Here is a 56826-nt window from a genome sequence, read left to right on the forward strand (position 1 = left end):
ATTGCTCGCGCCCGTCGGTGCGCTGGCGGCGCTGGCGCTGGGGGCGGCGTCGCCAGCGGCCGGCACGACCCCGCGGGAGCCCGCATGATCGAGCGTCGGCGAAGCGGGCGCCGCGGCCGCCACTTCGAGCGGGCCGCGCGCGTGTCGATCGTCGCGGGATTGATGCTCTCGGGCGCCGACGCGGCGTTCGCGGAAACGGCAGCCGCGTCGGCGTCGACGCCGACATCGAGCGCGTCATCGGCCTCGGCGCCCGCGGCCACCAGCGCATCGACGTGCCCGGCCAAGCGTCCCGTCGTCTTGTTCAACCGCTGGCAGGAAGACTGGTCGGTGCTCGCGAATCCCTGTGTGCCGCGCGCGCCGCTCGACGGGCTGAAAGCCATTGCGCTCGGCAACGATCCGTCCTCCTATCTGTCGCTCGGCGTGAACCTGCGCGAGCGGCTCGAAACCAACGACGCGCCGCTGTTCGGCATCGGCGCCGCGCAATCGGATACGTACCTGATCCAGCGCGTCGAAGTGCATGCCGATGCGCATCTCGGCCGGCACTGGCAGTTCTTCGTGCAGTTGCAGGATGCGCGCGCGTTCGGCAAGAACACGATCGCGCCGGTCGACCGCAATCCGCTCGATCTCGAACAGGCGTTCGCGACCTACACGGGCGCGCTCGGCGGCGGCACGCTGAAGTTCCGCGTCGGCCGTCAGGAGATGGCGTTCGACTTGCAGCGCTTCATCGCCGCGCGCGACGGCCCGAACGTGCGGCAGGCGTTCGATGCGGTGTGGGTCGACTACGAGTATCGGAAGTGGCGCTTCATCGCGTATGCGACGCAGCCGGTGCAGAACCGTACCGCGTCCACGTTCGACGACGTGTCGAATCGCGATCTCACGTTCAGCGGCGTGCGCTTCGAGCGGCAATCGGTCGGGCCGGGCGATCTGTCCGGCTACTGGTCGCGCTACAACCGCGGCCACGGGCGTTTCCTCGACGCGAGCGGCCCCGAGCATCGCGACGTGTGGGACGTCCGCTACACGGGCACGCACGGCCGCTTCGACTGGGACCTCGAAACGATGCTGCAGACGGGCACGGTCGGCAACGACACGATCGCCGCATGGGCCGTCGGTTCGATCGCCGGCTACCGGCTCGACGCGCCGTGGTCGCCGCGCATCGCGCTGCAGGTCGATGCGGCGTCGGGCGACCGGCATCCGCGCGATGGCCGGGTCGGCACGTTCAATCCGCTGTTTCCGAACGGCTACTACTTCACGCTCGCCGGCTACACCGGCTACTCGAACCTGATCCACGTGAAGCCGTCCGTGACGCTGAAGCCGTCGCCGAACCTGTCGCTGCTCGGCGCGCTCGGCTTCCAGTGGCGCGAGACGACCGGCGACGCCGTCTACCAGCAGGGCAATGCGGTCGTGCCGGGCACCGCGGGCAAGGGCGGATTGTGGACGGGGATGTACGTGCAACTGCGTGCGGACTGGACGATCGCCGCGAACCTGATCGGCGCGCTCGAGGCCGTGCATTTCCAGGTCGGCGATGCGATCCGGCAGGCGGGCGGGCACAACGCCGACTACGTCGGCGTCGAGCTGAAGTACGGCTGGTAAGGCAAGCGCACGGTCACGCGGACCCATGAACAAGGGCGGCCAGGAGGCCGCCCTTCGTTCGTTCGGAGCCGACATCGCCGCCGGCTCGTTCGCGGTGACCGCGATGCGATTACAGGTTCGGCGACAGCGCGAGCGCGTTCGTCAGGTCGCCCATCGGCTGGGCGCCGTTCGCCTTCAGCGCGTCGTCGCGTTGCTGCAGGCCGGCGAGGCGCGGCAGCGAGAAGCGGCGCGTGATGAAGCGCAGGATCGAACCCGTGTCGTACTGCGTGTGGTCGACGAAGCCCTTCTTCGCGAACGGCGACACGATCAGCGCCGGAATGCGGGTGCCCGGGCCCCAGCGGTCGGCGGTCGGCGGCGCGGCGTGATCCCAGAAGCCGCCGTTTTCGTCGTACGTGACGACCACGACCATGTTCTTCCACTGCGGGCTGGCCTGCAGGTGCGCGATCACGTCGGCGATGTGCTGGTCGCCGGACGTGACGTCCGTGTAACCCGGATGCTCGTTCAGGTTGCCTTGCGGCTTGTAGAACGCGACCTGCGGCAGCGTGCCCGCGTCGATTGCCTTGATGAACTCCGCGCCGTTCGCGCCACCGTCGAGCAGGTGCTGCGCGCGGCTCGCGGTGCCCGGCGCCTGGTTCGCGAAATAGTTGAACGGTTGGTGGTGCGGCTGGAAGTTCGGCGTCGACAGGTCGGCGCCGTAGATCACGTTCGACGTGCCGTTCTGGCTCGCCTGCAGCGCCTGGCCCCACGCGCCGCCATACCACGCCCACGACACGCCCGCGTTGGTCATCAGGTCGCCGATGTTGGTCGCCGTCTGCGGCGGCATCGTCGACGGATTGGCCGGGTCGGCCAGCAGCGGATCGCCGCCCGCGGCCGCCTTGTTGCCGCTCGGCTGATACGCCGGCTGCATCGTGTTGATGCCGTAGAAGTCCGGCGTCAGCGCGCCGTCGTTGACGAACTTCGGCGGCCCGCTCAGCGCGGAAGCCGGCGAGTTCGTCGCGACCTTCAGCGACTTGCCGTCGGCGTTCAGCACGGCGATCTTGCCGGCCGCCGGGCTCTTGTCGGCGTTCGGGTAATACGGCGCGCACGCGCAGATCAGGTACTGGTGGTTCAGGAACGAACCGCCGAACGCGCCCATGAAGAAGTTGTCGGCGAGCACGTACTGCTGCGCGATCTTCCACAGCGGCAGCTTCGACGGATCGGCCGTGTAGTGGCCCATCGTCAGGCCGCCCGCGTCGGTCCATGCGGCGTACATGTCGTTCTTGCCGCCGTTGATCTGCATCTGGTCCTGGTAGAAGCGGTGCACGATGTCGCGCGTCGCGATGCTCATCGACTGGTTGAAGCCGTTCGGATCGTCGATCGCGAACGGCGCGTTCGGCAGGTTCGCCGTCATCGCCTCGGTCACCGCCGGCGTGATGCCGGTCGCGGTCAGGCCGCCCCAGATCTTCGGCAGCGTCGCCATCGTCGAGCCGTCGCGGTCCTTCTGCACCGAATTCGCGGCCGTCGCGTTCTGCAGACCGTTGGCGCCCGGGAAGTTGCCGTACAGGTTGTCGAAGCTGCGGTTTTCCGCGTAGATCACGACGACGTTCTTGACGGCCGACAGGCCCTGCTGCGTCACGTCGTCGCCGCCGCAGGCGGTCAGGCTGAGCGCGGCCGCAAGGGCGATCGGCGTGTAGCGAATCCAGGCGTGCTTCTTCATGCGATGTTCTCTCTCATTCGTCGTTGGTCGCGTGTGGGAACCGGGTGGCGGAGGGCCGGCGCGCGAACCTCGCGGTACCGCCCGGCTGCGCGCATTATCTGGAACCGATTTGACAGCCGGGTGTAGGGACGCTTTCAATTGACTGTCGGTTGAACGTCATCCAACGGTCACGGAACTGACATAAGCTCCGGCCGATTGCCCACCGCTACCAGAACAACGACGATGCACACCTTTCTGAAATCCTTCGCGTTCGCGCGGTCGCTGGTCCCCGCCGCGGCGACGCTCGCGGTGGCTGGCGCGCTCGCCGGTTGCGACGCGCAGCCCGGCACGACCGCGTCGGCCGCGTCCGTCGTCCCGGCGGCGCAGGCTGCTCCGGCCGCCCCGGCGGTCGCGCCGGCTCGCCAGCCGCAGACGCGCGCGCAGGTGTTCGAGGGCGTGAAGCAGATGACGGCGCTCGGCAAGCAGCTGTTCTTCGATCCGTCGCTGTCCGGGTCCGGCAAGCTCGCTTGCGCGTCGTGCCATAGCGCCGAGCATGCGTTCGGGCCGCCGAACGCGCTGTCGGTGCAGTTGGGCGGCGACGACATGCACCGTACCGGCTTTCGCGCGGTGCCGTCGCTGAAGTACCTGCGCGGCATCCCGCCGTTCAGCGAGCACTTCCACGATTCGCCGGACGAAGGTGACGAAAGCGTCGACGCGGGTCCGACCGGCGGGCTGACCTGGGACGGCCGCGTCGATACGCGCGATGCGCAGGCGCGCATTCCGCTCCTGTCGCCGTTCGAGATGAGCAGTTCGCCTGCGCGGGTCGCGAAGGCGGTCCGCGCCGCGCCGTATGCCGACGCGTTTCGCAAGGCGTTCGGCGATCAGGTACTCGGCGACGACCGGGCGACGTTCGATGCGGTGCTGCGCGCGCTCGATGCATTCCAGCAGCAGCCGGCGCTGTTCGATCCGTACACGAGCAAATACGACGCATATCTGGCCGGCCACGCGCAGCTCACACCCGCCGAGTTGCACGGGCTGCAGCTGTTCAACGACGAGAAGAAGGGCAATTGCGCGAGCTGCCACATCAGCCAGCGCACGCTCGAAGGCGGCCCGCCGCAGTTCAGCGATTTCGGGCTGATCGCGATCGCGGTGCCGCGCAACCGCGCGCTGCCGGTCAATCGCGACCCGCGCTTTTACGATCTCGGCGCCTGCGGTCCCGAACGCACCGACCTGAGGGGGCGCGACGAATTCTGCGGGCTGTTCCGCACGCCGTCGCTGCGCAACGTCGCGCTGCGCAAGACGTTCTTCCACAACGGCGTGTATCACTCGCTCGAGGACGTGATGCGCTTCTACGTCGAACGCGACATCCATCCGGAGAAGTTCTACCCGGTCGTGCACGGCAAGGTGCAGATCTACGACGACCTGCCGAAGCGCTACTGGCCGAACATCAACCGCGAAGCGCCGTTCGACCGCAAGCGCGGCGACCAGCCGGCGCTGAATGCGGCCGAGATCAAGGACGTGATCGCGTTCCTGGGCACGCTGACTGACGGATATCAGCAAACGGCCGTCGCCGCCAAGCCCTAGAAGGCCTTCATCGCAGCACGCATGCTATGCTCGCTCGCTGACGGGCGCGGTGCGTGCCGGTTCGCCGGCATGCACCGCGCCTTTCGATCGAACATCCAAGGAGAAAAACATGTCGATGCGTGCATCCCTTTCCGTCGTCACGCGCGTGCTGGCCGGCGCCGCGTGCGCAGCCGCGATGCTGCCCGCCCACGCGCAGAACAACCTGAACTTCCTGAACGACACGCCGATCAGCTATTTCAGCAAGACCGACCGCGCGTCGCTTTCCAAGGCAGTCGTGCAGGCGCGCGACGAAGGCAAGGACGGCGAAACCACGACGTGGCAGAGCAGCGGCCGCGGCACGCAGATCGACGCGAAGCTCACGCCGAGCACGACCGAGACGGACGGCAAGACCTGCCGGGAAGTCGCGACCGAAATTACCGCGAAGGGCCAGACGATGACGCTCAAGCCCGTCTATTGCAAGACGGCCGCGGGCAAGTGGCAGCTGCAGAAGCGCTGAGCACGCGCATGACGAAGCGGGGCGGCGCGCCGCGCACGGTATCGTGCGGCGTCGTGATCCTCGATGCGGCCGGCCGCGTGTTCCTCGCGCATGCGACGGACACCACGCACTGGGACATCCCGAAGGGGCAGGGCGAACCGGGCGAGACGCCGGCCGACGCCGCGCTGCGCGAACTGCTGGAGGAAACCGGCATCGCGTTCGCGCCGGCGCGGTTGCTCGATCTCGGCCGCTTCGCGTACCGGCACGACAAGGACCTGCACCTGTTCGCGGTGCAGGTGGCCGACGGCGAAATCGATCCCGCGCACTGCACGTGCACGTCGCTGTTTCCGAGCCGTCGCGACGGCTCGATGATTCCCGAGATGGACGCGTACCGCTGGACCGTGCCGGGCGACATCGACACCTATGCGAGCCGCAGTCTCGCGCGGCTGTTTCGCACGAAGCTGTCGCTGGCGGACTTGCATCGGCGGTTGTCGGGCGCGTGAACGGGCGCCGCAGCTTCCGTTTTCGCCTGCCGTTCTTCGGCCCGCGCCCATGAAAAAACCGGCTCCAGGGCCGGTTTTTTCATGCCGAGGCAGCGGCGGCTTGCGAGCCGCGCGCTACCGCGCGGAGCAGGCCGTCAGGCCGGCTTGCCCCAGCTGTCGCGCAGCCCGACGATCCGGTTGAACACCGGCTTGCCCGGCTTCGAATCGACACGGTCTGCAACGAAGTAGCCGTGGCGCTCGAACTGCAGGCGCGTTTCCGGCGCGACGTCGCCGTTGCCCGGCTCGAGGTACGCCTGCACGATCTTCTTCGAATCGGGGTTCAGCGCCTCGAGGAAGTTCGCGCCGCCCGCGTCCGGGTGCGGCTCCTTGAACAGGCGGTCGTAGATCCGCACTTCGGCCGGCTGCGCGTGCTTCGCGCTGACCCAGTGGATGTTGCCCTTGACCTTGTACGTGTTCGCGCCTTCGGTGCCCGACTTGCTGTCCGGGAAGTAGTTGCAGTGCACGGCCGTCACGTTGCCGTCGGCGTCCTTGTCGAAGCCCGTGCATTCAATCACGTAGCCGTAGCGCAGGCGCACCTTGTTGCCCGGGAACAGGCGGAAATAGCCCTTCGGCGGGTTTTCGACGAAATCCTCGCGCTCGATCCACAGTTCGCGCGAGATCGGGAACGTGCGCACGCCGCGGTCCGGATGGTGCGGATGCACGGGCGCCGTGCACGCTTCCTCGAGGTCTTCCGGATAGTTGTCGATCACGAGCTTCAGCGGATCGAGCACCGCGACCGTGCGCGCCGCCTTGTCGTCGAGGTCGTCGCGCAGCGCGCCTTCGAAGATGCTCATGTCGATCCACGAATCGATCTTCGTCACGCCGATCCGCTCGCAGAACAGGTGGATGCTCTCCGGCGTGAAGCCGCGGCGGCGCACGCCGACGATCGTCGGCATCCGCGGGTCGTCCCAGCCGTCGACGTGGCCTTCGGTGACGAGCTGCAGCAGCTTGCGCTTGCTGGTGATCGCGTACGTGAGGTTCAGCCGCGAGAATTCGATCTGTTGCGGCAGCGGGCGCGTGAACACGCCGGCTTCCGCGAGTTCGTTCAGCACCCAGTCGTACAGCGGGCGGTGATCCTCGAATTCGAGCGTGCACAGCGAATGCGTGATGCCTTCGAGCGCATCCGAGATGCAGTGCGTGTAGTCGTACATCGGATACACGCACCATGCGTCGCCGGTGCGGTAGTGGTGCGCGTAGCGGATCCGGTAGATCACCGGGTCGCGCATGTTCATGTTCGGCGACGCCATGTCGATCTTCGCGCGCAGCACGTGCTCGCCTTCCTTGAACTCGCCGGCCTTCATCCGGCGGAACAGGTCGAGGTTCTCTTCCGGCGTGCGCTCGCGGAACGGCGACGGCTTGCCGCCTTCGGTCAGCGAGCCGCGGTTCGCGCGCATTTCGTCGGCGCTCTGGCTGTCGACGTACGCCTTGCCGCGCTTGATCAGCAGCTCGGCGAACTCGTACAGCTTGTCGTAGTAGTCGCTCGCGAAATACTGATGATCGACCGCGTCCTTGCGCCAGTCGAAGCCGAGCCAGCGCACCGCGTCGACGATCGAGTCGACGTATTCGACGCTTTCCTTTTCCGGGTTCGTGTCGTCGAAGCGCAGGTGGCACACGCCGCCGTAGTCGCGCGCGACGCTGAAGTTCAGGCAGATGCTCTTCGCGTGACCGATGTGCAGATAGCCGTTCGGCTCGGGCGGGAAGCGCGTCTCGACGCGGCCGCCCCATTTGCCGGTGCGGTTGTCGTCGTCGATGATGTTACGGATGAAATTGGAAGCCGCGGGGGCGTCGTTGCGTTCGGTGCTCATGCGGTTGGCGTCAGGTTGTGTCGGCGCGTCGCGCCGGTTTAATCCTGTAATTCTACCTGACCGGGGTCCGTCCCGCGCGGCCTGCCGGTCCGGCGCCGTCCGTTCGCGATGCGTACCGCAATATATCGAGTGTGTGTCGGCTGTAACACGACGTAAATCGGATTGCCGGCGCCGTTCGGGTTTTCCTATGATGGCTTTACCGATTCAATGTCGCCATTCGCAATTTTTGCGTGGCGGGAGGAAGCCAATAATCATGATGAAGAAGACCACTTTTCTCGTTCGTACCGCGGTGATCGTCGCGGCCCTGTCGCAACTCGGCGCATGCGCGATGACGCATACGCAACGCAATGCCGGGATCGGCGCGGCCGCGGGCGGCGCGCTCGGCTACCTGATCACGGGCGGCCCGGTCGGCACGGTGGCCGGCGCGGCGGCAGGCGGCCTGGTCGGCGCCGGCGTCCGCTGATCCCCGCCGGCAGGCGCCCGCGACGCGGGCGCCACGCATGCCGGCCGGTCGTGACGCCTGCCTGAGTGCATCACGACCCGCACGAACGTCACGCACATCCCCGGATTTCGACAGGCACCATCAGGGAGAGGCGGGTGTGCGACACTGCGTCGACGCTACAACACGATTCCATTCGTCGACCAACCCTTCCATGACCGACTCCGTCGTTTTCGTCTTGCCGGGCTACGCCAATTCGGGCCCGCTTCACTGGCAGAGCCGTTGGGAGCGCGCCGACGCGCGCTTCTCGCGGGTCGCGATGCCCGACTGGGACCGTGCGTTCCGCAATGGCTGGTGTCTCGCGCTCGACCGGGCGGTCGAAGCCGCGCGCGGGTCCGTGCTGATCGCCGGCCACAGCCTCGGTACGCTGACCACCGCTTGGTGGGCGACCCGCTACGCACGCCCGGCCGCGCTCGCGAAAGTGCGCGGCGCGCTGCTCGTCGCATTGCCCGATCCCGCCGGGCCGGCGTTCCCGGTCGACGCGCACGGTTTCGGCCCGGTGCCGCACGAGCGATTGCCGTTTCCGACCTGCGTCGTCGCGAGCAGCGACGATCCGTACGGTTCGCTCGCGTTCGCACGCGGCTGCGCGCATGCGTGGGGCAGCGCGTTCCGCGACATCGGCCCGCGCGGCCACATCAACGCCGACAGCGGGCTCGGCGACTGGCCGGCCGCACGCGGCTGGCTCGACGCGCTCGCGCGCTAGCCGGGCCGTTCGCCGCCGCGCGAGCCTGACGCGTCAGATCGCCTGTTTCGCCTTCAGCGCGGCAATTCGCTCGTCGTCGTAGCCGAGCATGTCGCGCAGCACCTCTTCCGTCTGCGCGCCGAGCAGCGGCGGGGCGGTGCGTGCGTCCGGCGGCGTCGCGCTCATCCGGATCGGGTTGCGCACGAGCTTCACGTCCGCGCCGCACGGGTGCGGCAGCGCTACCTGCATCCCGCGCGCGACCACCTGCTCGTTGTCGAACACCTCGTCGAGATCGTTGATCGGCCCGCACGGCACGCCGGCCGCTTCGAGTGCGCCGATCCAGTCGGCCTTGCCGCGCGCCTTCACCATTTCCGCGAGGATCGGCACCAGCGTGTCGCGATGGCGCACGCGCGACGGGTTCGTCGCGAAGCGCTCGTCGTCGGCCAGCTCGGGCCGGCCGCCGGCTTCGACGAACTTGCGGAACTGCCCGTCGTTGCCGACCGCGACGATGATCCAGCCGTCGCTCGTCTGGAACGTCTGGTACGGCACGATGTTCGGATGCGCGTTGCCCCAGCGCACCGGCGGCTTGCCGCTCGCGAGGAAGTTGGTGTTCATGTTCGCCAGCAGCGCGACCTGCACGTCGAGCAGCGCCATGTCGATGTACTGGCCTTCGCCCGTGCGGTCGCGGTGCGCGAGCGCGGCGAGCACGGCGATCGTCGAATAGAGGCCGGTCGCGAGATCGGCGATCGCGACGCCGGCCTTCTGCGGGCCGCCGCCCGGCTCGCCGTCGCGCTCGCCGGTGATGCTCATGAAGCCGCCGATCCCCTGCACGATGAAGTCGTAGCCCGCGCGGTGCGCGTACGGGCCGGTCTGGCCGAAGCCGGTGACCGAGCAGTAGACGAGATCGGGCTTCACCGCGCGCAGCGCGTCGTAGTCGAGCCCGTATTTCTTCAACTGACCGACCTTGTAGTTCTCGAGCACGACGTCGCTCTGCGCGGCGAGCTCGCGCACGATCCGCTGGCCCTCGGGCGTCGCGATGTCGATCGTCACCGAGCGCTTGTTGCGGTTCGCCGCGAGGTAGTACGCGGCCTCGGCGGTATCCGCGCCGTCCGCGTCCTTCAGGTACGGCGGCCCCCAGTGGCGCGTGTCGTCGCCGGCGCCCGGGCGCTCGACCTTGATCACGTCCGCGCCGAAATCGGCAAGGGTCTGCGCGCACCACGGGCCCGCGAGCACGCGGGTGAGGTCCAGCACGCGGATATGGCTCAGGGCACCCATCGTCGAATCGTCTCCTTTCATGGCTGGCCTGCCTTGCCGGGCAAGGCCGATTGGCATGCCGAGCATCTTAAGGCGAATCGGCCGCGCGGGTGGCCCAGGCCGGTCGTCCGGCGCAGCGGGCCGCCGCCGCTTGGGCGGGCGGTCTGTATCGTATAATCGATCGTTTCCGAATCCATGCCGCCGCGCGCCCCGCCTGGGGCGCCGGCGTTTGAAGCCGTCTTTGCCAGACTGTCCCCGCACGCCATGAAAGCTGCCGAAATCCGCGAGAAATTCCTCAAATTCTTCGAATCGAAGGGCCACACGATCGTCCGCTCGTCGAGCCTCGTGCCCGGTAACGACCCCACGCTGATGTTCACGAACTCGGGCATGGTCCAGTTCAAGGACGTCTTCCTCGGCACGGACCCGCGCCCGTACTCGCGCGCCACGACGGCGCAGCGCAGCGTGCGCGCGGGCGGCAAGCACAACGACCTCGAGAACGTCGGCTACACGGCGCGCCACCACACGTTCTTCGAGATGCTCGGCAACTTCTCGTTCGGCGACTACTTCAAGCACGACGCGATCAAGTTCGCGTGGGAGCTGCTGACCACGGTCTACCAGCTGCCGAAGGAAAAACTGTGGGTCACCGTCTACCAGGAAGACGACGAGGCATACGACATCTGGGCGAAGGAAGTCGGCGTGCCGACCGAGCGGATCATCCGGATCGGCGACAACAAGGGCGCGCGCTACGCATCGGACAACTTCTGGACGATGGGCGACACCGGCCCGTGCGGCCCGTGTACCGAGATCTTCTACGACCACGGCCCGGACGTGTGGGGCGGCCCGCCGGGATCGCCCGAAGAAGACGGCGACCGCTACATCGAGATCTGGAACCTCGTGTTCATGCAGTTCAACCGCGACGCGCAGGGCAACATGACGCGCCTGCCGAAGCAGTCGGTCGACACCGGCATGGGCCTCGAGCGTCTCGCCGCGGTGCTGCAGCACGTGCACAGCAACTACGAGATCGACCTGTTCCAGAACCTGATCAAGGCCGCCGCGCGCGTGACCGAGATCAGCGACCTCACGAACAACTCGCTGAAGGTGATCGCCGATCACATCCGCGCGTGCTCGTTCCTGATCGTCGACGGCGTGATTCCCGGCAACGAAGGCCGCGGCTACGTGCTGCGCCGGATCGTGCGCCGCGCGATCCGCCACGGCTACAAGCTGGGCCGCAAGGGCGCGTTCTTCCACAAGCTGGTGGCCGACCTCGTCGCCGAGATGGGCACCGCCTATCCGGAGCTGAAGGAAGCCGAACAGCGTGTGACCGACGTGCTGCGCCAGGAAGAGGAGCGCTTCTTCGAGACGATCGAGCACGGCATGTCGATCCTCGAGGCCGCGCTGGCCGACGTCGAAGCGAAGGGCGGCAAGGTGCTCGACGGCGAACTCGCGTTCAAGCTGCACGATACCTACGGCTTCCCGCTGGACCTGACGGCCGACGTGTGCCGCGAGCGCGGGATGACGGTCGACGAGCCGGCGTTCGACGACGCGATGGCGCGTCAGCGCGAGCAGGCGCGCGCGGCCGGCAAGTTCAAGGCCACGCAGGGCCTCGAATACTCGGGCGCGAAGACCACCTTCCACGGTTACGAGGAAATCGCGTTCGACGACGCGAAGGTCGTCGCGCTGTACGTCGACGGCTCGGCCGTCAACGAAGTGAAGGCCGGCCAGGATGCGGTCGTCGTGCTCGACCACACGCCGTTCTACGCGGAATCGGGCGGCCAGGTCGGCGACCAGGGCGTGCTCGCGAACGCCGCGACGCGCTTCGCGGTGGCCGACACGCTGAAGGTGCAGGCCGACGTGATCGGCCATCACGGCACGCTGGAGCAGGGCACGCTGAAGGTCGGCGACGTGCTGCGCGCGGAAATCGACGCGCAGCGCCGCGCGCGCACGCAGCGCAACCACTCGGCCACCCACCTGATGCACAAGGCGCTGCGCGAAGTGCTCGGCGCACACGTGCAGCAGAAGGGTTCGCTCGTCGACGCGGAAAAGACCCGCTTCGACTTCGCGCACAACGCACCGATGACCGACGACGAAATCCGTCGCGTCGAGCAGATCGTCAACAACGAGATCCTGGCGAACGCGCCGGGCATCGTGCGCGTGATGCCGTACGACGAAGCGGTGAAGGGCGGCGCGATGGCGCTGTTCGGCGAGAAGTACGGCGACGAAGTGCGCGTGCTCGACCTCGGCTTCTCGCGCGAACTGTGCGGCGGCACGCACGTGCACCGCACCGGCGACATCGGCCTGTTCAAGATCGTCGTCGAAGGCGGCGTCGCGGCCGGCATCCGCCGGGTCGAGGCAATCACCGGCGACAACGCGGTGCGCTATGTGCAGGAACTCGACGCACGCGTGAACGAAGCGGCCGCGGCGCTGAAGGCGCAGCCGTCGGAACTCACGCAGCGCATCGCGCAGGTGCAGGACCAGGTGAAGTCGCTCGAGAAGGAACTGGGCGCGCTGAAGTCGAAGCTCGCGTCGAGCCAGGGCGACGAGCTCGCGCAGCAGGCCGTCGAAGTCGGCGGCGTGTACGTGCTGGCCGCGACGCTCGACGGTGCCGACGCGAAGACGCTGCGCGAAACGGTCGACAAGCTGAAGGACAAGCTGAAGAGCGCGGCGATCGTGCTGGCGGCCGTCGAAGGCGGCAAGGTCAGCCTGATCGCGGGCGTCACGCCGGACGCGAGCAAGAAGGTCAAGGCCGGCGAGCTCGTGAACTTCGTCGCGCAGCAGGTCGGCGGCAAGGGCGGCGGCCGTCCGGACATGGCGCAGGCAGGCGGCACCGAGCCGGCGAACCTGCCGGGCGCGCTGGCCGGCGTGAAGGGCTGGGTCGAGGAACGGCTCTGATCGTTGCATGACCGATGCGATGCCGTCGCCCTGACGGCATCGCGTGAATCGAAAAACGACCCGATCGGCAGGCGCCGGTCGGGTCGTTTCGTTTGTGCGGTCGAGGCGTGTCGATCGATGCGGCGACGCGCGGGCACGGGTCAGGCCGGCACGGTCACCGTCGGCTTCGTCACGTCGCCGGGCTGCCGCGCGGTGTCGGTGAGCGCATCGCGCAGCGCGGCGAGCGCCGCCGACGCATAGCCCCGCCGCCACGCGAGCAGCGTGTCGATTCCTTCGAGTTCGGGAATCCTGTGCGCGGCGATGTTGCCCGTCTCGGGCTGCAGATCGAGCACCGAACGCGGCGCGACCGCGATGCCCGCGCCGGCCGCGACGCACGCGACGATCGCGTGATACGAGCCGAGCTCGAGCACGCGGGCCGGCTTCACGCCGTGCGCCGCGTACCACTGCTCGACGTACTTGCGATACGTGCAGCCGCGCTCGAACGCGATCAGCGTCGGCAGGATCACGTCGCGCGGCGTGCGCACCGGCGGATGGCCGCGCGGCGTGAGCAGCACGAGATCCTCGCGGAAGATCGGCACCGTCTCGAACGTGTCGGGCAGCATGTCCGGTTCGGGCGGGCGCGCGAACAGCGCGGCGTCGACCTCGAAGTCGCGTACGCGGTCGATCAGCCAGCCCGTCGTGCCCGTCAGCAATTCGAGCGACACGTCGGGCCACGCGTGGTGATAGCGCGCGAGGATGGTCGGCAGCCGGCTCGCGGCCGTGCTTTCCATCGTGCCGAGCCGCAGCCGCCCGCGCGGCGTGTCCTCGCGCACCGCGTCGCGCGCCTCGTCGGCGAGCGCGAGCAGGCGCTCCGCATACGGCAGCAGCGTCTGCCCGGCCGGCGTCAGCACGAGCCGGCGGCCGTCGCGCACGAACAGCGCCGCGCCGAGTTCCTCCTCCAGCTGCTTGATGCGCGTCGTGACGTTCGACTGCACGCGATTGAGCTTGGCCGCCGCGCGCGTCACGCCGTTCTCGCGCACGACCGCCCGGAAAATCGCCAGCGCCGCCAGGTCCATGATTCTCTCCGAGGGATGAGTCGATTCTTAATTATTCATTTTTCGAGAATGGTTGGTCAAGCTAGGATGGACCCATTCCGATTTCCGATCCGGCTGGCGCGCGCGAAGCGCCGGCCCATGCCGCCATGTCCCGCTTCGATGCTCCGCCCGCCGCCGCCCGCGTGCCTTCGTCCGACCAGGCCGACCGCCGCGCCCGCGCGGCCGCGCTCGCCTGCATGGTCGGGCTCGCCGTCGTGCTCGGCGTCGGCCGTTTCGCGTTCACGCCGCTGTTGCCGCTGATGCTCGCGGACGGCTCGATCGACCTGAAAGTCGGCGGCTGGCTTGCGTCCGCAAACTATGCGGGCTACTTCGTCGGCGCGGTCAGTTGCGCGGCGCTGCACGTCGCGCCGGCGCGGATGGTGCGCTTCGGGCTCGCGGCGACCGTGCTGCTGACCGCCGCGATGGGCATCGGTCACTGGCTGCCGGCGTGGCTCGTCGTGCGTTTCGTCGCGGGCGTCGTCAGCGCATGGACGTTCGTGTTCATGTCGCAATGGGGGTTGCGGCGTCTGGCCGAGCTGGCTGCGCCCGAATGGAGCGGGGTGATCTACGCGGGGCCGGGCGTCGGCATCGTGGTGACGGGGCTGATCGGCAGTGCGCTGGCCGGCCAGCATGCCGCGCTGGGCTGGCTGGGTTTCGCGGCGTTGTCGGCCGTCCTGTCGGTCGCGATCTGGCGCACGTTCGGTGCGGCGCCGGCCGTGGCGCACGCGCAGCCAACGTCGACCGCTGCCGCGCCCACCGGTGCGCCGGTCGCCCCGGCGGCGCGGGCCGCCCCGCGAAGCCGTCGCGCGGACGCCGCGTGGCTCGTCGTGCTGTACGGCGCACCGGGCTTCGGCTACATCATCACCGCGACGTTCCTGCCGGTGATCGCGCGCGCCGCGCTGCCGGCCGGTTCGCCGTGGCCCGACCTGTTCTGGCCGATGTTCGGCGCGGCGCTGATCGTCGGCGCGATCACCGCCGCGCGGCTACCTGGCCACTGGGACAACCGGCTGCTGCTGGCGGCCGGCTGCGCGACGCAGGCGCTCGGCATCGCGGCCGGGATCGTGTGGCCGAACGCGGCCGGCTTCTCGATCGGCAGCGCGTTGCTCGGCCTGCCGTTCACCGCGATCACGCTGTTCGCGATGCGCGAGGCGCGGCGCCTGCACGGCGAGCGCGCGGCCGGGCTGATGGGTTACGCGACCGCCTCGTATGGCGTCGGGCAGATCCTCGGGCCGCTCGTCGCGGCGCCGCTGGCCGCGCGCTTCGGGTCGTTTACGCCTGCGCTGTGGGTCGCGGTGGCCGCGCTGCTGATCGGTGCCGCCGGCTTCGCGGCGACCGCCGCGCGCGGGCGCCGATCATCCCGGCGCGGGTAGGGCCGGATCGTCTCGGGCGCGGGCAAACTCGCTAGAATGAAGCCTTTCCCGCGCCGAGCGGGTGCGCGGGCAGCCGGCAGGCGGCCGTCCGGCGCCCGCCAGATTCTCATCGATGACCACCGCCGACTACCGTTTTTGCCCGCGCTGCGCGAGCCCGCTCACCGAGCGGGCCGATCCCGAACATGAGGGCGGCCGCGTTCGCCAGGCATGCCCCGACGAGTCGTGCGGCTACGTGCACTGGAACAACCCGCTGCCGGTCGTCGCCGCGATCGTCGAACTCGACGGCAAGATACTGCTCGCGCGCAACGCGGCGTGGCCCGAAGGGATGTTCGCGCTGATCACCGGCTTTCTCGAAAACGGCGAGACGCCCGAGGACGGCATCGCGCGCGAGGTGTTCGAGGAAACCGCGCTGAAGGCCGAGCAGGTATCGCTCGTCGGCGTGTACGAATTCATCCGCAAGAACGAACTGATCATCGCGTACCACGTGCGGGCGTCGGGCACGGTGTCGTTGTCGCCGGAACTGCTCGAGTACAAGCTCGTTGATCCGCCGCTGCTGCGCCCGTGGCGCGCCGGCACGGGCGTCGCGCTCGCCGACTGGATGCGCGCGCGCGGCCTCGATTTCGAATTCGTCGACCGGCCGGGGCAGTGACGGGCCGGCCTGCCCGCAGGGTTTCATCCGCCGCGGCGCGCGCGATCGCGACGCGGCGCTTCGTCGCCGGCCGGCGCGCCGCGTCGTGCGGCCGCCACGCGTCGTCTTCGCCGCCGTCATCTCCATCGTTCCCTTCGCTTCCATCGTCCTGACCGCCATCGCCATGTCCGACAAGCCACAGCCGCGTCCGCGCGACGCCTATCGCCACTTCCTGCCGATCACGACCCGCTGGATGGACAACGACGTTTACGGGCACGTGAACAACGTCGTCTACTACAGCTACTTCGACACCGTCGTGAACGAGTACCTGATCCGCGCGGGCGTGCTCGACGTCGAGCACGGGCAGACGATCGGGCTGGTTGTCGAGACGCAGTGCAACTACTTCGCGCCGCTCGTGTTCCCGCAAGCGGTCGACGCGGGGCTGCGCGTCGTGAAGCTCGGCACGTCGAGCGTGCGCTACGAAGTCGGGCTGTTCGCGCAGGGCGATGCGTCACCCGCCGCGCAGGGGCACTTCGTGCACGTGTACGTCGATCGCGGCACGCGCCGTCCGGTGCCGCTGCCCGACGCGCTGCGCGCCGCGCTCGAACCGCTCGCCGCCTGACGCCACGCGGTGCACGCGTTCGCGCTCCAGGCCTTCAACGGCCTCAGCTACGGCTTGCTGCTGTTCCTGCTGTCGGCCGGCCTCACGCTGATCTTCAGCGTGCAGGGCGTGCTCAACTTCGCGCATGCGAGCTTCTACATGCTCGGTGCGTACGTCGGCTACGGCATCGCGGCCTGGGCGGGCTTCTGGTCCGCGCTCGTGCTCGCGCCGCTCGCGGTCGGGCTGCTCGGCGCCGGCTGCGAACGCGCGCTGCTGCGCCGTGTGCAGGCGCGCGGCCATACGAGCGAACTGCTGCTGACCTTCGGTCTCGCGTACCTGATCGGCGAGGGCGCGAAACTCGCGTGGGGCCTCGCGCCGCTGCCGGCGCCCGTGCCGCCGCTGTTCGACGGCGCGCCCGTGACCGTGTTCGGTCTCGCGTTGCCGCGCTACCGGCTGTTCATGATGGCGATGTCCACGACGATGCTGGTCGCGCTCGGCGTGCTGCTGCGTGCGTCGCGTATCGGGCTCGTCGTGCGCGCGGCGCTCACGCATCGCGCGGCCGTCGAGGCGCTCGGCTACGACGTGCCGCGCGTGATGACGGCGCTGTTCGGCGCGGGCACCGCGCTCGCGGCGCTGGCCGGCGTGATCGGTGCGCCGCTCGCGGTAATCGAGCCCGCGCTGGCCGAAACCGTCGGGTCGGTCGTGTTCGCGGTGGTCGTGATCGGCGGGCTCGGCTCGCTCGGCGGTGCGTTCGTCGCGTCGCTCGCGGTCGGTTTCGCGCAGACCTTCGCGGCGGCGAGCGACACGTCGCTGCGCGACCTCGTGCAATGGACGGGCATCGCGCTGCCGGATAGCGTCGCCGCCGTGTCGATCGCGCAACTGGCGCCGCTGGTGCCGTACCTGCTGCTCGTCGCGGTGCTGGTCGCGCGACCGCGCGGGTTGTTCGGCGAGCGTGTCGATGCATAGCCGCGCATTGGCCGGATCCGCGCGCTGGGCGCTGTTCGCCGCGTGCGTCGCGCTGCCCGCGTGGCTGTGGCCGCACGGCGCGGTGCTCGGCTATCTCGCGCAGACGGCCGCGCTCGTCGTGCTCGCGCTGTCGTACAACCTGCAGCTCGGCACGACCGGGCTGCTGTCGTTCGGGCATGCGGCGTTCGCGGGCCTCGGCGCGTTCGCGGCCGCCCACTGGTTCAATCACGTCGGCGGCCCGCTGCCGCTGTTGCCGCTCGTCGGCGGCGCGGCCGGCGCGGGCTTCGGGCTCGTCGCCGGGCTGCTGGCGACGCGCCGCTCCGGCACCGCGTTCGCGATGATCACGCTCGGGCTCGGCGAATGCGTCGCGGCGGCCGCGTGGAGCGTGCCCGCGTGGTTCGGCGGCCTCGGCGGCGTGCCGATCGACCGGGCGAGCGGCGCGTCGTGGGGCAACGGCTATTTCGGCGCGCCGGCGCACGCGTATGCGGTGATCGCCGCGTGGTGCGTCGTGTCGGCGTGCGCGATGCATGCGTTGACGCGCACGCCGCTCGCGCGGCTCGCGAACGCGGTGCGCGACAACCCGGCGCGCGTCGCGGCGCTCGGCACCGATCCGCGCCGCGTGCGGCTCGCGATGGTGACCTGCGCATCGTTCTTCGCCGGCATCGCCGGCACGCTGACGCTGATCGACGTCGAAATCGCGACGCCCGACAGCGTGTCGATGGCGCGCTCGGCGACCGTGCTGATCGCCGCGGTGATCGGCGGCACCGGCGCATTCTTCGGGCCCGCGGTCGGCGCGGCCGTGCTGACCGCGCTGAGTATCGTCGTCGCGGGCGTGTCGCGCGCGTGGGCGCTGTATCTCGGCGTGTTGTTCGTCGCGGTCGTCGTGGCCGCGCCGGGCGGGATCGCCGGCATTGCGCAAACGCTCGCGCATGCGCTGCGCCGCGGCGCGCCGGCGGCCGAGCGGTGGCGCGTGCTGTGCGGCGTCGGCGCGTGTGCGTTCTGGGGCGTCGCGATCGTCTGCGCGGCCGAGCTCGGCTATGCGTGGCGGTTCGCGCAGGACGACGGCACGGGCTTCGCGTTCGGCGCGTGGGGCATCGATGCCGATACGCCGGTCGGCTGGGCCGTCGCATGCTCGGCGGCCGGCATCGGCACACTGCTGTGGGGCTGGCGCGCGCGGTTCGCGCATGACGCGGCAGCGACTCCGCGGGAGGACGCGCGATGAACGGCAACGCGATCGCGCTTCACGGCGTCGTGCAGCGCTTCGGCGCGCAGACGGTGCTCGACGGTGTGGATTTGAGCATCGCGGCCGGCGAGCGTCACGCGCTGATCGGGCCGAACGGCGCAGGCAAGTCGACGTTGTTCGGCGTGATCGCCGGGGCGACGCGGCCGACGCGCGGGCGTGTCGTGCTGCACGGCGTCGAGCTGCGCGGACGCGGGCCCGTCGTCGCGAGCCGCCTCGGCATCGGCCGCAGTTTTCAGCAGACGAGCGCGTTCGCGCGGCTGACCGTATTCGACAATCTGCGCTGCGCGGCGCTGCATGCGCCGGCCGAACGGCGGCGCTGGTGGAACCGGCTGCGCGAATCGGCGTCGATCGATCTCGCGGCCGCGCGCGTGCTGCACGACGTCGGCCTCGACACGCGGCGCGACACGCCGGCCGGCGAACTGAGCTATGCGGAGCAGCGCGCGCTCGATCTCGGGATCGCGCTTGCAAGCGGCGCGCGTACGCTGCTGCTCGACGAGCCGACGGCCGGCATGAGCCGCGCGCAGGCGGCGCGGATGATCGCGCTGATCCGCGCGACGACGCAGGGCCGCACCGTGCTGATGATCGAGCACGACATGGACGCGGTGTTCGGGTTCGCCGAACGCATCACGGTGCTCGTGCGCGGCGCGGTGGTCGCGACCGGCGCGCCCGACGCGATCCGCGCCGATTCGCGCGTGCGGGCCGCGTACCTGGGCGAGGGCGCGACATGAGCGCCGTGCTCGACATTCGCGGGCTGCGCGCGTGGTACGGGGCGCAGCCCGTGCTCGACGGCATCGATCTCGCGCTCGCGCCGGGCGAGACGCTCGCGCTGCTCGGTCGCAACGGCTCGGGGCGTTCGACGCTCGCGAAGGCCGTGATGGGGCTCGTACGCACGGCCGGCTCGGTGCGCATCGCCGGCGCCGAATGCACAGGCGCGCGCACGTTCGAAATCGCGCGGCGCGGCGTCGCTTACGTGGCTGAAAGCCGCGACGTGTTCCCGCTGCTGACCGTGCGCGACAACCTGCGGCTCGGTTTGCGCGGCGCGCGCGGCACGGCCGAACGCGCGGCGCTCGACCGCCTGCTCGACCGGTTTCCGCTGCTGGCCGCACGCGCGGACGTGAAGGCGGGGCGGCTGTCGGGCGGCGAGCAGCAGGTGCTCGCGCTGGTGCGCGCGCTCGCCGGCCGCCCGCGCGTGCTGATCGTCGACGAGCCGGCCGAAGGGCTCGCGCCGCTCGCGGTCGACGAAGTCGGCGCGTGCCTTGCCGCGCTGCAGGCCGACGGCGTCGCGATCGTGCTGATCGAGCAGCGGTTGCAGCTCGCGCCGCGGCTCGCGCGGCGCGTGGCGGTGATGGGGCGGGGACGGATCGTCTACGACGGCGCGCTCGACGGGCTGGGCGGCGAAGTCGCCCACGCATGGCTGAGCGCCGGCTGACGACGCCCGATCGATTGTTCGGCAAACTCCGCCAGTCAATTCGCTTCAAGCAGCTTTATCGCTGCGGTGCCGCACAAGTACATTGCCAGTCAGGCCGGTCGCCATCGCGACGCAACGATGCAACGACGCATTACCGCCTTGCTGCGGCAACCGGCACCATCCATCGAACGTCTTCGGACTGGAGAATGAAATCATGAGCAAGCTGGCAGGCAAGGTCGCGATCGTCACGGGCGCATCGAAGGGCATCGGCGCGGCAATCGCGAAGGCACTGGCCGACGAAGGCGCAGCGGTCGTCGTCAACTACGCGAGCAGCAAGGCAGGCGCGGACGCGGTCGTCAGCGCGATCACCGAAGCGGGCGGCCGCGCGGTCGCGGTCGGCGGCGACGTATCGAAGGCCGCCGACGCGCAACGCATCGTCGATACGGCGATCGAAACGTATGGCCGTCTCGACGTGCTCGTCAACAATTCGGGCGTGTACGAATTCGCGCCGATCGAAGCGATCACCGAGGAACACTATCGCCGGCAGTTCGACACGAACGTGTTCGGCGTGCTGCTGACCACGCAGGCGGCCGTCAAGCATCTCGGCGAAGGCGCGAGCATCATCAACATCAGTTCGGTCGTGACCAGCATCACGCCGCCGGCCAGCGCCGTGTACAGCGGCACGAAGGGCGCGGTCGACGCGATCACCGGCGTGCTCGCGCTCGAACTCGGCCCGCGCAAGATCCGCGTGAACGCGATCAACCCGGGGATGATCGTGACCGAGGGCACGCACAGCGCGGGCATCATCGGCTCCGATCTGGAAGCGCAGGTGCTCGGCCAGACGCCGCTCGGCCGCCTCGGCGAGCCGAACGACATCGCGTCGGTCGCCGTGTTCCTCGCGTCGGACGATGCGCGCTGGATGACTGGCGAGCACCTCGTCGTGAGCGGCGGGTTGAACTGATCGTCCGCGGTACCGCGCGAACGGTGGGTGGGCGCCGTTCGCGCCGCTACGCGCTCATCGCCAGCGCATTCGCGCCGACGTGCCACCGCAAACATTCGACGACGAGCGCGTGATCGGCTTCGGAGCCGAGCCCCGCGATCGTCATCGCGCCGACGATGCCGGCGCCGGCGATCCGCAACGGCACGCCGCCGCCGTCGAGCGCGTAGTCGTCGTCCGACAGGCCCTGCGACCGCAGCGACCAGCCGGCCCGCCGAAAGCGCGCGCCGACCGCGAGCGAACTCTGGCCGAACCGCAGCACCGTGTTCTGCCGGCGGCGGATCGCGTCGCTGTCGTGCGCGTCGCTGCCGTCGAGCGCGCAGTAGAACAGCGGCGCCTGCTCGCCGACGATGCTGACCGCGATCGGCAGCCCGCGTCGCGACGCGAGGTTGACCGCGATTTCTCCCATGCGGCGCGCGGCGGCCGCGTTGAAGTGCGGCAGCGCCGGATTCGACGCATCGTCGTCGAAGGCGTGGGGTTCGAGGCGAAAGGGGGGCGTCACCATGGCGGCTCCGTAGCGTTGCCGGCGCTGTCCGCGCGCGCCGGGCGTCGCATCGTCACGGGCCGCGCGCGGGCCCGTGTTTCGTTCAGTGCTTCGGTGTTTCGGCACTTCAGCGCTTCAACGCTTCAGCGTTTCGGCGTCGCATCGAGCATCCACTCGTGCGCGGGATCGTTCTTGAACGCCCATGCGCGGCTGGGGCCCGCCATCACGTTCAGGTAGTACAGGTTGTAGCCGTGAGGCGCGACGACCGGGTGGTAACCGCGCGGCACCATCACGACGTCGTGGTTCTCGACCGCGCATGCCTCGTCGAGACTGCGGTCGTCGGTGTACACGCGCTGGAACGCGAAACCCTGCGGCGGCTCGATCCGGTGATAGTAGGTTTCCTCGAGCGAGGTTTCGTCGGGCGCCGCGTCGCGGTCGTGCTTGTGCGGCGGATAGCTGCTCGAATGGCTGGCCGGCGTGACGACTTCGACGACCAGCAGCCGGTCGGCGGCCGGATTGTCGCCCATCAGGATGTCGCACACATAGCGCGTGTTGGTGCCCTGGCCGCGTACCGAGCGGCGCATCCGCTCGCCGTCGAGGCGCCGTACCGGCTTGTCGCCGCTCGCGTACGGCGCGGTGCACAGCGCGACTTCCGCATCGCGCGTCGCGACCAGCGTGACGGTCTTGCCGCCCGGCACGTACAGCGCGTCCGGCGACACGTCCTCGAACACGCTGTCGCGCTTGCCGAGCGCATCGTAGGTTGCGCCGTCGACGTCCGCGCGCACCGTGCCCGTGAGCACCACGACGCACAGTTCGCGCGTGCCGGTGTCGAGCGTTTCGGTGTCGCCGGCCTTCAGGCGCAGCGCGCGAAAGCCGACGTGCTGCCAGCCGGCCGATTCGGGCGTGACGTTGCAGATTTCGCGGTCGGCGGATGCCTTGACCAGCAGGGGAGAAATCGTCATGAAAGGGGTCTCCGCAATAGGGTAGGGCTCGAGCGCTCACGCGCCCTCGTGCGGGCTCACGCGCTCAACCGGTCGACGATCGCGCGCAGCGACTCGTAGCCCTTCTTCGCATACGCGTAGCTCGGCGCGACGGCCGGATCCTGCTCGGCCTCGACGACGAGCCAGCCTTCGTAGCCGGCGTCCTTCAGCGTGCGCAGCGTCGCGTCGTAGTCGAGCGCGCCGTCGCCCGGCACCGTGAAGGTGCCGTTGATCACGCCGTTCAGGAAGCTCCAGCCGTCGTTGCGCGCCTGGTTGACCACCTGCGGCCGCACGTCCTTGCAATGCACGTGCGCCACGCGCGATACGTGCTTCTTCAGCAGTGCGACCGGGTCGGCCGCGCCGCCGAAATACGCGTGGCCGGTGTCGAACAGCAGGAACACCTTCGCCGGATCGGTCAGCGCCATCAACCGGTCGACGTCGTCCGGCGATTCGACGTACGCGCCCATGTGGTGATGGTAGGCAAGCCGGATCCCGTACGTGTCGAGCAGGTGCGCGCCGAACGCATCGAGGCGCGCGGCATAGCGCCGCCACGCTGCGTCGTCGACGAAACGCGGCCGCTTCGCGACCGGCGTGTCGATGCTGCCCTGGATCGTGCCCGCGCACTCGCCGTACACGACCACCGTCACGTCGTTGTACTGCAGCTTCGTCATGTGCGCGCGGCAGCGCTCGATTTCGGCGGCGACCGCATCGGCGTCGGTCATGCCCGGCGCGAGCTCCGCGAGGAAGCCCGAATACCAGCCCGACACGCATACGAGCCCGAATTCGGCGAGTTTCGCCTTCAGTTCGGGGCCGGTCTTCGGAAACTTGTTGCCGAGCTCGAAGCCCGCATAGCCGATTTCGGCGCCTTCCTTCAGCGCCGTTTCGAGCGGCGTCTCGCCGCCGAGCGACGGCAGGTCGTCGTTCATCCACGACAGGGGGTTGATACCGATGCGGACGTTCCAGCTCATGACGTGCTTCCTTGATTCGAATGTTGTTGTCTCGGCGCGGCCGATGGAAAGGGGGCGGCTCAGCGTCGCTGGCGGGTTTTCGCGTCGAGATACGCGCGGTGTGCGTCCACGACGCCCGCGCGTTCGGACACCTGCGGCACCGCGACTTCCCACCATGCGCCGCCGTCGTCGGTCGTGCGACGGTGCGTGGTGTCGATCACGAGCACCTGGCTCTTCTTCGCCGCGCGGGCGCGTTTCATTTCGTCGCGCAATTCGCCGATGTCGCGCACGTGCACGGCTTCGGCGCCCATCGCGCGCGCGTGCATCGCGAAGTCGATCGTCGAGCGTTCGCCGCCTTCGGGCACGCAGTCGTCGAGCATGTTGTTGAAGCTCGCGCCGCCGCAATTCAGTTGCAGCCGCTCGATGCAGCCGTAGCCGCGGTTGTCGAGGATCACGACGATCAGCTTGCGGCCGAGCATCACGGAGGTCGCGAGTTCGGCGTTGAGCATCATGTACGAGCCGTCGCCGACGATCACGATCACTTCGCGCTCGGGCCGCGCGAGCTTCGCGCCGAGGCCGCCCGCGACTTCGTAGCCCATGCACGAATACGCGTAATCCATGTGGTAGTTGCCCGGCACGCCGCTGCGCCACAGCTTGTGCAACTCCGCCGGCAGCGTGCCGGCCGCGCACACGACGAGATCGTCGCGCGCGCTGTCGAGGCCCGCGTCGGCCGCGGAGTCGCGCACCGCGCCGATCACTTCCGCGTCGTACGGCAGCGTGTCCGTCGGAATCCGCGTGGTCAGCTCCGTCACGCGCGCGTTCCACGCGGCGGCCTGGTCGCGGCTCGCGGCGGTCCACGCCGGGTCGGCGCGCCAGCCGGCCAGCGCGGCCGACAATTGGCCGAGGCCCGTGCGCGCATCGGCCACCAGTTGCCGGCCGCGTTTCTTGCCCGCGTCGAACGGCTGCACGTTCAGGCTCAGCAGCGTCGCGTCGCCGTAGAGCGCGTGCGAACCGGTCGTGAAATCCTGCAGCCGCGTGCCGACCGCGAACACGACGTCGGCCTGCGCGGCCGCGCGGTTCGCGGCGGGCGAGCCCGTCACGCCGATCGAGCCGAGGTTCAGCGGGTGATCCCACGCGAGGCTGCCCTTGCCGGCCTGCGATTCGGCGACCGGTACGCCATGCGTGTCGGCGAACGCGCGCAGCGCGTCCCACGCCTGGCTGTACAGCACGCCGCCGCCGGCGACGATCAGCGGCTTCTTCGCGGCCTTCAGCACGTCGAGCGCATCGGCGAGCTCGAGCGCGTCGGCCGGCGGCCGGCGCATCCGGATCAGCGGCGGCGCGAAGAACGCCTCGGGCCAGTCGTACGCGAAGGTCTGCACGTCCTGCGGCAGCGCGAGACAGACGGGGCCGCACTGCGCGGGATCGGTCATCACCTGGATCGCGCGCGGCAGCGCGACGAGCAGTTGCTCGGGCGACGTGATGCGGTCGAAGTAGCGTGTCACGGGCCGGAAGCAGTCGTTCGCGCTGACGTCGCCCTGTTCGAAATCCTCGACCTGCTGCAACACGGGGTCGGGCAGCCGCGACACGAACACGTCGCCGGGCAGCAGCAGCAGCGGCAGGCGGCCGACGTGCGCGAGCGCGGCCGAGGTCAGCATGTTGGTCGCGCCGGGGCCGATGCTCGACGTCGCGGCCATCATCCGCTGGCGGAAATTCGCCTTCGCGAACGCGACGGCCGCGTTGGCCATTCCTTGTTCGTTGTGTGCGCGAAACGTCGGCAGCCGATCCTTCTCCGCGTGCAGCGCTTCGCCGAGCCCGGCCACGTTGCCGTGGCCGAAGATCGCGAATACGCCGCCGCAGTACGGCAGGATCTCGGTGCGGCCGTCGGGCTGGACGACTTCGGCGCGCAGGGCGGCCAGGTAGCGCACGAGCGCCTGGCTGACGGTCAGTCTTACGGTGGTGGTCATCGTCGGTCGATAGAGAGAAGTCGGGTGGTCGTCACGAACGGAGGCATCAGGCCGCGGCGGCGCGGGCGGCGGCCCGGCGGCCGAGCCACGCGTCGACCAGTTGCGCGAAATTGCCGGCCACTTCGTCGATCAGCGCCTGATCGTCGATCCGGCCCGCGAACCAGTTCAGCGACGCATCGGCCCACAGCGTGCGGCCGACCATGAAGCCCTTGACGATCGGGTTGGTCGCCGAGCGGAAGCTGTCGACGAGGTATTGCAGCGGCTGGTTCAGCCCGAGGATCACCGCGCCGCGGCAATACGGGTCGCGCTCGGCGATCAGCGCGGCGAGCCGCGTCCAGCCGTCGGCGGTGAGCGGCGTGAGCTTCCACCATTCGGGTTTCACGCCGAGGTTGTAGAAGCGCGCGACGGTGCGCAGCACCGCGTCGTCCTCGGTGCCGGCCGGCGTGACCGCGCGCGGCGGAATCATTTCCAGCAGCAGCTCGTTGCCGCTCGCACGCGTGGCTTCCCACAGTTCCAGCACGCGCTGCTCCTGCTCGACGCGCAGGTCGACGGGGTCGTCGGGGTGATAGTGAACCAGGCACTTCACGACCTGTTCGGTCGGCCAGTGCGTGAGCGACGAGCCGACCGAGCGCGTGTCGTCGAACCGCAGCGGGCGCGAGCCCGGCAGCTCGACCGGACGGCCGACCCACCAGCCGCGCCCGGTGGCCGACGCGAGCGCGTCGCTACCGTACGCGCCGCCGTCGATCAGCACGCCGACGTGGCCGGCGATGCCGCGATCGCGCTCGACCTGTTCGACCGCGCGCACGAGCAGGCGCTTCAGCGTCTTGATCCGCGCTTCGTCCGCGCCGGCCTGCACCGCGAGCTCGTAGAACTGGCTGCGATGGTCGAACGCCATCACGCACAGGTCGTCCCAGTCGCGGCGCGGCACCGTCACGCGATGCAGGTGCGCGAGCGTGCGGTCGGCATCGACTACCGGATTGCGGCTGCCGTCGAACCAGTGCGCGAGTTCGGCCGGCGTCGGCATCGCGGCCGAGCACGCGTGGCGCGACACGACGATCGCGCCGCACGCGTTCGCGATGCGCGTCGATTCGGCCCAGTCGCGCCCGCGCAGCAGCCCCGACAGCAGGCCCGACAGGAATGCGTCGCCCGCGCCGAGCACGTTGAGCACCTCGACGCGCTCGCCGAGAAAGGTCGGCGCAGCGTCGATGCTGGCCGGAATGTCGCCTTCGATCACGCAACAGCCGAGCGCACCGCGCTTGACGACCAGCGTCGCGTTCGTGATCGCGCGCACCGCCTGCAACGACCCGATCAGGTCGTGCGGCACGCCGCCCGCGATCAGGAATTCTTCCTCCGTGCCGACCAGCAGGTCGAATTCGCCGAGCACCTGCTGCAACTGCCGCGTCACCTGCGCGTCGGGCACGTAGCGGTTTTCGCCGGCGCCGCGTGCGGTCAGTCCCCACAGCACCGGCCGGTAGTCGATGTCGAGGATGCGCACCGTGCCGTGGCTGCGCGCATACGTCAACGCGGTCAGCGACGCCTCGCGCGTACCCGGCGTCGACAGATGCGTGCCGGTGATCGCGAGCGCGCGGCAACCGGCGATGAAGTCCTCGCGGATCTCGTCGGCGCGCACGGCCATGTCCGCGCAGTTCTCGCGCACGAACAGCAGCGGAAACGTATCGCGATCCTTCAGCCCGAGCAGCACCAGCGCGGTGAGGCGCTCGCGGTCGGTCTGCAACTGGCTCGTGTCGCAGCCTTCGCGCTCGAGCGTCTCGCGCAGGAAGCGGCCCATCTGCTCGTCGCCGACGCGCGAAATCATCGCGGTCTTCAGCCCGAGCCGCGCGACGCCGAACGCGACGTTGCCCGACGAGCCGCCGAGATACATCTGGAAGCTGCGCGCGTCCTCGAGGCGGCTGCCGTACTGCTGCGCATAGAGATCCACGGCCACGCGGCCGAGGCAGGCGAGATCGATGGGGCGGTCACTCGGAAAGTTCAGCAGGCTCATATCACGTGTCACGCTCGCGGCCGGCGTTCGGCGCTGCCGGCAGATTAGGGGACCGATCCGGCGACGGCTGTCCGCAGCAGGTGCTGCACGACGCGAGGCTGCCTGTCGCCGGGATTCGGGCTACGGAACGGAGTCTAGACTTTTTGGAAATCCAGTTCCCTAGGTGAAATCACGTAGAAATAAATTTCCAAATTTTCGAGGAAGTGATCTACAGTTTCATCCGGATGCTTCAGTCCCGATCGGACCCGATCGGACTCGGCCCGGCGGCGCGCAACGCGCCGTCTTCCGCCCCCCGGAGATGAGGAGACAGATTGATCATGAAGACCAAGCTGATGGCCGTCGCGGCCGCCGCGATCCTGGCTGCGCCGCTCGCGCATGCCGAGAAGATCGGCGTGACGATGGCATCGTTCGACGACACATTCCTGACCATCCTGCGCAACAGCATCGCCGATTCGGCGAAGAAGGACGGCGCGACGGTGCAGATCGAGGACGGCGGCAACGACGTCGGCAAGCAGTTGAGCCAGGTCCAGAACATGATCGCGCAGAAGGTCGACGCGATCATCGTGAACGCGGTCGATACCGACGCGACGCCGAAGATCACGAAGATGGTGACCGCCGCGAAGATCCCGCTCGTCTACGTGAACCGCAAGCCGGTCGATTTCGACAAGCTGCCGGCCGGCGTCGCGGTCGTCGCCTCCGACGAAAAGCAGTCGGGCACGCTGCAGGCGCGCCAGGTGTGCAAGCTGCTCGGCGGCAAGGGCGACATCCTCGTGCTGATGGGCGAGCTGTCCAACGAATCGGCGCGCGCCCGCACCAAGGACATCGAGGACGTGATCGCGACGAAGGATTGCGCGGGCATGAAGATCGTCGACAAGCGCGAAGGCAAGTGGAGCCGCACGCAGGGCCAGGACATCACGATGAACTGGCTGAGCTCCGGGACCAAGTTCGACGCGATCGTGTCGAACAACGACGAAATGGCGATCGGCGCGATCAACGCGCTGAAGGCCGCGCGCAAGCTCACGCCGAAGACCGTCGTCGCCGGCATCGACGCGACGCCGGACGGGCTTGCCGCGATGAAGGCCGGCGAGCTGAAGGTGTCGGTGTACCAGAACGCGACCGGGCAGGGCGCGCAGGCGGTGGCCGCGGCGCTCAAGCTCGCGAAGAAGCAGCCGGTCGATCGCTACGTGAACGTGCCGTTCGAGCTCGTGACGCCCGACAACATGAACCAGTACGCGAAGCACTGACCGGTTTTTCCGTTGAACTGCGCGGGCCCGGTACGCCGGGTTCGCGCGCGACTTGTCGAGGAACGTCCATGTTTACAGCCAGGATCGCGCGCCCGATGGCCGCCGGCGACGCGCCGGCGGCTTCGTCCGGGGCGGCCGGCGCGTCCGGTTCGCCGCCGCCTTCCGCGGCCGACTGCGTGCTCGAGGTGCGCGGGGTCGGCAAGTCCTTTCCCGGCGTCGTCGCGCTCGACGGCGTGCAGTTCCGCGTGCGCCGCGGCACCGTTCATGCGCTGATGGGCGAGAACGGCGCCGGCAAGTCCACGCTGATGAAGATCATCGCGGGCGTCTACACGCCCGACCAGGGCGAAATCCTGATCAACGGCGAACCGGTCGTGCTGAACGGCCCGCTCGACGCGCTCGACCGCGGGATCGCGATGATCCATCAGGAACTCAACCTGATGCCGTACATGACGGTCGCGGAGAACATCTGGATCCGCCGCGAACCGAAGAACCGCTTCGGCCTGATCGATCACGCCGAGCTGCGCCGCCGCACGGCCGCGCTGTTCGAGCGGCTGTCGATCGACATCGATCCGGAAACCGACGTGCGCACGCTGACGGTCGCGAGCCGCCAGATGGTCGAGATCGCGAAGGCCGTGTCGTTCGACTCGGACGTGCTGATCATGGACGAGCCGACCTCCGCGCTGACCGACAAGGAAGTCACGCACCTGTTCCGGATCATTCGCCAGCTGCGCGAGCAGGGCAAGGGCATCGTCTACATCACGCACAAGATGAACGAGCTGTTCGAGATCGCCGACGAGTTCTCGGTGTTCCGCGACGGCAAGTACATCGGCACGCATGCGTCGAGCGACGTCACGCGCGACGACATCATCCGCATGATGGTCGGGCGCGAGATCACGCAGATGTTCCCGAAGGAGGACGTGCCGATCGGCGACGTCGTGCTGTCGGTGAAGGATCTCTGCGTCGACGGCGTGTTCCGCGACGTGAGCTTCGAGCTGCGCGCGGGCGAAATCCTCGGCGTCGCCGGCCTCGTCGGCTCGGGGCGCTCGAACGTCGCGGAGGCGCTGTTCGGCGTCGTGCCGGCCACCTCGGGCGAAATCCGCATCGACGGCAAGCCGGTGCGGATCGCGACGCCCGCGCAGGCGATGAAGCACGGGATGGCGTTCCTCACCGAGGACCGCAAGGATTCCGGCTGCTTCCTGAATCTCGACCTGCTCGCGAACATGGAAGCGGCGGTGCTCAGCCACCGCTACGTGAAGTTCAATTTCGTGCAGCAGGCGCAGTTGAGGCGCGACTGCGAGGAAATGAGCCGGATGCTGCGCGTGAAGTCGCCCGGGCTGCACGAGGAAATCCAGAACCTGTCGGGCGGCAACCAGCAGAAGGTGCTGATCGGCCGGTGGTTGCTCACGCAGCCGCGCATCCTGATCCTCGACGAACCGACCCGCGGCATCGACGTCGGCGCGAAGGCCGAGATTCACCGGCTCGTCAGCGCGCTCGCGGGCAAGGGCGTCGCGGTGCTGATGATCTCGTCCGAAATGCCGGAAGTGCTCGGGATGAGCGATCGCGTGATGGTGATGCACGAAGGGCGCATGACCGGCATCGTCGATCGCAAGGACGCCGACCAGGTCCGCATCATGGATCTCGCGTCGCGCTGAGCCGAAACAAGATTGGAGACAACTGAAATGGGCAACCTGAACCCGGTCGCGGATGCGCAGACCATGACACTCAAGTCGCGGCATACGAAGTGGCCGCCCGAACTGAGCATCTTCCTCGTACTGGTCGGCATCAGCCTGTTCTTCGAGATCGTCGGCTGGATCGTCGTCGGCCAGAGCTTCCTGTTCAATACCGAGCGGCTCGAGATCATCGTGCTGCAGATGGCCGTGATCGGCATCATCGCGGTCGGCGTGAACCTCGTGATCATCACCAGCGGGATCGACCTGTCGTCGGGGTCGGTCGTCGCGGCGGCCGCCGTCGTGTCGGCGAGCCTCGCGCAGGTGTCCGACTTCCCGCGTGCGGTGTTTCCGCACCTCACCGACCTGCCGATCATCTGGCCGGTGCTGGCCGGCGTGTGCGTCGGGCTGCTGGTCGGCCTGCTGAACGGCTCGCTGATCGCGATGACGGGCATCCCGCCGTTCATCGCGACGCTCGGCACGATGGTCGCCGCGCGCGGCTTCGCGAAGTGGTTCACCAACGGGATGCCGGTGTCGATGCTGACCGACCAGTTCGCGGCGATCGGCGCGGGCGCCAACCCGGTGATCATCTTTCTCGTGATCGCCGCGATCTTCCACGTCGTGCTGCGCTATACGCGCTTCGGCAAGTACACCTATGCGATCGGCGCGAACCGCCATGCGGCCGTCGTGTCGGGCATCAACGTCACGCGGCACCTGGTGTTCGTCTATGCGATCGCGGGCCTGCTGAGCGGGATCGCCGGCACGGTGACGGCCGCGCGCGCGATCTCCGGCCAGTCGGGCATGGGCGTGATGTACGAGCTCGATGCGATCGCGGCCGTCGTGATCGGCGGCACGTCGCTGTCGGGCGGCCTCGGCCGCGTGACGGGCACCGTGATCGGCGTGCTGATCCTCGGCGTGATGACGTCGGGCTTCACGTTCATCCGCATCGACGCGTACTACCAGGAGATGGTGAAGGGCGTGATCATTGTCGCGGCCGTGATCGCCGACCAGTACCGCAACAAGAAGTCGCGCCGTTGAGCGCGCGCGTGATCCCGAAATCAGACTTCGCATAGGACAACCGATGAAGATCGCGCTGGACCCCTACATGATTCGCCATCTGCCGCTCGACCGGCTGCCGCACGCGGTGGCCGAGCTCGGCTACGACCAGATCGAGCTGTCGCCGCGCAGCGACTTTCTCGACTGGTGGGTGATGCCGCGCGCGACGCGGGAACGCATGGCCGCGTTCCGCCAGGCGCTGCGCGCGAGCGGCGTCGGCCTCGCGTCGCTGCAGCCGATGTACCGCTGGGCAAGCCCGTTCGACGACGAGCGGCAATGGGCGGTGCGCTGCTGGAAGAAGGCGATCGAGGTGGCAGTCGAGATGGAGTGCCCGCTGATGGTGTCGGAGTTCGGGCGCGGCGCGTCGCCCGAGCGCTCGGTCGGCGAGCGGCCGGGCGCGAACCCGAAGGAGCTGTGCGAGGCCGCGTGGTTCCGCTCGATGGACGAGCTGCTGCCGATCCTCGAGCGCGAACGCATCGTGCTGTCGGTCGAGCCGCATCCGGAGGACTGGATCGAGCAGTTGCAGCCGGCGATCGACATCGTCACGAATCTCGGTTCGCCGTCGCTGAAGCTGTCGTACATCGCGCCGCACACGTTCTACTACGGCGACGACATGGCCGCGATGATCGCGCAGGCCGCGCCGATCCTCGCGCACGTGCGCGTGGCCGACACGTTCGACCACCGCAAGAGCAGCCAGCTGCGCTACATCGTGAACCCGCCCGGCTCGAACCAGATCCGCGTGCACCAGCATCTCGACATCGGGCAGGGCGAGATCGACTGGGACGTGTTTTTCCGCGCGCTCGGCGCGGCCGGTTTCGACGGCGTGATGTCGTCGTGCGTGTTCGCGTGGGAAGACCGCGCGGAAGCGTCGTCGCGCTACATGCGCGACACCATCCAGCGCTACGTCGATCGCCATTTCGATCGCACCGCGCGCTGAACGGCTGATGACCGATGACTGACCGGCGCGGCACGGGCCGCGCCGCTGATGAACGAACGACTGGAGAGAACTGCATGACCTTGCAAATCGGCGTGATCGGCTGCGGCGCGATCGGCCAGGACCACATTCGCAGACTGACCCGCACGCTGTCCGGCGCGCGCGTCGTGGCCGTCAACGACATCGATCCGCAGCAGGCGCGCGATGCGGTGACGAAGTACGGGCTCGACGCCGAGATCTACGGCGACGGCCACGAAGTGGTCGCGGCCGCCGACGTGCAGGCCGTGCTCGTCACGTCGTGGGGGCCGACGCACGAAGCGTTCGTGCTCGACGCGATCGCGCACGGCAAGCCGGTGTTCTGCGAGAAGCCGCTGGCCGTCACGGCCGACGGCTGCATGCGGATCGTCGAGGCGGAAGTCGCGCACGGCAAGCGGCTCGTGCAGGTCGGCTTCATGCGACCGTACGACGAAGGCTATCGCGCGCTCAAGCGCGTGATCGACAGCGGCCAGATCGGCGCGCCGCTGATGCTGCATTGCGCGCACCGCAACCAGTCGGTCGGCGAGCGCTACACGACCGACATGGCGATCACCGACACGCTGATCCACGAGCTCGACGTGCTGCGCTGGCTGCTCGGCGAGGACTACACGAGCGCGCAGGTCGTCTATCCGAAGAAGACGCGCCATGCGAGCGCGCATCTCGCCGATCCGCAGATCGTGCTGCTGGAGACCGCGAGCGGCGTGCGCATCGACGTCGAGATCTTCGTGAACTGCCAGTACGGCTACGACATCCAGTGCGAGGTGGTCGGCGAGCAGGGCATCGCGAAGCTGCCCGATACGCCGGCCGTCGGGCTCAAGCATGCGGCGCGGCAGTCGGTCGAGATCATGACTGACTGGAAGGAGCGCTTCATCGCGTCGTACGACGTCGAACTGCAGGCGTTCATCGACGGTGTGCGGCAGGGCGCGCTGACCGGGCCGTCCGCGTGGGACGGCTACGCGGCGGCGGTCGCGGCCGACGCGTGCGTGCGGGCCCAGCAGAGCGGCGCGGTCGAGCCGATCGCGATGGCCGAGCGTCCCGCGTTCTATCGCGGCTGACCCGCGGCTGCGCACCGCTTACTTGCCGGACCGACCGACATGACGATGAAGATTGGCTGCGCGCCCTGCTGCTGGGGCGTCGACGACGTGAAGAACCCGCACCTGCCGCCGTGGCGGCACGTGCTTGCCGAGGCCGCGCAGGCCGGCTACTCGGGCATCGAGCTCGGGCCGTACGGCTACATCCCGCTCGATCTCGACGTGGTGAGCGCCGAACTCGAACGCCAACGCCTGAGCATCACGGCCGGCACGATCTTCGACGATCTCGTGTCGCCGGAGAACCTGCCGAACCTGCTGCGCCAGACGCGCGACATCTGCGCGCTGATCACGCAACTGCCGAAGCTGCCGACGCAGGGCGGCCAGCGCTACGCGGCGCCATACCTGGTCGTGATGGACTGGGGCCACGAGGAACGCGACTACGCGGCCGGCCACGGCGATCGCGCGCCGCGGCTGTCCGACGAGCGCTGGACGCGGATGGTCGACCATATCCAGCAGATCGCGACGATCGCGCGCGACGAGTTCGGCGTGCGCGCGGTGATCCATCCGCATGCGGGCGGCTACATCGAGTTCGCGGACGAGATCGACCGGATCGTCGCCGACATTCCGGCCGACACGGCGGGCCTGTGTCTCGACACCGGCCACCTGTATTACTCGGGCATGGACCCCGAAACGTGGTTGCGCCGCCATGCGGCACGGCTCGACTACGTGCACTTCAAGGATATCGACGCGGCCGTATACGACGCGGTGATGGGCGAGCACATCGCGTTCTTCGCCGCCTGCGCGCGCGGCGTGATGTGCCCGATCGGCACCGGCGTGCTCGACTACCCGGCGATCCGCCAGGCGCTCGTCGACATCGGCTACGCGGGCTACATCACGATCGAACAGGAGCGCGACCCGCGCAATGCCGGCACGAGCCTGCGCGACGTCGCCGCGAGCCGCGCGTTTCTCGCGTCGGCCGGTTTTGCATGATCCCCTGAACCCGCACCAGGAACACCACCATCATGATTGACGGACAGATTCTGCTTGGCCATTCGATTCGCTGGGGCATGGTCGGCGGCGGCCTCGGCAGCCAGATCGGCTACAGCCACCGGTCGGCCGCGCTGCGCGACGGCAGCTTCCAGCTGGTCGCCGGCGCATTCGACCTCGATCCCGAGCGCGGCCGCCAGTTCGGCGTGAAGCTCGGCGTCGCGGCCGAGCGCTGCTATCCCGACTACGCGACGATGTTCGACGCCGAGGCGCGTCGCCCCGACGGCATTCGTGCGGTGTCGATCGCGACGCCGAACAACACGCACTTCGAGATCTGCCGCGCCGCGCTGAACGCGGGGCTGCACGTGGTCTGCGAGAAGCCGCTGTGCTTCACGACCGAGGAGGCCGAGGCGCTGCAGCGTCTGTCGGTCGAGAAAAACCGGATCGTCGGCGTCGCGTACGGCTATTCCGGACACCAGATGATCGAACAGGCGCGCGAGATGATCGCGCGCGGCGATCTCGGCGAGATCCGCATCGTGCAGATGCAGTTCGCGCACGGCTTCCACAGCGAGGGCGTCGAGGCCGCGAGCGCGGCCGCGCGCTGGCGCGTCGATCCGAAGTTCGCGGGCCCGAGCTACGTGCTCGGCGACATCGGCACGCATCCGCTGTACATCTCCGAGGTGATGGCGCCGGCACTGAAGATCCGGCGGCTGATGTGTTCGCGGCAGAGCTTCGTGAAGAGCCGCGCGCCGCTCGAGGACAACGCGTTCACGATCATGGAATACGACACCGGTGCGATCGGCTACGTGTGGTCGAGCGCGGTGAATGCCGGCTCGATGCACGGGCAGAAGGTGCGCGTGATCGGCTCGAAGGCGAGCATCGAATGGTGGGACGAGCATCCGAACCAGTTGCGCTACGAAATCCAGGGGCAGCCCGCGCAGGTGCTCGATCGCGGGATGCCGTACCTCCATCCGCACGCATTGCGCGAAGACCGCATCGGCGCCGGGCATCCGGAAGGGTTGTTCGAGGCCTGGTCGAACCTCTACGCGCGCTTCGCGCTCGCAATGGACGCGGCCGATCGCGGCGACATGGCGGCGGTGAAGGCCATCCGTATTCCGGACGTGCACGCCGGTGTCGAGGGCGTACGCTGGGTCGAGAATTGCGTGCGTTCGGCCGATGCGGGCAGCGTGTGGGTCGACTATCGTTGAAACGGGGGCGGGCCGGCTGCGCCGCGCGTCGTCGCGTTTGGTCGCGTTTTTTCGCGACCGCCGGCCTCGGTAGACGCCCTAATCTTTACGACGCCGCGAGCGCGTTGGACAATCGTTTCCAGTCTTGCCGTGGAGCGTGTGCAAGTGATGATCGAGCGCGTGGGAGCGAGCAGGCGGCGCGGGCCGTGCCGCAAACGTGATTAAATTCGCCCTTCATGCATGTATCCAGTCGAGTCCCGGGCCGCGCCGGCCAGCCACGCGCGCGCACCGGGGCCGTCAACTTCGCGCTATCCGATGAGTTCATCCGAGAAACCTCCCGCCACCGTCGAGGCGTTCCTGCAGCACCTGACGCAGGAGTACGACGGCCTCAGCAATCGCCTGAAGGTGATTGCGCGCCACGTGGAAACGCATCGGGACCAGCTTGGGCTGGAAGGCATCCAGTCGCTCGCGGAGGCCTGCGGCGTGCAGCCGTCGGCCGTCGTGCGCTTCGCGAAGCACTTCGGCTTCTCCGGGTTCTCCGAGATGCAGCGGCTGTTCCGCGAAGGGCTCGCGCAGCAGATCGCGCCGGGGCGCGCGTACAACCTGCGGCTGCGCGACGTGATCGAGGCCGGCTCGTCGAGCCTGCAGCCCGAACAGATCGCCGACGAATTCATCAAGGGCAGCATTGCCGGGATGCAGCAGTTGCGGCAGACGCTCGATTCGCAGGCGCTCGCGCAGGCCGTCGACCTGCTCGCCGATACGCAGGCGATCTGGATCGCCGGGTCGCGGCGCGCGTTCCCGATCGCCGTGTATCTCGACTATGCGCTGCAGCACACGGACAAGCGGATCGGGCTGTTCAGCGCGCTCGGCAGCATGCATCTCGGCCAGATCCGCTCGGTGCGCGAGGGCGACGTGATGATCGCGATCTCGTTCATGCCGTATGCGGACGAGACCGTGCAGGTCGCGCAGCAGGCCGCGCAGCGCGGCGCGCGGTTGATCGCGATCACCGACAGCCGGATGAGCCCGCTCGCGCGGGAGGCGGAAGTGACGCTGATGGTGCAGGACAGCGCGACGTTCGGTTTTCGTGCACTGACGGCCACGATGGGCCTCGCGCAGAGCCTGTTCGTCGCGCTCGCGTACCGGCTCGAGCTGTCGTACCTGCCGACCGCCGACGGCGCGCACGGCACGAAGGCCGGTTGATCCCGGCTGGCGGTGCGCCGCCCGCCGAACGCAGCGGCGGAGGGCGCTCCGGCCGGCTTACTTCGCGGTCGGCATCGCGAATTCGGCGCCCTTGCCGATGCTCGACGACCAGCGCTGCATCACCGACTTCTGGCGCGTGTAGAAGCGCACGCCTTCCTCGCCGTACGCGTGCATGTCGCCGAACAGGCTCTTCTTCCAGCCGCCGAAGCCGTGCCATGCCATCGGCACCGGAATCGGCACGTTGATGCCGACCATCCCCACCTGGATGCGCCGCGCGAATTCGCGCGCGATCCCGCCGTCGCTCGTGAAGCACGACACGCCGTTGCCGAACTCGTGCGCGTTGATCAGGTCGACCGCTTCGCCGAAATCCTTCACGCGCACGCAGCCGAGCACCGGCCCGAAGATCTCTTCCTTGTAGATCCGCATGTCGGGTTTCACGTGATCGAACAGCGTGCCGCCGGTGAAGAAGCCTGCCTCGCGGCCCGGCACGCGCAGCCCGCGGCCGTCGACCACCAGTTGCGCGCCTTCGTTCACGCCTTGCTCGATATAGCCTTCGATGCGCTTCAACGCTTCGCCGGTGACGATCGGGCCCATCTCGACTTCCGGCGACATCCCGTCGCCGATCACCAGCTTGCGCGCGCGCTCGGCGACGGCCGGCACGATCTTGTCGGCCACGTCGCCGACCAGCACCGCAATGCTGATCGCCATGCAGCGCTCGCCGGCCGAGCCGTACGCGGCGCCGATCAGCGCGTCGACCGCCTGGTCGATGTTCGCATCGGGCATCACGACGAGGTGGTTCTTCGCGCCGCCGAGCGCCTGCACGCGCTTGCCCGACTGCACCGCGCGCTGCTGCACGTAGGCCGCGATCGGCGTCGAGCCGACGAAGCTGACGGCCTGCACGTCCGGGTGGTCGAGGAGGGCATCGACCGCGCCCTTGTCGCCCTGCACGACGTTGAACACGCCGGCGGGCAGGCCTGCCTGCGTGAGCAGGTCGGCGATGAACAGCGCGGCCGACGGGTCGCGCTCGCTCGGCTTCAGCACGAACGTGTTGCCCGTCGCGAGCGCGACCGGGAACATCCAGCACGGCACCATGCACGGGAAGTTGAACGGCGTGATGCCCGCGACGACGCCGAGCGGCTGGCGCATCGTCCAGTTGTCGATGCCGGTGCTGACCTGGTCGGTGAAGTCGCCTTTCAGCAGTTGCGGCACGCCGCACGCGAATTCGATGATGTCGATGCCGCGTGCGACTTCACCCTGCGCGTCCGAGAACACCTTGCCGTGCTCGGCGGTGATGATCGCCGCGAGCGTGTCGCGGTGCTCGTTCATCAGCTGCAGGAAGCGGTGCAGCACGCGCGCGCGGCGGATCGGCGGCGTGTCGGCCCAGGCCGGGAACGCGGCACGGGCCGACGCGACGGCCCGTTCGACCTCGTCGTTGCCGGCGAGCGCGACGCGGCGCACCGCGCGACCGAGAGCGGGATTGAAGACGTCCTGGAAGCGGCCGCTGCGGCCGGCGACGGGCGCGCCGTCGAGGTAGTGGCCGACGTCGGCGTCGGACGTGTAGGCGGGAACCGTGGTCATGCGTGTCTCCTGGGAATAGGGGGTGGACGGAACCTAGTCTAGGCAAAGCGGCAGGGCGCGAGAAGGCCGCGAAACTTGATTCACTGTTCAGAATTCTGAATAATCGGTGGATGAATCAGCAAAATGTCCAGGCGCTCTGGCCGCATATCCATTCGCTGACGGTGCTGGCCGCGGCCGGCAGTTTCACCGCTGCCGCGCAGCGGCTCGGCATCAGCAAGGCCGCGATGAGCCAGCGCATCGCCGATCTCGAAAAGGCGGCCGGCGTGCCGCTCGTGCGCCGCACCACGCGCAGCGTGCGGCTCACCGACGCGGGCCAGACGCTCGTCGACAGCACGCGCGACGCGTTCGAGTCGATCGGCCAGCACTTCGCGCGCGTGAAGGATCTCGCCGGCGAGCCGCGCGGGCTGCTGCGCGTGACGGCGCCGGTCGCGCTCGGCCGCCAGCAGGTCGTGCCGCACCTGCCCGATTTCCTGCGCCAGCATCCGGGCGTACAGATCGAGCTCGACCTGTCGGACCGCCTGCATTCGCTGACGCAGGAGGGCTTCGACCTCGCGATCCGCCATACGACCACCGCGCCGCAGACCCACGTCGCATGGAAGCTGTGCGACACGCGTTCGCTGCTGGTCGCGAGCCGCGACTATCTCGACGCGCGCGGCGCGCCGCGCCACCCGAGCGAACTCGTCGATCACAGCTGCCTGTGCTACCTGCGCGACAACGAGCCGGCCGCGTGGAGCTTCGAGCCGGACGGCCGCCGGCGCCAGCGCGTGAGCGTGCCGGTGCGCGGCAGTTTCGCGGCGAACAACAGCGAGGCGATGCGCGAGGCCGCGCTCGGCGGGCTCGGCATCGCGCTGCTGCCGGACTTCAGCGCGCGGCGCGATCTCGACGCCGGCCGGCTCGTCGCGCTGCTCGACGGCTGGCGGCCGTCGGGCGCGTTCGGCGACCACATTTTCGCGATTCGTCCGTACAGCCCGGTCGTGCCGAGCGCGGTGCGCGCGCTCGTGCGGCATCTGCGCGACCGGCTCGCGGGCGGCTTTTCCGGCGCGTGAGCCGGGCGCCGGCGGGCGCCCGGCCGTGGGCGGGCCGGGCAGGCGCCGCGGCGCTGCGGTAAAATCGCGGCTTCCTCCCGCGCCGTGTGTGGCGCGTCATTCGAAGGTCGACAGCCGATGCAGATTCACAAGGAAGTGGACGCGCGCGGGCTCAATTGCCCGTTGCCGATCCTGCGTGCCAAGAAAGCGCTTGCCGATATGGAAAGCGGGCAGATCCTCAAGGTGCTCGCGACCGATCCGGGCTCGCAGCGCGATTTCGCCGCGTTCGCGAAGCAGACGGGCAACGAGATCGTCGAATCGACGACCCAGGACAAGACCTTCGTGTTCCTGATGCGTCGCCGCTGACGGCGCGCGTCGCACGTCCCGCCGCGCCGGGCTCCTGGCCGGCGCACCTGACCGGGCGCCCCTAGCCGGGCGCCCCTAGCCGGGCGCCCCTCTCTGACAATTCTTAAACCTCGTTGCGTGACCGGCTGCGTATACTGACCCGGCCGGTCGTCCGCTCCCAGCGGAGGCGCCGGCCACGGTACGTCGTACGGCGGGCACGGGGGCCATGCCTGACGCTACCGTCGTACAACGGGGAGAGGACATGTCCTTCAGACCAGGGACCCTTCGAAGTCCGTCCGGAGCGGAAAGCATTGCGCCCGTGCGCACCTCGGAATTGAGCCGGATCGAGCTCGATCCGCAACAGGACCGCCATGCGCGTGCCGCGCTGGAGGCGTATGCGGATTCGGCCGCGGCCGAGATGCCGTGGCTGGCCGAATGGCTCGACGAACGGCTGCGTGACGCCGCGCGGGACGACGGCTCCGGCCTGACCTACTGCGGTGCGACGATCGAACGCGTGTTCGATCTGGCGCAGGCATGGGCGGCAGGCCAGCCCGACTATGCGGCCCATGCCTGGGAGCGGGTGCGCGACCAGCTGCAGCGGATGCTTGCGCAACCGCCGCTGTCGGAGTCGCCGTCGCCACGCATGCCGATCGACGATTTTGCCGAGCCGGTGGCCGGCATCGCGGGCGCCGAATAGGCGCCCGGTTGCGCAACAGAAAGGATTATTCGAAGAAAGGGCGATAGTCCGCGCAATTTCTTGGCGAATTTCATACTACTATGATGAAATCGCCGGTTCGTCCGTGCCCCGTTTTTGAGATATTTGACCGGGGTCGCCGGTTTGCGCAGGTGGCGCAAGCGGCGAACGACGGCTCGCCGGCCGGTATCCGGACGCCGCGCGCAGGCTGCGCGGCCGGGGCAGGCGCGGGAGCCGGATGGACGAATCGACTTCGATTTGCGGGGTGCTATGAGAATTGCTGTACTGGATGACGATCCGGCCCAGACGGATTTCGTCAGTCAAACGCTGACGGCCGTTGGCCATACGTGCTATGCGTTCAAGGAAGGCAAGGCCCTGAAGAAGCGCCTGCAGCGCGAGACGTTCGATCTGCTGGTGCTCGACTGGAACGTGCCCGACATGTCCGGCGAGGAAGTGCTCAAGTGGGTGCGCGCCAATCAGACCGAGCACAGCCTGCCGATCATCTTCATGACGAGCCGCGACGACGAGGCGGGGATCACGCAGATCCTCAACGCCGGCGCCGACGATTACGTGGTCAAGCCCGTGTCGGGCCCGATCCTGCGCGCGCGCATCGGTTCGCTGCTGCGCCGCGCGTATCCGGTCAACGCCGAGGCGACCGTCCGCGAATTCGACCAGTTCCGTTTCGACGTGAACCTGAAGCAGGCGTACGTCGGCGACAAGGCCGTGAGCCTCACGCAAAAGGAATTCGAGCTCGCGCTGCTGCTGTTCCAGCATCTCGACCGGCCGCTGTCGCGCGCGCACATTCTCGACCTCGTGTGGAAGCAGGCGACCGACATTCCGTCGCGCACGATGGACACGCATATTTCCATGCTGCGTACCAAGCTCGGCCTGCGGCCCGAAAACGGCTACCGTCTGGCGCCGATCTACGGGTACGGCTACCGGCTCGAGCGGGTCGGCCAGGGGGAACCGGAGTGACCATGCGAATCACGCAGCGCACGGCGAGCGTGCGCACGGCGGCGCTGCGCGCCGCCTGCGCGGTCGCGTTGGCGTTCACCGCGCAGCAGGCCGCGGCGCAGCCGCCCGCCGCCGCGGGCAAGATGGTCGTCTATCGCACGCAGGCGGGCGACACGCTGTACGACGTCGCCGCGCGCTACCTGCAGGGCGCGGACGACTGGCAACTGCTCCAGCAGATCAACGGCGTGCCGGCGCCGAAGCACCTGCAGCCCGGCGTCGCGCTGAAGCTGCCGGTCGCGCGGCTGCGCAAGGAAAAGCTCACCGCACGCGTGATCGCGGTGCAGGGCACGGCCGAGCGCGCGTCCGGCGCGGCTTTCGCGACGCTCGCGAACGATGCGACGCTCGCCGAAGGCGACCGCGTGCGCACCGGCCCGAACGGCTTCGTGACGATCGAGCTGACCGACGGCACGCACATGAGCCTGCCGCCCGACAGCCAGCTCGACCTGAAGTCGCTGCGCCGCACGGTGCTGACCGGCACGCTCGATCGCGAGTTCGAACTCACGCGCGGCTCGGTCGACAGCGAAGTCACCCACCTGAAGAAGCGCGACGACCGCTTCCAGATCCGCTCGCCGTCGGTCGTGGCCGGCGTGCGCGGCACGCGTTTTCGCGTGAACTACGACGCGGCCGGCAATGCGGCGACGCGCGTCGAAGTGCTCGACGGCACCGTCGGCGTCGCGGGCGGCCGGCAGCCGGCCGGCGCGACCCTCGTGCATGCGAACTTCGGCAGCGTCGCGACGTCGTCCGGCGCGGTCGGTGCGCCCGTCCAGCTGCTGGGCGCGCCCTCGCTCGCGCATCCCGACAAGGTGCAGGACGAGCCCGACGTCGCATTCGACGTCGCGCCGCTCCCGCAGGCGCACGCGTATCGCGTGCAGCTCGCGCACGACGCGGGGCTGCTCGACCTGTTCCGCGAAACGCGCACCGATTCGCCGCGTGCGGTGTTCCGCGACGTGCCGAACGGGAATTACTTCGTGCGGATCGCCGCGATCGATGCGAACGGCCTGGAAGGGCTGCCGCGCACCTATGCGTTCGAGCGCCGCGTGATGGGGCTCGACGCGAGCGCGTCGCAAGGCGCGGGCGGTTACGAGTTCCGCTGGTCGCCGAACGGTTCGGGCAAGGGGGCGCGTTACCGGTTCGTGCTGTCGCGCTCGAAGGACCTGAGCGCGCCGGTCGTCGACCAGGTCGGCCTGCACGCGCGCCAGATCACCGTCGCGCACCTGCCGCCGGGCGACTATTTCTGGGCCGTGACCGTCGAGGAATTCGAAGGCGGCAAGTTCTACGAGAAGACCAGTCCGGTCAGCGCGTTCACGTTGTCGCGCTGACCCGCGGCGCATGAAACCCGACTCCGTTTCTCCGCGGCGGCGCCTCGGCCGCCGCTTCCTGATCGAATGGATCGCGATCGGCTGTCTCGGGATCGCGGTGATTCTCGCGTGCGCGCTCGGCCGCCTGTCGTCGAGCGTCGACGGGCTGATCTACGACCGGCTGCTGATGCTGCGCAGCCTGCCGCTGTCGCCCGACGTGGTCGTCGTCGACATCGACAACCAGAGCGTGTCCGCGCTCGGTCGCTGGCCGTGGCCGCGCGACGTGCATGCACGGCTGCTCGACACGCTCGCGCGCGCGCAGCCGGCCGCCGTCGTCTACGACGTGCTGTTTACCGAACCGTCGCCGGAGGATCGCACGTTCGCGGATGCGATGAGCCGCGTGCCGACTTTCCTGCCGGTGCTGTTGAGCCCCGAGCAGGCGGACGGCACGCGCTCGGTCGATCCGCCGGTCGCCGCGCTCGCCGCGCGCGCGACGGGGCTCGGCCATATCAATCTCGAAGTCGATCGTGACGGCATCGTGCGCAGCGTCGCGCTGTTCGAAAGCGACGGGCGCGTGCGCTGGCCGCAGCTGATGGTGCCCGTCTATCGGGCGATCCAGGCCGGCCGGCTGCACCCGGGCGGCGGCGTGCCCGGCGCGAACGCGCACGACCTGTCGCGCGATGCTGCGGGCGACGGCCGCTACCTGATCCCGTTCAGCCGCAATACGCCCGCGTATCCGACGCTGTCGTTCGACGACGTGCTCGAAGGGCGCGTGAAGCCCGACGCGCTGCGCGGCAAGATCGTCGTCGTCGGCGTGACCGCGTCGGGGCTGTACGACCGCTTCGCGACGCCGGTGTCCGGCGAGTTCGGCCCGCTCGCCGGCGTGTACATCCATGCGAACGTGCTCGACATGCTGGCAACCGGCAGCGCGATCTCGCCCGCGTCGCGCGCGGGGCTGTTCGTCGCGTCGCTGCTGCCGCTCGCCGTGTTGCTCGGCGGCTTCCTGATGCTGTCGCCGTGGCGCGCGCTGCTGCTGACGCTGAGCCTGGCCGCGCTCGCCGTCGTCGCGAGCCTCGTGCTGCTGTTCGAGGCGCGCATCTGGCTCACGCCGGCGCCGGCGATCTTCGGGTTGATTGCCGTCTACCCGATCTGGAACTGGCGGCGGCTCGAAATGACGATGTCGTACCTGCGTCGCGAGCTGCAGAAGCTTGCCGACGAACCGCACCTGCTGCCGGAGGCGCCGCGTACGCGCAGCGTCGGCGGCGACGTGCTGGAGCGGCAGATGGCGCTGATGGCGCAGGCCGCGCAGCGCGTGCAGGACATGAAGCGCTTCGTGTGGGACAGCCTCGACAGCATGCCCGAGCCGATCTTCGTGACCGATCTCGCGGGCACCGTGCTGATCGCGAACCATGCCGCGAAACGCTACGGGTCGCGGCTCGCGTTGCCGCTGCCGGAAGGGCGGCCGCTGCGCACCGCGCTTGGCGAGCTGACGTTCATGAAGACCGTCGACGGCAACGCCGAGCACGACGCGGCGATCCGCGAGCACTGGCCGGCCGTGCTCGATCCGACGCTCGAGGCCGAGCACGACGCGATGGCGCGCGGCATCGAGGTGCGCGATCGCGACGGGCTCGACCATCTGCTACGCTACGCGGCGTGTACCAACGCGCAAGGGCGCGTGACCGGCTGGATTGCCGGCCTCGTCGACGTGACCGAGCTGCACGCGGCCGAGCGGCAGCGCGAGGAAGCGCTGCACCTGCTGTCGCACGACATGCGCTCGCCGCAGTCGTCGATCCTCGCGCTGGTCGAGATCGAGCGCGACCGCGTCGAGAGCGACGCGATGCGCGGGCTGCTCGCGCGGATCGAGCGCTATGCGCACCGCGCGCTGTCGCTCGCCGACGAGTTCGTGCAGCTGGCGCGCGCCGAGTCGCAGGCGTACCAGCTCGAGGTGACGAGCCTCGTCGACGTGCTGATCGATGCGAGCGACGAGGTGTGGCCGCAGGCGCAGGCGAAACACATCCGCGTCGAGACCGGCGTGGGCACCGACATGTGCTGGGTGCGCGCGGACCGCTCGCTGATCACGCGCGCCTTCGTGAACCTGCTGAACAATGCGGTCAAATACAGTCCGTCCGACACGGTGATCACGTGTACGCTGACGGTCGAGCACGCATCGAAGCGGATGTTCTGTACGATTCGCGATCAGGGGTACGGCATTGCGCCGGAAGATCAGCGGCATCTGTTCGAGCGTTTCAAGCGATTCCATGCCGGCGAGCGGCCCGAAATCTCGGGTTCCGGGCTCGGCATGGCGTTCGTGAAGACGGTCGTCACGCGCCATGGGGGCAGCGTGTCGGTCGACAGCGAAGTGGGTGTCGGCACCGCGGTGACGGTGTCGCTGCCCGCGATCGACGAGCCGTCCGCCTGACAGGGCCGGGCGCGACGGCAGGCATTTGGGGAAAGTCATGAGAAAGCAATGGGCAGCGACCGCGCTGGCGGCGTCGCTGTTGACGGGTTGCGCCGGCGTGACGACCGGCGTGAGCGCGGTCGGGCAGCCGAATGCATTTGCATCCGGTGCGCACGGCTACGATTTCGTGCGGACGGCCGCACAGGCGGGCGATGCCGAGTACCGGCAGATCGAGACGCTGGTGCGCGACGAGCTCGCGCGCCGCGGCTTCGATGCGCAGCCGCTCAAGGACGCGCGTTACCGGTTGTCGATCGCGTATGCGACGCAGCCGGCGGCGGTCGCGGCGATCGCCGAGCGGTGCGGCGCGGCGAGCAGCGCCTGCGTGACGGTCGACGGGCCCGCGCCGCTCGCGCTGCCGTTCATGGGGCGCGTGTACCGCCACGTGCTGACGCTGCGTTTCGTCGATGCGAAATCCGGCGCCGACGTCTATCGCGTGTCGGCCTCGCTGCGCGACCGCGATCCGGGCACGCAGCAGGCCGCGCCGGCGCTCGTGAAGAGCGCGCTGGCGAAGGTGCCGTTCGGCGACGGCAGCGGCTGGCTGGTCAAGACGAAAAAAGACGACGCGGGCGGCATGCCGGGCGTCGTCTCGGTGAAGCCGGCCGACGCGCGCTGAAGCGGTGGCCGTGACGTGAGGGCGGGCCCGCCGGGGCGCGCCCTTGCCGCGTTCAGACGGTCGGTTGAGCGCCGTCGCGCGTGCGCAGGTACGTCTCGAACTCCGCACCGACTTCCGGGTGGCGCAGCGCGAATTCGACCGTCGCCTTCAGGTAGCCGAGCTTGCTGCCGCAGTCGTAGCGCGTGCCCTGATACTTGTAGGCCAGCACCTGTTCGTCGGCGAGCAACGCCTGGATCGCGTCGGTGAGCTGCAGCTCGCCGCCCGCGCCCGGCTTCAGTGCGCGCAGGTGCTCGAAAATCCGCGGCTTCAGGATGTAGCGGCCGACCACGCCGAGGTTCGACGGCGCGACTTCCGGCGCCGGCTTCTCGACGATCGCCGACATCTTGACGATCGACTCTTCCCATTCCTTGCCGTCGACGATGCCGTACGACTTCGTCTCCGACGGCGGGATCTCTTCGACGCCGATCACCGAGCTGTGATAGTGGTCGAACACGTCGACCATCTGCTTCATCACCGGCGGGTTGCCGTCGAGCAGGTCGTCCGCGAGGATCACCGCGAACGGGTTGTCGGCAACCAGCTTTTCCGCGCACAGCACGGCGTGGCCGAGGCCGAGCGCCTCCGGCTGGCGCACGTAGAAGCAGTCGACGTGGCTCGGCTTGATGCTGCGCACCAGTTCGAGCAGCTTTTCCTTGCCGCGCGCCTCGAGTTCGGCCTCGATCTCGTACGACTTGTCGAAGTGATCCTCGATCGCGCGCTTGCTGCGCCCGGTGACGAAGATCATCTCGGTGATGCCCGCCGCGATCGCTTCCTCGACCGCATACTGGATCAGCGGCTTGTCGACGACCGGCAGCATCTCCTTCGGGCTCGCCTTCGTTGCCGGGAGGAACCGCGTGCCGAGACCGGCAACGGGGAATACCGCCTTGGTGACTTTCAACATGATCGAACCTTTATTCCTGTAATCGACTTGTCAGACGGTCTATGTTCACGTTCGCATTATAGTGAACGCAAACGACCTTACCGTTTGTTACGCAGGCAACCGATCGAGCTGCGCACGCAGTTTTTCGAGCGTGCTCTGGAATTCCGCGACGCGTTTCTGCTCCTGTTCGACCACGGCCGGCGGGGCTTTCGCGACGAAAGCCTCGTTGCCGAGCTTCGCGTTGCACTTCGCGATCTCGCCCGTCAGGCGCGTGATTTCCTTCGACAGGCGCTCGCGTTCGGCCGCGACGTCGATTTCCACCTTCAGCACCAGCTTGTTCGGGCCGACGATCGCGATCGGCGCGCCGTGCGCTTCCTTGTCGAGCGCCGCTTCGTCCGCGAGGATCTGTACTTCCGACAGGCGCGCGAGCGCCTGGACGTACGGTGCGAACGAGCGCAGGCGCTCGGCGTCGCCCGCCGCGAGCAGCGGCACCTTGGTGGCCGGCGACAGGTTCATCTCGCCGCGCAGGTTGCGGCACGCGTCGACGATCGCCTTCAGGTCGGCCGCCCACTGCTCGGACGCCTCGTCGAGCTTCTGCAGGTTCGCGACCGGATACGCCTGCGTCATCAGCGACGCTTCGCCTTCGGCCTTGCCCTGCGGATAGCGGCCGGCGAGCGGCGCGACCTTCTGCCAGAGCGCTTCGGTGATGAACGGGATGACCGGGTGCGCGAGGCGCAGCACCGTTTCCAGCACGCGCAGCAGCGTGCGGCGGGTGGCGCGCTGCTGTTCCGGCGTGCCGTTCTGGATCTGCACCTTCGCGAGTTCGAGATACCAGTCGCAGTACTCGTCCCACACGAACTTGTAGATGCTGCTCGCGATGTTGTCGAAGCGGTAATCGGCGAAACCCTTCGCGATGTCGGCTTCGGTGCGCTGCAAGAGCGACACGATCCAGCGGTCGGCCGCGGAGAAGTCGAGGTAGCCGCCGGGGCCGCAGTCGCCCGCGCCGCACACTTCCGGCTTGTCGTTGCCGCAGTCGTGGCCTTCGCAGTTCATCAGCACGAAGCGCGTCGCGTTCCACAGCTTGTTGCAGAAGTTGCGATAGCCTTCGCAGCGTGCGAGGTCGAAATTCACGTTGCGGCCGAGCGTCGCCATCGACGCCATCGTGAAGCGCAGCGCGTCGGTGCCGAACGCGGGGATGCCGTCCGGGAATTCCTTGCGCGTCTTCTTCTCGATGGTCGCGGCCTGCTTCGGGTTCATCAGGCCCGTCGTGCGCTTCGCGACCAGCGACTCGAGGTCGATGCCGTCGACGATGTCGATCGGGTCGAGCGTGTTGCCCTTGCTCTTCGACATCTTCTGGCCTTCCGCGTCGCGCACGAGGCCGTGCATATAGACGGTATGGAACGGCACCTTGCCGGTGAAGTGCGTGGTCATCATCACCATCCGGGCGACCCAGAAGAAGATGATGTCGAAGCCGGTGACGAGCACCGACGACGGCAGGAAGTGCTTCAGTTCGGGCGTTTCGTTCGGCCAGCCGAGCGACGAGAACGGCACGAGCGCCGACGAGAACCACGTGTCGAGCACGTCTTCGTCACGCTTGAGCGCGCCCGTGTAACCCTTCGCGGCGGCTTGCGCGCGCGCGTCTTCCTCGTTGCGCGCAACGAACACCTCGCCGTTCTCGCCATACCACGCGGGAATCTGGTGGCCCCACCACAGCTGGCGCGAGATGCACCAGTCCTGGATGTTCTCGAGCCACTGGTAGTACGTGGTCGTCCAGTTTTCCGGGACGAACTTGATCTGGCCGTCGCGCACCACGTCGAGCGATACTTCGGTGATCGACTTGCCCGGATTGAACGTGCCTTCCGGCGCCGGCTTCGTCATCGCGACGAACCACTGGTCGGTCAGCAGCGGCTCGATCACGACGCCCGTGCGGTCGCCGCGCGGCACCATCAGCTTGTGCGGCTTCACGGAGTCGAGGAAGCCCTGCGCGTCGAGGTCGGCGACGATCGCCTTGCGCGCGTCGAAGCGGTCGAGGCCGCGATACTGCTCGGGGCCGTTGTCGTTGATCTTCGCGTCGAGCGTCAGGATCTCGATCGGTGCGAGCTTGTGGCGCACGCCGACCTGGTAGTCGTTGAAGTCGTGCGCGGGCGTGACCTTCACGACGCCCGTGCCGAATTCGCGGTCGACGTAGTCGTCGGCGATCACCGGGATCTCGCGGCCGGTCAGCGGCAGCGTGACGCGTTGGCCGATCAGGTGCGCGTAGCGTTCGTCTTCCGGATGGACCATCAGCGCGACGTCGCCGAGCATCGTCTCGGGGCGCGTGGTGGCGACGGTCAGCGAGCCCGAGCCGTCGACGAGCGGGTAGCGGATGTGCCACAGGTGGCCGTTTTCCTCTTCGCTGACGACTTCGAGGTCCGACACGGCGGTGAGCAGCACCGGATCCCAGTTGACGAGGCGCTTGCCGCGGTAGATCAGCCCTTGTTCGTACAGCGTGACGAACACGTCGCGCACGGCGGCCGACATCTTGTCGTCCATCGTGAAGTATTCGCGCGACCAGTCGGTCGATGCGCCGAGGCGGCGCACCTGGTCGGTGATCGTCGAACCGGATTTCTGCTTCCATTCCCACACGCGCTCGACGAACTTCTCGCGGCCGAGATCGTGGCGCGACACGCCCTGCGCGTCGAGCTGGCGTTCGACGACGATCTGGGTCGCGATCCCCGCGTGGTCGGTGCCGGGCACCCACAGCGTGTTCTCGCCGAGCATCCGGTGGTAGCGGGCGAGGCCGTCCATGATCGTCTGGTTGAACGCGTGGCCCATGTGCAGCGTGCCCGTCACGTTCGGCGGCGGCAACTGGATCGCGAAATCGGGGCGGGACGGATCGAATGCCGGGGCGGCATAGCCGCGTTTTTCCCACTCCGGCCCCCATTGGGACTCGATGGTATGGGGCTCGAAGCTCTTCGCAAGCGTGTTGTCGCTCATGTTGGAAATCTGCCGAAAAATGCGTGAATTGGATGCCGAATCTGACAATTATAAATGGATGCCCATCGGCCAGCCATCGCCTTGCCGGCGCGGGCCTGTCGGGACGCGTGCGCAACCGGCCTGCAACGCGCATGCGACCTGCGACCGGACGGATCGGAAACGGCATCGCGCGGCCGACTTATAATGTCGGGTCCGCATTTTTCTCGCCCGCCAGCTGCCGCTCCATGCCCGATCTGCTCGCCAATCTGAACCCCGAACAACTCGCCGCCGTCACGTTGCCGAACGAACCGGCGCTGATCCTCGCAGGGGCGGGCAGCGGCAAGACCCGCGTGCTGATCACGCGCATCGCTTGGCTGATCCAGCAGGGCTATGCGTCGCCGCCCACCGTGCTCGCCGTCACCTTCACGAACAAGGCCGCGCGCGAGATGATGGCGCGCCTGTCGGCGATGATGCCGATCGACACGCGCGGGATGTGGATCGGTACGTTCCACGGCCTGTGCAACCGGATGCTGCGTACGCACTGGCGCGACGCCGGCCTGCCGCAGACCTTCCAGATCCTCGACACGGCCGACCAGCTGTCCGCGATCAAGCGGCTGATGAAGGCGGCGAACGTCGACGACGAAAAGTATCCGCCGAAGAACGTCCAGTACTTCATCAACAACGCGAAGGAGCAGGGGCTGCGCCCGGACAAGGTCGACGCGACCGACAACTTCAACCGCAAGTTCGTCGAGCTGTACCAGGCGTACGACCAGCAGTGCCAGCGCGAAGGCGTCGTCGATTTCCCCGAGCTGCTGCTGCGCTGCTACGAACTGCTCGCGTACAACGCGCCGCTGCGCGCGCACTACCAGGCGCGCTTCCGGCACATCCTCGTCGACGAGTTCCAGGACACCAACAAGCTGCAGTACGCGTGGCTCAAGATGCTCGCGGGCGGCGAGAACGCGATCTTCGCGGTTGGCGACGACGACCAGTCGATCTACGCGTTCCGCGGCGCGAACGTCGGCAACATGCGCGACTTCGAAGACGAATTCCGCGTGCGCAACCTGATCAAGCTCGAGCAGAACTACCGGTCGCACGGCAACATCCTCGACGCGGCGAACCAGCTGATCTCGAACAACGCGCACCGCCTCGGCAAGAACCTGCGCACCGACGCTGGCCACGGCGAACCGGTGCGCGTGTACGAAGCCAGCACGGATTCGCAGGAAGCCGGCTGGATCGTCGAGGAGATCCGCTCGCTGATCAATACCGGGATGGCGCGCAGCGAAGTGGCCGTCCTGTACCGCAGCAACGCGCAGTCGCGCTCGATCGAGCACACGCTGATGTCGTCGGGCATTCCGTACCGCGTGTACGGCGGCCTGCGCTTTTTCGAGCGGCAGGAAGTGAAGCACGCGCTCGCGTACCTGCGCCTGATCGACAACCCGAACGACGACACGGCATTCGCGCGCGTCGTGAATTTCCCGACGCGCGGCATCGGTGCGCGCTCGATCGAGCAACTGGCCGACGCCGCGCGCCTGTACGGCTGCTCGATGGCCGCGGCGATTCCGTACGTGACCGGCAAGGCCGGCACGAGCCTCGGCGGGTTCGCGAACCTGATCGCGAAGATGCGCGCCGACACGCAGCACATGAACCTGCCCGACACCGTCGAGCACATCGTACGCGCGAGCGGTCTCGCCGATTTCTACCAGGGCGAGCGCGAAGGGCAGGATCGCCTCGAGAACTTGCAGGAACTCGTGAACGCGGCCACCGCGTTCATCGCCGAGGAAGGCTACGGACTGGACACGCCGGCCCGCTCGATCCCGCTGCGCGCGGGGGCGATCGCGGCGCCCGAACTCGGCACCGCGACGGACGATCCGTCGGTCGACGTGCTCGATCCCGCCTCGCCCGCCGACCCTGCACAGAACCCCGACACGATGACGCCGCTCGCCGGCTTCCTGTCGCATGCGTCGCTGGAGGCCGGCGACAACCAGGCGCAGGCCGGCCAGGACGCCGTGCAGCTGATGACGGTGCACGCGGCGAAGGGGCTCGAGTTCTCGGCCGTGTTCATCACGGGGCTCGAGGAAGGGTTGTTCCCGCACGAGAACAGCGTGCTCGAATCGGACGGCCTCGAGGAAGAGCGCCGGCTGATGTACGTCGCGATCACGCGCGCGAAGGAGCGGCTCTACCTGTCGTTCGCGCAAAGCCGGATGCTGCATGGCCAGACCCGCTACAACGTGCGCTCGCGCTTCTTCGACGAGTTGCCCGAGCACGTGTTGAAGTGGCTCACGCCGAAGGTCGAGGCCGGCTCGCGCTGGGGCGGACGTTCGGACAACGCCGGGTACGGGCGCGACTGGTTCGCGCGGCCGGGCGGCGGCAGTCGCGAGCAGATCGTCGACGCGGCCGTGTCCGCGCCGCTGCCCGCGTTCGCGGACAAGCAGCGCGCGGCCGACGCCGGCTTCCGGGTCGGCCAGCAGGTGTTCCATACCAAGTTCGGCGAAGGCACGGTCACCGCGCTCGAAGGCAACGGCACCGATGCGAAGGCGCAGGTGAAGTTCAAGCGCCACGGCGAGAAATGGCTCGCGCTGGCGGTCGCGAAACTGCAGGCGGTGGAATGATGGACGTCGATCTGGCCGTGACGCCTGCCGTCCGTCCGCTCGGCATTCTGGCCGCGCTGCCCGAGGAGCTCGGCGACCTGATCGCCGCGATGCGCGCCGACGGCGCGATGAAGACGGTCACGCTCGGCCGCCGCGATTATCACGTCGGCACCGTGCACGGCGCGGCCTGCGTCGTCACGCTCGCGCGGGTCGGCAAGGTCGCGGCCGCCGCGACGGTCAGCGCGCTGATCCATGTGTTCGGCGTGTCGGGTGTCGTGTTCACCGGCGTCGCGGGCGGCGTGTCGCGCACGGTGCGGGTCGGCGACGTCGTCGTGGCCGATACGCTGCTGCAGCACGATCTCGATGCGTCGCCGCTCTTTCCGCGCTACGAGGTGCCGCTGCTCGGCATCACGCGTTTCGCGACCGACGCGGCGCTGACGGCCCGCTTGCGGGCCGCGTGCACGCTGTTCGTCGAGGAGGAGGGCGCGCAGTTCGCCGAGCGCTTCGGGCTCGCCGGCGCGGCGCTGCACGCGGGGCTCGTCATCAGCGGCGACCGCTTCGTGTCGAGCGAGCAGGAGGTCGTCGCGCTGCGCGACGCGCTGCCGGATGCGCTCGCGGTCGAAATGGAAGGCGCGGCGATCGCGCAGGTGTGCGCGGAACACGACGTGCCGTTCGCGCTCGTGCGCACGATCTCCGATACGGCCGACGATCACGCGACGCAGTCGTTCTCGCACTTCCTGTCGGCGATCGCGAGCAGCTATTCGTCCGGCATCCTCAGGCGTTTCCTGACGCTGCATGCGACGACGGCGGCCTGAAGCCGCCGTCGAATTTTCCGTTCGTACCGTTCGACCAGCCGCGGCGCGCACGCCGCGGCTGGTCGTTCGTCACGCCTTCTTGCGCCCGCTGCTTTCGAGGTTCGGCAGGAACACCGTCAGCACGCCGATCAGCGGCAGGAACGAGCACACCTTGTAGACGAACGGGATGCTGGTCGCGTCGGCGAGCTGGCCGAGCACCGCCGCGCCGACGCCGCCCAGGCCGAACGCGAAGCCGAAGAACAGGCCCGCGACCATCCCCACCTTGCCGGGCATCAGCTCCGTCGCGTAGACGAGGATCGCGGCGAACGCCGACGCCAGCACGACGCCGATGATCACGGTCAGCACGCTCGTCCAGAACAGGTTCGCGTACGGCAGCAGCATCGTGAACGGCGCGACGCCGAGGATCGACACCCAGATCACGTACTTGCGGCCGATCCGGTCGCCGACGGGCCCGCCGATCAGCGTGCCGGCCGCCACCGCCGCGAGGAACACGAACAGGTGGATCTGCGCGGCCTGCACCGACAGGTGGAACTTGTCGATCAGGTAGAACGTGAAATAGCTGTTGATGCTCGCGAGGTAGAAGTATTTCGAGAACACGAGCAGCACCAGCACGCCGATCGCGCCCATCACGCGGCCGCGCGACAGCGTCGGGTGGCCGGCCGCCACGGCCTTCTTCTTCATCGACGGATGCTTCTTGTACCAGTGGCCGATCTGCGTGAGCACGATCATCGCGACGAGCGCGGCCGCCGAGAACCACGCGATGCTGTGCTGGCCGTGCGGAATGATCACGAGCGCGGCGAGCAGCGGCCCGAGCGCGGAGCCGGCATTGCCGCCCACCTGGAACACCGACTGCGCGAGCCCGTGCTGGCCGCCCGACGCCATCCGCGCGACCCGCGACGATTCGGGATGGAACACCGACGAGCCGCAGCCGACGAGCGCGGCGGCCACCAGCAGCATCGGGAAATTCGACGCCACCGACATCAGCAGCAGCCCGGCGAGCGTGAAGCCCATGCCGACCGGCAGCGAATACGGCTTCGGACGCTTGTCGGTATAGAGGCCGACCAGCGGCTGCAGCAGCGACGCGGTGATCTGGTAGGTGAGCGTGATCAGGCCGATCTGCGCGAACGACAGCGCGAACTGGCTCTTGAGCATCGGGTAGATCGCGAGGATCAACGACTGGATCATGTCGTTGAGCATGTGCGAAAAGCTGATCGCGCCGAGCACCGGGTAGACGGTGCGGGCGACGGGCGGGGCGGACGGCTGGGCGGCGGCTGCGCCGGCGGAGCCGGAGTCGAGGCTGGTTTCCATGTGAGCTGAACGAGTTGAGATGGCTGGCGCGCTCTGCTGGGGATCGGCGCGTTGTCGATTCGTTGATGCGTCAAAGAAGTGTAATGTGGCGTATCGAGAATGTCAGGCCAAGTTTTATCGCGAATCGGACATTCGTGTGACGGATCGGCCGGTGCGGGCTTTTTTGGACAGGTATAACGCTGGCGGCGCGTCGGCCGCTTCGGCGGCGGCCGCGCCGGGGCCGGGTGGTGGTTTACCGGACTCAAGAAACGGCGGTGGCGGCCGTAGAACGACCCAATGACAACAGGCGCGCCGCGCCCGGCGCCGGCTACCCGCCGGACAGGGCGCAGGACGCGCGGCATGGCCAGCCGTCGCGGGAACGCCGGACCGACCTTTCCGGCAGCGTGATCAATACGGGGATAGATCGATGAAAGCAGCATCTTTGCATCCACAGTCGGGTGCGGCCGCCGCCGCCCCCGACGTTGCCGCCGGTCGCGCCGCTCGGCGTGCGCGCGCGGCGCGTCGCACGCGTCGGCCGTGGACCGTCAAGGCGACGTTGCGCGCCGCATTCGCGATCCTGCTGGCCGGCACGCTCGCGATCGGCGTGTTTTCGCTGTGGCAGATCAGCCGGCTGAACGCGTCGATCGCGTCGGTCTACGAGCAGGGGCACGTCGCGAGCCGGGCGGCCGAGGAAGTCCGCGCCGAAGTGCTGCGGGCGAGCCGCGCGCAGAAGATGCTGCTGACCGCGACCACCGCGAAGGAGCGCGACGAACTCGGCGCCGACGTGAGCGCGGGGCTTGCGTCGATCGGCCAGGCGCTCGGCACGCTGCAGCGCTATGCCGATCCGGCCGATGCCGGCGATTCTGCGCGGCTGCACGCCTTCTCGACGGCGGTCGGCACGTGGAGCACGCATCTGCGCGATTTCGTCACGCTGGTGCGCGCGCAGCCGCTCGACCTGTCGCAGATGAACTGGCAGGTCGGCACGCAGGACGTGTCGCTGCTGGTCGAAACCGGCAAGCTCGAAAAACTCGTCGCCGAACTCGTGAAGACGCGCGGCGAGAAGTCGAAGGCGACGCTCGATGCGTCCGCGACCATTTTTTCGTCGTCGTTCGCGATGATCGCGGCGATGACGGCCGCGCTGATCGTGCTGGCCGTCGCGATCGCCGAGCGCGTCGTGCGACGCCTCGCGTCGCAGCTCGGCGGCGAGCCCGCGCTCGCGAAGGAGATTGCCGCGGACATCGCGCGCGGCGACCTGACGCGGCCGATCACGCTCGCTCGCCACGACCGCGACAGCATGGTGCGCGCGCTGGCCGAGATGCAGACGGGGCTCGCGGCAACCGTGGGCGAGATCGCGGTGAGCGCCGAGGCCATCGCGGCCGCGTCCGGCGAGATCTCGACCGGCAACCTCGACCTGTCGCGGCGCACCGAGCAGCAGGCCGTCGCGCTCGAACGCACCGCGGCCAGCATGGAGCAGCTCACGTCGACCGTGCGGCAGAACGCCGAGAACGCGCGGCAGGCGAGCACGCTCGCGGCCAATGCGTCGGCGGTCGCGGAGACGGGCGGGGAAGTTGTCGGGCGCGTGGTCGCGACGATGAGCGAGATCGACGACAGCGCGAAGAACATTCGCGACATCATCGGCACGATCGAGGGGATCGCGTTCCAGACCAACATTCTCGCGTTGAACGCGGCGGTCGAGGCCGCGCGTGCCGGCGAGCAGGGGCGCGGCTTCTCGGTGGTCGCCGGCGAGGTGCGATTGCTCGCGCAGCGCTCGGCGACCGCGGCCAAGGAGATTCGGGAACTGATCGGCGCGTCGGTCGAGCGCGTGGCGAACGGCGCGGCGCTCGCGCACGACGCGGGCCGTACGATGGGCGACGTGGTACGCGCGGTGAAGCGCGTGACCGACATCATCGGCGAGATTTCGGCGGCGTCGGACGAGCAGAGCGCGGGGATCGACGAGATCGGCCGCGCGGTCACGCAGATGGATGCCGGCACCCAGCAGAACGCGGCGCTCGTCGAACAGGCGGCGGCCGCCGCGAACGCGCTCGACGAGCAGGCGCAGGCATTGAAGGCGCTGGTCGGGCGCTTCCGCATCGCCGCCTGAGCGCGCGGCGCGCGCCGGCGCTTACGACTTCTTCTGCTTGTCGGGGTCGATGATGACCGTGCAGGTCGTGCCCGCCGACAGCACCACGTCGGCCGGCACTTCGTCGATCTTGATGCGCACCGGCACGCGCTGCGCGAGG

General features: G+C 68.7%; 48 protein-coding genes (2 of these 48 running past the window's edge). 34 read left to right on the forward strand and 14 right to left on the reverse strand.

Annotation, left to right across the window (positions count from 1 at the left end; translation table 11 throughout):
- Together DFS13_RS26750 and DFS13_RS26755 are read left to right on the forward strand one after the other, a co-directional pair.
- On the forward strand, positions 1 to 88 hold the final stretch of the coding sequence (locus DFS13_RS26750; RefSeq protein ID WP_006497734.1) for a YoaK family protein. It extends 614 nt beyond the left edge of the window; the window shows 88 of its 702 coding nt (coding positions 615-702); its start codon lies beyond the left edge, outside the window; its stop codon occupies positions 86 to 88.
- Positions 85 to 1590 (forward strand): alginate export family protein, encoded by a 1506-nt coding sequence (locus tag DFS13_RS26755; RefSeq protein ID WP_080323691.1) that lies wholly within the window; start codon positions 85 to 87, stop codon positions 1588 to 1590. Before DFS13_RS26750 ends, DFS13_RS26755 begins: the two co-directional genes overlap by 4 nt.
- Positions 1591 to 1699: 109 nt before the next feature.
- Here DFS13_RS26755 and DFS13_RS26760 read toward each other — a convergent pair whose 3' ends face one another.
- Positions 1700 to 3286 carry an acid phosphatase gene (locus DFS13_RS26760; protein WP_006490385.1) on the reverse strand — a complete coding sequence of 529 codons (1587 nt, stop codon included), beginning with the start codon at positions 3284 to 3286 and terminating at the stop codon, positions 1700 to 1702.
- A gap of 222 nt (positions 3287 to 3508) precedes the next feature.
- Between DFS13_RS26760 and DFS13_RS26765 the strand changes: the two genes are divergently transcribed.
- The 3 genes from DFS13_RS26765 to DFS13_RS26775 all read left to right on the forward strand — a co-directional run bounded on the left by DFS13_RS26765 (position 3509) and on the right by DFS13_RS26775 (position 5827).
- The gene (locus DFS13_RS26765; protein WP_111442304.1) at positions 3509 to 4849 is read left to right on the forward strand and encodes a cytochrome-c peroxidase; all 1341 of its coding nucleotides are present in this window, start codon (positions 3509 to 3511) and stop codon (positions 4847 to 4849) included.
- A gap of 109 nt (positions 4850 to 4958) precedes the next feature.
- Positions 4959 to 5345, forward strand: a complete 387-nt coding sequence (locus DFS13_RS26770; RefSeq protein WP_034200689.1) for a hypothetical protein — start codon at positions 4959 to 4961, stop codon at positions 5343 to 5345.
- A gap of 8 nt (positions 5346 to 5353) precedes the next feature.
- Positions 5354 to 5827, forward strand: a complete 474-nt coding sequence (locus DFS13_RS26775) for an NUDIX hydrolase (RefSeq protein ID WP_034200688.1) — start codon at positions 5354 to 5356, stop codon at positions 5825 to 5827.
- A 134-nt stretch (positions 5828 to 5961) separates the two neighbouring features.
- Here DFS13_RS26775 and DFS13_RS26780 read toward each other — a convergent pair whose 3' ends face one another.
- Entirely contained in the window at positions 5962 to 7671 is a 1710-nt protein-coding gene (locus DFS13_RS26780) for a glutamine--tRNA ligase/YqeY domain fusion protein (protein ID WP_006482253.1), read from the reverse strand.
- 253 nt (positions 7672 to 7924) lie between these two features.
- On the opposite strand from DFS13_RS26780, the gene DFS13_RS26785 reads away from it, so the two are divergent.
- Positions 7925 to 8134, forward strand: coding sequence for an ornithine acetyltransferase (locus DFS13_RS26785; protein WP_006497729.1), 210 nt, complete (start codon positions 7925 to 7927; stop codon positions 8132 to 8134).
- A 190-nt stretch (positions 8135 to 8324) separates the two neighbouring features.
- The gene (locus DFS13_RS26790; RefSeq protein WP_048986436.1) at positions 8325 to 8873 is read left to right on the forward strand and encodes an alpha/beta hydrolase; all 549 of its coding nucleotides are present in this window, start codon (positions 8325 to 8327) and stop codon (positions 8871 to 8873) included.
- A 33-nt stretch (positions 8874 to 8906) separates the two neighbouring features.
- Here DFS13_RS26790 and DFS13_RS26795 read toward each other — a convergent pair whose 3' ends face one another.
- Positions 8907 to 10127, reverse strand: a complete 1221-nt coding sequence (locus DFS13_RS26795) for a CaiB/BaiF CoA-transferase family protein (protein WP_034200686.1) — start codon at positions 10125 to 10127, stop codon at positions 8907 to 8909.
- A gap of 243 nt (positions 10128 to 10370) precedes the next feature.
- Between DFS13_RS26795 and alaS the strand changes: the two genes are divergently transcribed.
- Positions 10371 to 12995: an alanine--tRNA ligase gene (alaS, locus tag DFS13_RS26805; RefSeq protein ID WP_034200685.1), complete on the forward strand. Its 2625-nt coding sequence runs from the start codon at positions 10371 to 10373 to the stop codon at positions 12993 to 12995.
- Between the two features lie 140 nt (positions 12996 to 13135).
- Here alaS and DFS13_RS26810 read toward each other — a convergent pair whose 3' ends face one another.
- Positions 13136 to 14050, reverse strand: coding sequence for a LysR family transcriptional regulator (locus tag DFS13_RS26810; RefSeq protein WP_006489674.1), 915 nt, complete (start codon positions 14048 to 14050; stop codon positions 13136 to 13138).
- A 125-nt stretch (positions 14051 to 14175) separates the two neighbouring features.
- Between DFS13_RS26810 and DFS13_RS26815 the strand changes: the two genes are divergently transcribed.
- The 8 genes from DFS13_RS26815 to DFS13_RS26850 all read left to right on the forward strand — a co-directional run bounded on the left by DFS13_RS26815 (position 14176) and on the right by DFS13_RS26850 (position 21245).
- Complete coding sequence (locus DFS13_RS26815; RefSeq protein WP_111442305.1) at positions 14176 to 15438, forward strand: YbfB/YjiJ family MFS transporter; 1263 nt, start codon at positions 14176 to 14178, stop codon at positions 15436 to 15438.
- Between the two features lie 112 nt (positions 15439 to 15550).
- Positions 15551 to 16087, forward strand: coding sequence for an NUDIX domain-containing protein (locus DFS13_RS26820; protein WP_060263236.1), 537 nt, complete (start codon positions 15551 to 15553; stop codon positions 16085 to 16087).
- A gap of 163 nt (positions 16088 to 16250) precedes the next feature.
- Entirely contained in the window at positions 16251 to 16688 is a 438-nt protein-coding gene (locus DFS13_RS26825) for a thioesterase family protein (RefSeq protein WP_006485994.1), read from the forward strand.
- 9 nt (positions 16689 to 16697) lie between these two features.
- On the forward strand, positions 16698 to 17633 hold the full coding sequence (locus DFS13_RS26830; protein ID WP_058901373.1) for a branched-chain amino acid ABC transporter permease: 936 nt from the start codon (positions 16698 to 16700) through the stop codon (positions 17631 to 17633).
- Positions 17626 to 18855: a branched-chain amino acid ABC transporter permease gene (locus tag DFS13_RS26835; RefSeq protein WP_111442306.1), complete on the forward strand. Its 1230-nt coding sequence runs from the start codon at positions 17626 to 17628 to the stop codon at positions 18853 to 18855. The genes DFS13_RS26830 and DFS13_RS26835 overlap by 8 nt, the downstream gene beginning before the upstream one ends.
- Positions 18852 to 19604, forward strand: coding sequence for an ABC transporter ATP-binding protein (locus tag DFS13_RS26840; protein ID WP_111442307.1), 753 nt, complete (start codon positions 18852 to 18854; stop codon positions 19602 to 19604). The genes DFS13_RS26835 and DFS13_RS26840 overlap by 4 nt, the downstream gene beginning before the upstream one ends.
- Positions 19601 to 20305, forward strand: a complete 705-nt coding sequence (locus DFS13_RS26845) for an ABC transporter ATP-binding protein (RefSeq protein WP_111442308.1) — start codon at positions 19601 to 19603, stop codon at positions 20303 to 20305. Before DFS13_RS26840 ends, DFS13_RS26845 begins: the two co-directional genes overlap by 4 nt.
- A gap of 193 nt (positions 20306 to 20498) precedes the next feature.
- Positions 20499 to 21245: an SDR family NAD(P)-dependent oxidoreductase gene (locus tag DFS13_RS26850; RefSeq protein WP_006481604.1), complete on the forward strand. Its 747-nt coding sequence runs from the start codon at positions 20499 to 20501 to the stop codon at positions 21243 to 21245.
- Between the two features lie 46 nt (positions 21246 to 21291).
- Here DFS13_RS26850 and DFS13_RS26855 read toward each other — a convergent pair whose 3' ends face one another.
- From DFS13_RS26855 to iolC, 5 genes are all read right to left on the reverse strand, one after another.
- Positions 21292 to 21786, reverse strand: a complete 495-nt coding sequence (locus tag DFS13_RS26855; protein ID WP_006497766.1) for a heme-degrading domain-containing protein — start codon at positions 21784 to 21786, stop codon at positions 21292 to 21294.
- 122 nt (positions 21787 to 21908) lie between these two features.
- Complete coding sequence (gene iolB / locus DFS13_RS26860) at positions 21909 to 22727, reverse strand: 5-deoxy-glucuronate isomerase (RefSeq protein WP_111442309.1); 819 nt, start codon at positions 22725 to 22727, stop codon at positions 21909 to 21911.
- A 56-nt stretch (positions 22728 to 22783) separates the two neighbouring features.
- The gene (gene iolE / locus DFS13_RS26865) at positions 22784 to 23713 is read right to left on the reverse strand and encodes a myo-inosose-2 dehydratase (protein WP_006481603.1); all 930 of its coding nucleotides are present in this window, start codon (positions 23711 to 23713) and stop codon (positions 22784 to 22786) included.
- 59 nt (positions 23714 to 23772) lie between these two features.
- Positions 23773 to 25656 carry a 3D-(3,5/4)-trihydroxycyclohexane-1,2-dione acylhydrolase (decyclizing) gene (gene iolD / locus DFS13_RS26870; RefSeq protein WP_006494057.1) on the reverse strand — a complete coding sequence of 628 codons (1884 nt, stop codon included), beginning with the start codon at positions 25654 to 25656 and terminating at the stop codon, positions 23773 to 23775.
- Between the two features lie 46 nt (positions 25657 to 25702).
- Positions 25703 to 27658, reverse strand: coding sequence for a 5-dehydro-2-deoxygluconokinase (iolC, locus tag DFS13_RS26875; RefSeq protein WP_043205825.1), 1956 nt, complete (start codon positions 27656 to 27658; stop codon positions 25703 to 25705).
- A 317-nt stretch (positions 27659 to 27975) separates the two neighbouring features.
- Here iolC and DFS13_RS26880 point away from each other — a divergent pair, with 317 nt between their 5' ends.
- From DFS13_RS26880 to DFS13_RS26915, 8 genes are all read left to right on the forward strand, one after another.
- Positions 27976 to 28902, forward strand: a complete 927-nt coding sequence (locus DFS13_RS26880) for a sugar ABC transporter substrate-binding protein (protein ID WP_012492538.1) — start codon at positions 27976 to 27978, stop codon at positions 28900 to 28902.
- A 68-nt stretch (positions 28903 to 28970) separates the two neighbouring features.
- Positions 28971 to 30554 (forward strand): sugar ABC transporter ATP-binding protein, encoded by a 1584-nt coding sequence (locus tag DFS13_RS26885; protein ID WP_111442310.1) that lies wholly within the window; start codon positions 28971 to 28973, stop codon positions 30552 to 30554.
- A 27-nt stretch (positions 30555 to 30581) separates the two neighbouring features.
- Entirely contained in the window at positions 30582 to 31607 is a 1026-nt protein-coding gene (locus tag DFS13_RS26890) for an ABC transporter permease (protein ID WP_006497762.1), read from the forward strand.
- 43 nt (positions 31608 to 31650) lie between these two features.
- Entirely contained in the window at positions 31651 to 32562 is a 912-nt protein-coding gene (locus tag DFS13_RS26895) for a sugar phosphate isomerase/epimerase family protein (protein WP_006497761.1), read from the forward strand.
- Positions 32563 to 32636: 74 nt separating this feature from the next.
- Positions 32637 to 33650 (forward strand): Gfo/Idh/MocA family protein, encoded by a 1014-nt coding sequence (locus DFS13_RS26900; protein ID WP_060263241.1) that lies wholly within the window; start codon positions 32637 to 32639, stop codon positions 33648 to 33650.
- A gap of 39 nt (positions 33651 to 33689) precedes the next feature.
- The gene (locus tag DFS13_RS26905) at positions 33690 to 34616 is read left to right on the forward strand and encodes a TIM barrel protein (RefSeq protein WP_060263242.1); all 927 of its coding nucleotides are present in this window, start codon (positions 33690 to 33692) and stop codon (positions 34614 to 34616) included.
- A gap of 32 nt (positions 34617 to 34648) precedes the next feature.
- Entirely contained in the window at positions 34649 to 35821 is a 1173-nt protein-coding gene (locus tag DFS13_RS26910) for a Gfo/Idh/MocA family protein (RefSeq protein WP_006488917.1), read from the forward strand.
- A 294-nt stretch (positions 35822 to 36115) separates the two neighbouring features.
- On the forward strand, positions 36116 to 37000 hold the full coding sequence (locus DFS13_RS26915) for a MurR/RpiR family transcriptional regulator (protein WP_006488922.1): 885 nt from the start codon (positions 36116 to 36118) through the stop codon (positions 36998 to 37000).
- 57 nt (positions 37001 to 37057) lie between these two features.
- Here DFS13_RS26915 and DFS13_RS26920 read toward each other — a convergent pair whose 3' ends face one another.
- Positions 37058 to 38578, reverse strand: a complete 1521-nt coding sequence (locus DFS13_RS26920; RefSeq protein ID WP_006488924.1) for a CoA-acylating methylmalonate-semialdehyde dehydrogenase — start codon at positions 38576 to 38578, stop codon at positions 37058 to 37060.
- Positions 38579 to 38688: 110 nt separating this feature from the next.
- Here DFS13_RS26920 and DFS13_RS26925 point away from each other — a divergent pair, with 110 nt between their 5' ends.
- From DFS13_RS26925 to DFS13_RS26955, 7 genes are all read left to right on the forward strand, one after another.
- Complete coding sequence (locus DFS13_RS26925) at positions 38689 to 39624, forward strand: LysR family transcriptional regulator (RefSeq protein ID WP_006497756.1); 936 nt, start codon at positions 38689 to 38691, stop codon at positions 39622 to 39624.
- A 117-nt stretch (positions 39625 to 39741) separates the two neighbouring features.
- Positions 39742 to 39969, forward strand: a complete 228-nt coding sequence (locus DFS13_RS26930; RefSeq protein ID WP_006402122.1) for a sulfurtransferase TusA family protein — start codon at positions 39742 to 39744, stop codon at positions 39967 to 39969.
- A 241-nt stretch (positions 39970 to 40210) separates the two neighbouring features.
- Complete coding sequence (locus DFS13_RS26935) at positions 40211 to 40645, forward strand: hypothetical protein (RefSeq protein WP_034200673.1); 435 nt, start codon at positions 40211 to 40213, stop codon at positions 40643 to 40645.
- A gap of 267 nt (positions 40646 to 40912) precedes the next feature.
- Positions 40913 to 41617 carry a response regulator transcription factor gene (locus DFS13_RS26940; protein ID WP_006490421.1) on the forward strand — a complete coding sequence of 235 codons (705 nt, stop codon included), beginning with the start codon at positions 40913 to 40915 and terminating at the stop codon, positions 41615 to 41617.
- On the forward strand, positions 41614 to 42975 hold the full coding sequence (locus DFS13_RS26945; protein ID WP_034200672.1) for a FecR domain-containing protein: 1362 nt from the start codon (positions 41614 to 41616) through the stop codon (positions 42973 to 42975). Before DFS13_RS26940 ends, DFS13_RS26945 begins: the two co-directional genes overlap by 4 nt.
- Before the next feature lie 10 nt (positions 42976 to 42985).
- On the forward strand, positions 42986 to 45373 hold the full coding sequence (locus DFS13_RS26950; RefSeq protein WP_048988916.1) for a CHASE2 domain-containing protein: 2388 nt from the start codon (positions 42986 to 42988) through the stop codon (positions 45371 to 45373).
- Positions 45374 to 45410: 37 nt separating this feature from the next.
- Positions 45411 to 46025: a DUF4136 domain-containing protein gene (locus DFS13_RS26955; protein ID WP_006490440.1), complete on the forward strand. Its 615-nt coding sequence runs from the start codon at positions 45411 to 45413 to the stop codon at positions 46023 to 46025.
- Between the two features lie 52 nt (positions 46026 to 46077).
- On the opposite strand, the gene galU is transcribed toward DFS13_RS26955, so the two are convergent.
- Positions 46078 to 46962, reverse strand: a complete 885-nt coding sequence (gene galU, locus DFS13_RS26960; protein WP_006490437.1) for a UTP--glucose-1-phosphate uridylyltransferase GalU — start codon at positions 46960 to 46962, stop codon at positions 46078 to 46080.
- An 87-nt stretch (positions 46963 to 47049) separates the two neighbouring features.
- A complete protein-coding gene (locus DFS13_RS26965) occupies positions 47050 to 49917 on the reverse strand; it encodes a valine--tRNA ligase (RefSeq protein ID WP_006497752.1) in 2868 nt (955 codons plus the stop codon).
- 224 nt (positions 49918 to 50141) lie between these two features.
- On the opposite strand from DFS13_RS26965, the gene DFS13_RS26975 reads away from it, so the two are divergent.
- Positions 50142 to 52505 carry a UvrD-helicase domain-containing protein gene (locus DFS13_RS26975; RefSeq protein ID WP_069352013.1) on the forward strand — a complete coding sequence of 788 codons (2364 nt, stop codon included), beginning with the start codon at positions 50142 to 50144 and terminating at the stop codon, positions 52503 to 52505.
- Positions 52505 to 53299: a 5'-methylthioadenosine/adenosylhomocysteine nucleosidase gene (locus DFS13_RS26980; protein WP_373863204.1), complete on the forward strand. Its 795-nt coding sequence runs from the start codon at positions 52505 to 52507 to the stop codon at positions 53297 to 53299. Before DFS13_RS26975 ends, DFS13_RS26980 begins: the two co-directional genes overlap by 1 nt.
- A gap of 69 nt (positions 53300 to 53368) precedes the next feature.
- Here the strand turns inward: DFS13_RS26980 and DFS13_RS26985 are convergent, their stop codons facing one another.
- Complete coding sequence (locus DFS13_RS26985; RefSeq protein WP_006491594.1) at positions 53369 to 54607, reverse strand: MFS transporter; 1239 nt, start codon at positions 54605 to 54607, stop codon at positions 53369 to 53371.
- A gap of 406 nt (positions 54608 to 55013) precedes the next feature.
- Between DFS13_RS26985 and DFS13_RS26990 the strand changes: the two genes are divergently transcribed.
- Positions 55014 to 56687 (forward strand): methyl-accepting chemotaxis protein, encoded by a 1674-nt coding sequence (locus tag DFS13_RS26990; RefSeq protein WP_111442312.1) that lies wholly within the window; start codon positions 55014 to 55016, stop codon positions 56685 to 56687.
- A gap of 21 nt (positions 56688 to 56708) precedes the next feature.
- Here DFS13_RS26990 and DFS13_RS26995 read toward each other — a convergent pair whose 3' ends face one another.
- A protein-coding gene (locus DFS13_RS26995) for an HlyD family secretion protein (protein ID WP_006490438.1) crosses the window boundary here: on the reverse strand, positions 56709 to 56826 show its final stretch. It continues 758 nt past the right edge of the window; 118 of the gene's 876 nt are visible here — the last part of the coding sequence; the start codon falls outside the window, past its right edge; the stop codon is at positions 56709 to 56711.

The organism is Burkholderia sp. 28_3 (assembly GCF_003253915.1).
GTDB classification, from domain to species: Bacteria; Pseudomonadota; Gammaproteobacteria; order Burkholderiales; family Burkholderiaceae; genus Burkholderia; species Burkholderia cenocepacia.

Excerpts from the sequence above, each read along its gene's own strand:
- DFS13_RS26905 (WP_060263242.1), top strand. The coding sequence starts at position 33,690 with ATGACGATGAAGATTGGCTGCGCGCCCTGCTGCTGGGGCGTCGACGAC.
- galU (WP_006490437.1), bottom strand. The coding sequence starts at position 46,962 with ATGTTGAAAGTCACCAAGGCGGTATTCCCCGTTGCCGGTCTCGGCACG.
- DFS13_RS26915 (WP_006488922.1), top strand. The coding sequence starts at position 36,116 with ATGAGTTCATCCGAGAAACCTCCCGCCACCGTCGAGGCGTTCCTGCAG.
- DFS13_RS26825 (WP_006485994.1), top strand. The coding sequence starts at position 16,251 with ATGTCCGACAAGCCACAGCCGCGTCCGCGCGACGCCTATCGCCACTTC.
- DFS13_RS26890 (WP_006497762.1), top strand. The coding sequence starts at position 30,582 with ATGGGCAACCTGAACCCGGTCGCGGATGCGCAGACCATGACACTCAAG.
- DFS13_RS26950 (WP_048988916.1), top strand. The coding sequence starts at position 42,986 with ATGAAACCCGACTCCGTTTCTCCGCGGCGGCGCCTCGGCCGCCGCTTC.
- DFS13_RS26845 (WP_111442308.1), top strand. The coding sequence starts at position 19,601 with ATGAGCGCCGTGCTCGACATTCGCGGGCTGCGCGCGTGGTACGGGGCG.
- DFS13_RS26975 (WP_069352013.1), top strand. The coding sequence starts at position 50,142 with ATGCCCGATCTGCTCGCCAATCTGAACCCCGAACAACTCGCCGCCGTC.
- DFS13_RS26760 (WP_006490385.1), bottom strand. The coding sequence starts at position 3,286 with ATGAAGAAGCACGCCTGGATTCGCTACACGCCGATCGCCCTTGCGGCC.
- DFS13_RS26755 (WP_080323691.1), top strand. The coding sequence starts at position 85 with ATGATCGAGCGTCGGCGAAGCGGGCGCCGCGGCCGCCACTTCGAGCGG.
- DFS13_RS26920 (WP_006488924.1), bottom strand. The coding sequence starts at position 38,578 with ATGACCACGGTTCCCGCCTACACGTCCGACGCCGACGTCGGCCACTAC.
- DFS13_RS26815 (WP_111442305.1), top strand. The coding sequence starts at position 14,176 with ATGTCCCGCTTCGATGCTCCGCCCGCCGCCGCCCGCGTGCCTTCGTCC.
- DFS13_RS26900 (WP_060263241.1), top strand. The coding sequence starts at position 32,637 with ATGACCTTGCAAATCGGCGTGATCGGCTGCGGCGCGATCGGCCAGGAC.
- DFS13_RS26840 (WP_111442307.1), top strand. The coding sequence starts at position 18,852 with ATGAACGGCAACGCGATCGCGCTTCACGGCGTCGTGCAGCGCTTCGGC.
- DFS13_RS26985 (WP_006491594.1), bottom strand. The coding sequence starts at position 54,607 with ATGGAAACCAGCCTCGACTCCGGCTCCGCCGGCGCAGCCGCCGCCCAG.
- DFS13_RS26855 (WP_006497766.1), bottom strand. The coding sequence starts at position 21,786 with ATGGTGACGCCCCCCTTTCGCCTCGAACCCCACGCCTTCGACGACGAT.
- DFS13_RS26790 (WP_048986436.1), top strand. The coding sequence starts at position 8,325 with ATGACCGACTCCGTCGTTTTCGTCTTGCCGGGCTACGCCAATTCGGGC.
- DFS13_RS26770 (WP_034200689.1), top strand. The coding sequence starts at position 4,959 with ATGTCGATGCGTGCATCCCTTTCCGTCGTCACGCGCGTGCTGGCCGGC.
- DFS13_RS26935 (WP_034200673.1), top strand. The coding sequence starts at position 40,211 with ATGTCCTTCAGACCAGGGACCCTTCGAAGTCCGTCCGGAGCGGAAAGC.
- DFS13_RS26990 (WP_111442312.1), top strand. The coding sequence starts at position 55,014 with ATGAAAGCAGCATCTTTGCATCCACAGTCGGGTGCGGCCGCCGCCGCC.
- iolB (WP_111442309.1), bottom strand. The coding sequence starts at position 22,727 with ATGACGATTTCTCCCCTGCTGGTCAAGGCATCCGCCGACCGCGAAATC.
- DFS13_RS26820 (WP_060263236.1), top strand. The coding sequence starts at position 15,551 with ATGACCACCGCCGACTACCGTTTTTGCCCGCGCTGCGCGAGCCCGCTC.
- DFS13_RS26910 (WP_006488917.1), top strand. The coding sequence starts at position 34,649 with ATGATTGACGGACAGATTCTGCTTGGCCATTCGATTCGCTGGGGCATG.
- DFS13_RS26835 (WP_111442306.1), top strand. The coding sequence starts at position 17,626 with ATGCATAGCCGCGCATTGGCCGGATCCGCGCGCTGGGCGCTGTTCGCC.
- DFS13_RS26880 (WP_012492538.1), top strand. The coding sequence starts at position 27,976 with ATGAAGACCAAGCTGATGGCCGTCGCGGCCGCCGCGATCCTGGCTGCG.
- DFS13_RS26895 (WP_006497761.1), top strand. The coding sequence starts at position 31,651 with ATGAAGATCGCGCTGGACCCCTACATGATTCGCCATCTGCCGCTCGAC.
- DFS13_RS26765 (WP_111442304.1), top strand. The coding sequence starts at position 3,509 with ATGCACACCTTTCTGAAATCCTTCGCGTTCGCGCGGTCGCTGGTCCCC.
- DFS13_RS26850 (WP_006481604.1), top strand. The coding sequence starts at position 20,499 with ATGAGCAAGCTGGCAGGCAAGGTCGCGATCGTCACGGGCGCATCGAAG.
- DFS13_RS26810 (WP_006489674.1), bottom strand. The coding sequence starts at position 14,050 with ATGGACCTGGCGGCGCTGGCGATTTTCCGGGCGGTCGTGCGCGAGAAC.
- DFS13_RS26980 (WP_373863204.1), top strand. The coding sequence starts at position 52,505 with ATGGACGTCGATCTGGCCGTGACGCCTGCCGTCCGTCCGCTCGGCATT.
- alaS (WP_034200685.1), top strand. The coding sequence starts at position 10,371 with ATGAAAGCTGCCGAAATCCGCGAGAAATTCCTCAAATTCTTCGAATCG.
- iolC (WP_043205825.1), bottom strand. The coding sequence starts at position 27,658 with ATGAGCCTGCTGAACTTTCCGAGTGACCGCCCCATCGATCTCGCCTGC.
- DFS13_RS26785 (WP_006497729.1), top strand. The coding sequence starts at position 7,925 with ATGATGAAGAAGACCACTTTTCTCGTTCGTACCGCGGTGATCGTCGCG.
- iolD (WP_006494057.1), bottom strand. The coding sequence starts at position 25,656 with ATGACCACCACCGTAAGACTGACCGTCAGCCAGGCGCTCGTGCGCTAC.
- DFS13_RS26775 (WP_034200688.1), top strand. The coding sequence starts at position 5,354 with ATGACGAAGCGGGGCGGCGCGCCGCGCACGGTATCGTGCGGCGTCGTG.
- DFS13_RS26795 (WP_034200686.1), bottom strand. The coding sequence starts at position 10,127 with ATGGGTGCCCTGAGCCATATCCGCGTGCTGGACCTCACCCGCGTGCTC.
- DFS13_RS26885 (WP_111442310.1), top strand. The coding sequence starts at position 28,971 with ATGTTTACAGCCAGGATCGCGCGCCCGATGGCCGCCGGCGACGCGCCG.
- DFS13_RS26940 (WP_006490421.1), top strand. The coding sequence starts at position 40,913 with ATGAGAATTGCTGTACTGGATGACGATCCGGCCCAGACGGATTTCGTC.
- DFS13_RS26965 (WP_006497752.1), bottom strand. The coding sequence starts at position 49,917 with ATGAGCGACAACACGCTTGCGAAGAGCTTCGAGCCCCATACCATCGAG.
- DFS13_RS26955 (WP_006490440.1), top strand. The coding sequence starts at position 45,411 with ATGAGAAAGCAATGGGCAGCGACCGCGCTGGCGGCGTCGCTGTTGACG.
- DFS13_RS26780 (WP_006482253.1), bottom strand. The coding sequence starts at position 7,671 with ATGAGCACCGAACGCAACGACGCCCCCGCGGCTTCCAATTTCATCCGT.
- DFS13_RS26930 (WP_006402122.1), top strand. The coding sequence starts at position 39,742 with ATGCAGATTCACAAGGAAGTGGACGCGCGCGGGCTCAATTGCCCGTTG.
- iolE (WP_006481603.1), bottom strand. The coding sequence starts at position 23,713 with ATGAGCTGGAACGTCCGCATCGGTATCAACCCCCTGTCGTGGATGAAC.
- DFS13_RS26925 (WP_006497756.1), top strand. The coding sequence starts at position 38,689 with ATGAATCAGCAAAATGTCCAGGCGCTCTGGCCGCATATCCATTCGCTG.